Below are 57,671 nucleotides of genomic sequence, written 5' to 3'. Positions count from 1 at the left end.
CATTACGGAACTTGTATAAAGTGATTTTTACCGTCTCTTCAGCCAGATCAAACGTTGTGGAACGTTCGTGCGCCTGGATTTCTTGCTCCATCTGAGAGGTGAGGTTTTCCTTTGAACGATCATGAATTTCCAAGGGCGGCTGTTTATCTTTGAGAATAATCTGAACCGGATTACGGAGCTGCTCCCAGCGAAACACCGATCTCAATACATCATTTGCTTGAAAGACCTGCTCCCAGGCTTGAACAAACCACTCGTCCCGCACAGCCCCTTCTATTCCTAGCATGAGGCATACCACGTACCTGCCTTCCTCGGTTCCTTTCAAATAGTGAAACAGCATTCCTTCCTGCAGGGGACGGAGCGGCCAGATATCCTGCACCTTGCTCTTTTCTATTTTCATCCGAAGGCCTCCTCATTTATGGACAATAAGGGCATTCTCCACAGCGTCTATCACTTGGTCCAACTGATCATGTATAAAAAAGTGTCCGCCCTGCATCTCGATCAAACGGAAGGAACCTTGGGTGTAGTTTTCCCACTGCCGTCCGTGCTCCATTGGCATCAGCGGATCCTTTGTGCCTGTCATTACGGTAAAATCGACGGGCAGCTCCGTTACTTGGCCTTGTCCGGCGTACAATTCATAAACTTTATAGTCCGACTTGATGATTGGCACAAACACCCGCATCATCTCCGGATTGGACTGCAGTTCCAGAGCCGTACCTCCAAGTTCGATTATCCGCTCCAGAAAAAGCGCATCCGGAAGCGTATGCAGGTTCTCCTCTCCGTAACGGAGATGCGGCGGGTTGCAGCCGGACAAAAACAGATGCATAGGCATTCGATGGCCTTGTTCCATTAATTTGACGCTTAACTCATAAGCAACCAAACCGCCTAAGCTATGACCGTAAATGGCGTAAGGCTGCTCGTTGATTTGGTCCTTTACATGCACATATAAATCTTCGATTAACTCGGACATGCTGCCGCATAATTTGCTGCTGAACCGTTTGCCTCTCCCCGGCAATTCCAGCGGAACCACTTCGATCTGCTCGGACAGCAAACGGTTCCATCTCAAATAAATGGATGCCGAACTCCCGGAATAAGGAAGCGCAAACAACCTGATCTTCATCCCCTTCTCCTCCTCGCATACTACTGAAATGTAAGCTGATAGCCCATTGGGGACATAGTACCTTCGTTGCGCCGTATGACAAGACCGGGATACGCGGCAAACCGGGTATACAACTCACCGGGAAGCTCATCCGAACCGGCATCGAAAAAGAAGATAGCGGCTTCCAGCCGGGTCAGCAGCTGTTCGTAAGGAAGCTCCCAGCCGGTAATCAGTCCTTCCTCCTTGCATTGCTCCAGGAGCTGTTTAAAGTTCTGAATATCTGGAATGTTGCCGATGCGCATCGATTCGTCTCCTCCTGTATAGGATCGTCAGACCGCGATCCGGGCTGGCCGATCTTCGTGTGTAATTGGAAAAAGCACGGTGTATACTCTCAAGCCGGCGAACAAAACGGAAGTTACGCTCAATGAGACCATGGCGGGTGCCACCGTAAAGGGGGCCCAAACGACAATAAATGACCAGGGATATCCCCAGAACAGCAGCTTGGGGATGTACCAAGCTGCTGCCAGCATCAGGCCGGCGAACAAAATCCAGAACGCTGTTTTCATGTACACTTTTGGTGTATATCCGGCAAAAGCACGCCCTCCCCGCCGCCGGGCCGCTGCCGCTTTATAGATACGATATAATGTCCAAAGGCTCAGCAGCATTGTAAGGAAAAAGAGAACAGCAGCCGCAAGGTTGGAGGTGCTTGTAATGTCCTTGGGCGCCACTGCCGGTTCTTCGCCTTTCAGCAGAGCTTGCAGTCCCTGGGCAATAGCGAACGTGCAGGTTGTGTTCCGGTTGCCCATTACGGCAATCCCGGTTTGGTTCGTTGGATCAACAATGATATAGGACGAAAAATTGGGATTATTCCCGCCATGCGACCAAGTTGCCCGCTCTCCTTGACCAAACACGAGCCAGCCCCCGCCATAGCGGAACGGAGTGTCATAAGGCTCCGTTAACGTTTCGGTTACCCTGTCATCGGGCAAATGAGCCCGTTCTACCGCACGCCGCAGCGGATCGGGTATTCCCTCTTGCAGTCCAAGCTGAATCTTCAGCCACCGGATCATTTCCGCGGAACCGGACATAATGTAGCCAGCCGGAATGTTCCCCCGATAGATTGGGGCATCGTAGCTGCGGTTCCCGGTCCAGCCCAGCTTGTATCCCTTGGACATCCGGGCCTCCGCAGGTAAGTTTGCGGTGCCGGCATAAGTGTCTTTTAGTCCAAGCGGCGCTAGCACTTGTTCCTGCATAAAAGACTCAAAGGACTGCCCGCTCACTTGCTCGATTACAGCTCCCAGCACATCATAATTACCTGTGGAATATAGAAAACGCTCTCCCGGCTTGTTCCATAAAGGTTGATCCGCCAAGTTACGAACGGTATCCTGCAGAGCCTTGTCATGATTGGACGGGTTAATGAGTGCCACGGAGTTACTGCCCATCCCGCTGGTCTGATATAAAAAATCCTTTACCAAAGGTTCCGCTTGCGTTTGATTGAACCTCCATTCGACTTCTGAAAGATACCGGGTGACCGGGGCCTCGAGGTCCACTTTCCCCTGTTCCGCCAGCAGCAGCAATCCAACCGCTGTGTACGCTTTACTGTTTGATCCCAGTTCAAATAAGGTGTCAGGCGTAACCGGTAGGCTGGCGTCCCGATCGGCGAATCCGTATCCCCGGGCGTAGGATTCGTCCCCTTTGACAATTGAGACGGAAACTCCCGGAAGGTTATCCTTGTCCATTATTTCCGCGACATAATTATCGACAGCTTGTGAATCCAGCTTTGCCGCAGCCGCGGCAGGACCGGTACATGCGGGGAAGACACAGCCCAACATCAAAACCGGCACAAGAACCCATTGCAAGCGCATTCCGTTCCCCCTTTATTTGAATAACGCATCCAGCTCCTGCTGGGTCAGGTCAACCGCGTCGAAGTCTTCGGGCTTGAAGTCCCTCTCCTCTTCTATTCCGGAAATCGCTTCTAAGGCTAGACAAGTAACTCTGGATCTGTACCCGCGGATCAAACGCTCCAGCCGTTCAGAATCCATAACTGCCGGAGAAGCCATTACGCGAATTTGGAGCTGTTTATCCACCGTCAGCGCATTAAGTTCCAGTTGAAAAGGAAACTGGTTTTCAGGTGCAATATCCGGCACGCCGGCCTCCTGCAGGAGGCGGAATCCCTTTTCCTCCTGAAGCGAAAATTCGCCGAGATAATTAAACAGGATTCCGGGTGCTGCCGGAGGAATCTGCTTTAGTGAATAAGCAAGTACTCCATAGCCGATCCCTTTCCGGGGGACTTCATTTAACTGGCGAAGGATGGCAAATGTTCGTTCTTTCACCTCTTGGCCCTTATGGAGCTGGAATTTCACCGGGTATAAACTGGTAAACCATCCTACGGTACGTGAGATATCCAGATCCGAGAATAAGGCTTCCCGGCCATGCCCTTCCATCCAGACCGTCAGCTCTTCGCATGGAAATTCATCCTGCCAAGCCAGCACAAGCGCGGTTTGTAACCGTTCAGCCGCCCGCAAACCCATAGGACCCCGAAGGATCAAGTCAGATTCGTCTTGGCTGAAAAAAAACGTCCGGGTTAAGCTTTCGCTTCTTCTGACTGGCGGCCATGGTTTCCCCGCCAATCCCTCATGCTCCCCGCGTTCCCCGATTCGCTTCCAGACCTCCACTTCAGACTGAAACAGCGGCAGGGATCGCTCGGCGAGCGAGCGGGACCATCGCTGAAAGGAAGCCGTTTTGGGAGGCAGCGGCAGCTGATGGACCACTGCCCGTTCCAGGTCCTCCAGCACAATTCTCCAGGATACGCCGTCAATGCACAGGTGGTGAGCGGCCAGCAGCAGGCGTCTCTTGCGCCCCGGTATCCGGATCAGACAAGCATGGAAGGCGAAATGTTCCGCAGTGGTAATCTGGATATTCCGCTTGAAGGCGGTTATTTTGCGCTCAATTTCTTGCTCCTGCACTTCCTCATCTCCGGAGAGTCCGTCCACCTGTATGACTTCGAGCTGAAAATCATCGACCGGGAGACGAGGGTTATAAACAAGCTTTTTGACGCCGGTATCATAATATATGCGAAGTGAGTCATGATGCCGGATTAACGCCTTTAGCCCCTCGGTCAGATCGTGTTCGGTAATGCTGTCCGCAATTTCCAGCAGGATGGACTGCAGATAATAATCCGGGTTTTCAAACTGCTGAGCCAAAAACCAGGATTGGATTGGAGCAGGTATAACCTCCCCAACGGCCATCCCCTGTTCTTCCGCGTTCCGGTCCGGCTTGAGATGAGGGAGCATATCCTTGATCTGCGGATAATCCAGAATGGAGGCCGCATTAAGATCCAGTCCCTGAGTTTTCAACAGGCTGGAGACTTGGATGGCTTTAATGGAATCTCCCCCCAAAGCGAAAAACTGATCTTCCAGCTGAATTTGCCCCTTCTCCAGCACGGTTCTCAAAGCCGACAGCAGTTGATCCGAATAAGAGGCTTCCGCTCCCTGCTGATTCATCTGCGGCGCAAGCTGGCTGCGAATCATATTAGCCAGCCGCTGCTTATCCGCTTTGCCGTTTAAAGTTAAAGGGATTTCGGGTACGGCAGCAATCCGGTCAGGTATCAGCGATGGAGGCAAAATGCTGGACAAGGTTTGCTTCAGCCCGGCGGTTTCTTCAGGTAAGTCGAGTACAACACAAGCAAACAGTTCAGCATGCTGGCCTTCGCCCGCTGCGAATACTACCGCTTCGCGAACGCCTCTCACATTGAGCAGAGCATGTTCGACCTCTTCCGGTTCAATCCGGTTGCCTCTGATTTTGACCTGATCGTCATGCCGCCCAAAATAATGCATGAGGTACCCTTCACTGAGTTTCACCCTGTCTCCGGTACGGTACATCCGCAGACCGTCTGCAAAAGGATCGGGCAGAAACCGTTCTTCGGTTAACGTTTGACGGTTAATATAGCCCTCTGCAATACCGGGACCTGATATGTACAGCTCGCCCATCGCACCCGGAGGCAGCATTTGTTTATTTTTATCGAGGATGTACAGCCGCGCATTTGCGGCGGGAATACCAATCGGGACCGCAGGTTCAAGGTCGGCTGAAGCGTTGAACCGGTGGATCATACACCCGACTGTTGCTTCGGTTGGACCATATTCGTTATAGATTGACAGCTCAGGCCCGAACATCCCTTGAATTTTAGCGGCGACGCTTGTTTTTAAGCTCTCTCCGCCCACGATTAGCGTATGCAGCGCTGGCTGGCCGTGGTTTATATCCGGCAGCAGCGCAAGATGTGATGGCGTTAGTTTCATCACGGTTGCCTGATTCTCTTGAATAATGCGGCTTAATGTATATCCATGTTGATTTGGAGGGTAAATTCTAAGCTGCGTCCCGCTTGTTAAAGGAACAAACAGGGAGGTAAGCGTCAAATCAAAAGACAATGAGGAATAAAAAGCGAAGATATCTTGATCCGATTTCAAATAGACGGATGCTGCCCAAACGATATAGTTGGCCAGACTCGAATGCCGGATTTTAACCCCTTTGGGTTCCCCGGTGGAGCCTGAAGTGTAAATGATGTAGGCGGAATCATCCGCGCCGCATCCGGACGGAACGGATTGCATGGTGCGATCCGTGGTACCCTCCCGGGCATCAAGCATTGATGTCTTGATGACAGGGACGCTCCACGCTTCTTCATTGTCGTTATCTTGCCACAGACACACGGCGCCCGAATCGCGCAGCATAAACTTGGCCCGGGCGTGCGGTACATCAAGCGCAATAGGCAGGAACGCCGTCCCTGTTTTGATGACAGCCAGGATGGCGGCTATCAGCTCCGGACTATGCCTCATCCGAATGGCGACCGGTCCTGTACGGATGTCCGGAATGGCTGCAAGAACGGTGGATAACCGGCGCACCTCGCCGTACAGCTCGCCATATGTCATTTTCTCCTGCTCAAGACTGACCGCAATTCGCTCTGGATGGGCCGCTGCTTGCTGCTCAAACAGGTCGAGCACCGTTAACTGGCCGTCATATTGAGGAGATGACTGACTATTATAAGTTTCAACAGTGTTTTCCCACTGCCGCTTATCCAATAGGGAAAGAGCGTAAACCTCCGCTTCCGGCCGCCTTGTCATCTCATCCAGCAAGCGGAACAGGGAAGCCAGCAGAGACTCGGCCTCAAAATCCCGGATCAAGCCGGTTTGATAGTCCAAACTGAACAATAATGTACCGTCACCCGACCAGTCTTTGATCATCAGCTGCAAGGGATAGGCTTGTTCCCCCGGATAAAACTCTTCGTTTTCAATTTTGAGGCCGTCAGCCAAGCTTGTTCTAAGATGCGTGTTATAGAAGTTAAATGAGGCTTGGGCTAAAACGGTGCGGCCGTTTTGTCGAAGCTGAAGCTGTCTCGCCAGCAGATCATAAGGATATTTGTGGCTGCTGAGGCTACGCATGTACTCCCGTTTCGTTTCCCGCAAAAAGTTATGCAGCGGCGGGTTGTTCTTGACCTGAACCGATAATGGGAGATTACCGGTAAACATGCCTGCCATGGCTTTGGTTGATTGGTTGCGGTTGGCAACAGGCATGGCTAAAATAACCTCGTCCTTCTGATAAAAACGTGATAATAACAGGCTATAAGCCGAACTTAAAAAAATCGGCAGGGACACTTGATGGCTGTCTGCGGCATTCTTCACCCGGTTAACCGTCTCCTCGTCCATCAAACGGGTCAGACGCCTCCCCGCAGGTGTATGGGGTTGTTGGGCAAACAGCGGTTCCGGCAGCAAAGAAAACTTGTTTTCCCAATAGACTTTGTCTTTCTTACAGCGTTCTGACTGCAAATAGGTTTCTTCCATCTCTAAATAGGTCAAATAAGAAGGACTAACCGGTTCAGGACCGGCCGTGTTGTGCCTGCGGATACGCTCATAGAGGTCCAGAATATGTCTGGTAAGAACATCCACGGACCATCCGTCGCAGACGATATGGTGAGCCCGCAGCAAAAAGCCGTTGTCCTCTTCCCCGATTCTGAACATGGATATACGGTAAAGCGGGGAGTCATAAAGCGGATAACGGGATTGCGCTTCCCCGGCCACCCAAGCTTTATAAGCGCCTTGGGGATCAGGGTACAAAGAGAAATCGAAAAAAGAAAGCGGAGAATGGCGATAGGCTGCGGCATATTGAACAGGTTCGCCGCCATGAAGTTTAAGCTGAAGCCTAAGGCCTTCATGGGACTGAATCACGGAATGAATGGCGATTTCCAGAACATTAAAATCCAAACGTCCTTTTACACGCACACACCCGCCAATATGATTGACACAGGTATAGGGATACAACTGTTCGGTATACCAGATTCTTTTTTGCGGATGACTTAAACGATAAACAACCGGTTCATGGGTATTCATGGATTAACCGCCTTTCAGAGGGATGGGCTCCATAAAAAGGGATTCTATCGTTTCTGCCAGTTCTGCGATGGATTGATGCTGCAGAAAAACCTCCAGGCCGATTTGAAGTTGAAACAGCTCGTTTAGCTCCGTGTTCATGGATGCGGCTAGGAGTGAATTGCCGCCCATTTCATAAAAGTTGTCCTGTGTGCCTACCGGTGTGACGCCGAGATGTTTTTCCCACAGGTGGACCAATACGCGTTCCGTGCCGCTTTTGGGCGCCTTATATCCGGTCAACTGATCTGCGGACAACCTGTGGGGTGTTGACCGTACAGGTTCCGCCGCCATTTTTAGACCGCTGCTCACCCGCTCATCAGCCGCAGGTTCCACCCAGCATTTTACCCGTTCAAACGGATACGTCGGCAAGGGGATGCGGCTGCGGGTTTCCTGTTCATAATAAGCCGCCCAGTTGATGGGATAACCTTCGGTCCACAACCGTCCCAGGCAATAATGGACTTTTGTCCATATTCCGGCGGACTCGGTTTCCGGTTTCAAGTCCGTTCCCGGGAGGTCTCCACCTGCCAGGGCGGAGTTTAACCCTACCGTCAACCTGAGCTCCGGTCCGGTTGGCCTCGTGCCGGTCAGAGGCGGAATAGCTGCAAGAGCATAAGCAAAAATTTGTTCGGCTGCCAATCCGCGGACGTGTTCTGCAAGAACCAGTGAATCGGGGGGCGCACCAATCTTCAACTTGGCGGTCCGCTCTTTGTAACACGCCATCCCCAACCGCCCTTCAGCTTGCGAACGGTTTGAACACACATGACAGACATAAAGAAAAGCGGCATCCTCCAAGTTCAACCAATCCGATTCAGCAGCCGCAGCATAGAAGCCGCTTCCCTCCCCAGCATATTTATCCGGGATGATTCCCCACTGCTTCCACAGCTTTGACATTGCGATTTGCATGACAAAAGAGTCCAAAATTCCTGGGATCTCATCATAAATTCCCTTCGCTTCGGAACTTAGCTCCTCCGGATTAACAGCTTGTTGCAGCTGCTTCCAGACCTCTGTCCAAATCTCATAAAACTGGGGCATATCCTGAACCCAACCGGCACGATTACCGTCCAAGAGTTGGTTTGGATGCAAGCTCTCACTCTCAGACTCAAAAAAGAAGTGTAAAGGCGGCAAGAAATCCTTAACTCTGCCGGTATAGAAACTGACGTTTTGCAGATATGTAGACTCCGCTTGTCCAAGGACAAAAAATCCCCGGTGTACAAAAGTTTTCCGGCCGGTCTGAAGCGTATAAGCCGCATCCGCCAAACGGTTACCGTCCAAATAAGCAAGCGATGAAGCGATCCGCTCTTTATAACGGTACAGCGCGGTTTCCGTTTTGGAGGAAAGAGTATACAGCAGCGGCCTGTTCTTGGAAACTGGAGTAGTTGGTTTATGTAACGGCGGTTCTTCGACAATAACATGCACATTTGTCCCGCCAAGGCCAAACGAACTCACTCCGGCATAACGGGGAGTGTCCCCCCTATGCCACTCCAGCGGAATCGGATTCAAGTAGAACGGGCTTGTCCCTGTAGCAAGGCGTTCATTAGGCATTTCAACATTAATAGCCGGCGGAATGATGCCTTCCTTCAGCGCCATTACGGTTTTAATCAGCCCGATGACACCGGCGGCCGGGCCGGTATGTCCAAAATTGGATTTAGCCGAGCCTAACGCGCAAAATGCGCTTTTTGATGTGTTTTTGGTAAATACCTCATGTAAAGCCTCAAGCTCAATTGCATCTCCCAGCGGAGTGCCTGTTCCGTGTGCTTCAAGGTAACCGATCTGTTCGGGTTGGACGCCCGCAGCCAGCATAGCCCGCTCTAAAACCTCAATTTGTCCCTGCGCAGCGGGAGCTGTAAATCCGGCCTTCCGGGAACCGTCATTATTTAAAGCGGAACCTTTGATGACACCGTATATGGTATCCCCGTCTTCCCAGGCGTCCTGCAGCCGCTTGAGCACAACACATCCTGCCCCGTCGCTGTACAAAGTCCCGGTCGCCCCGGCGTCAAATGCCCTTAGATGTCCATCCGCGGACAATAATCCATTGTCTTGATACTCATATCCTGCCGTTTGCGGGATACTTAAGGTAGCGGCACCGCAAATCATGAGATCGGCTGAATAGGTGAGCAAGCTTTCGCATGCCATATGTACAGCTGCCAATGAACTTGAACAAGCAGCTTGAATGTTAAGCACAGGTCCGGTCAAACCTAACTTGTAAGCGGCCATTGTAGCCACATGATCCTTTTCGCTGGCGATCTGCATTTGCAGAGTGGCGGCGGCCCGGATGTTGTTCAGATGCGGTAAAAGATGCGTCATGGAGTAATAGTTGGCATAGACGCCCGCGTATACTCCGGCCAGTGAATTGCCAATTTCTCCTGTGTAACCGGCCGCTTCAAGAGCTTCCCAGGCAAGCTCCAGAAATAAGCGGTGCTGCGGATCCATCCAGGAAGCCTCCTGAAGGTTAAAGTTAAAAAATGAGGCGTCGAAATGCTCTATGCCTTTGATATTGTTATTAGCCTTTATAAACGGTGTTTGAGCATCCGGATCCGGCGTTAGACCCGAGTTCAGCTCGCTAAGGTCCGCGACCACTTCGTCCCCGTCTTTAAGATGTTTCCAAAACTGCTCCACAGTTTCGACACCAGGCAGCCTTATGGACAAGCCAATAATTGCGATATCCGTCTTTTTATCCGCAAAATCAATATCAAATGACATTTGACCCCCCCGTTAGATAGAAATCACAAATGTCTTTATGTAGATTTTCCATGGATGCGCTCGAATTGTCTGATTTAACTTTACCATGTTCATTTCCAAATAAAAACCAATCTTTGGAACTATATAGCATAAAAATTAAAATAATTAATATTTTAATATATTTAACTTTCGATTTACATAACTTAAAGAAAAGGGAGTGAAATGAAATGTATCTACATATATCTACAAAATCATCCATTTGTAGTTTATTGTTTTGTAAATTGCAACTAGCGGTGTCTAGTTCTAAAGGACTTTCATTCGCCAAGATGAACCAGGGAGAGCCGATCCGGGGAAAGCTGCAAAAACACCAAAAGTCATTGTAAAACCTGAAAAAATTCAGAATTCGTTATACATGCGATAAAGTTTGGGAGGGAAACTGCGATACCCTTGGGATATTTGCGAATGTTAACGGTACGGATATTTCGATGAATTCCCTGGTTATTTGTCGAACTGGATCAAAAGCTGCCAAATTGGTTGAAGTACCAAAACAATAACGGTATGAAAATTTAGTGAAGAAATACGGACGGAAATTGCTGAACAATTCCTGTGGTCATCAGATCAGCCATCCCCAAGGCCTGTGGCTCGATGGAATCACTGATCGCAATGTTTTGTTCGTAGTTTTTCGCAATACGGGCTGCAACTTCTTCACTAAGAAGCCGCAGATGTTCATACAGCATCCGCTGCCATTCCTCTTTGGACCAATAGGGATTAATTTGAGCCAAAAATGCTGCAATCGCATCTGCATTGGCATACCATCGTTTCTGAGCATTTTCCGCGGCTGCAGTGTTCCCCGACTTCAAGGCTGTGACAAGTTCCGCGGCAATCGTTAAATGCTCTCTCAGCAGTTTTTCAAACTGGCTGGCAATTGAAGTCCCGTAAACCGTTGCCAGTACAGCTGCAAAATCTCGGGGATTCCGAAGAAGTCTTGCTGTTGTTTGCTGGACATCCCCTAGGCCATCCACTATGCTGTTCACCGTTAGTCTCGTCCAGAACACATGTTGTTCCCACAGTGTCCTAAGCTTCCGGTTTAAATCGGCGCTGGATGGCGTCCATTTAAACTGTCCGCCTGGCCGGCCGGCAGGATAACAATTCATCGGATAATAGGTAAACATTATTCATCAACTCCTCTTTTTCAACAATATATAGGCGATACACTCGGTTTGTGCATGCAATCCAAAGATACATAGCCCTCTGGCAAAAGAAAAAGCAGTCTGCCCTTCCTAAAGGGGACTGCTGCTGTGAGTGGATTATGCCAACGAGGGGTTACGTGCTGAAGCTGTTCTCTTCTTTCCTGCTCCGCTACTCCAAGTTGATTTTCCGGACTTTTTCCAGCGCCGCTTTGGGTTTTCGGTCTTCGGTAAGCAGGCCGTTCACCTCGTGCTGGACGTCCGTAAGTTGTGTGTAACAGTAGCCCGATATAAACGGAATGGCTTTAATTGCTCCGGTTAAGCTGCCAAACCGCTCCAGGAATGCTTCTTCACTATCAACCGGCTTGCCATAACCCCATCCCCGCCCGCTCCGGAAAGCAATGCCTCCAAACTCACTGATCATAATCGGCTGGCCTTGATATCGATAGCCTTGGGCGAATGCAAATTTCCACTCGTTGTACGTACCGCTGCTGCCTGTAATCGTGTTTCTTTCCTTGTACGTTTCGTACAAATCTTCACCGCGTTCCACATAATCATGCAGAGTCAAAATATCAGAAATGGTGTGCTCCCAGCCATCATTAGTGATAACCGGACGGTAAGGATCGATTGATTTGGTCAAGTTATAGACACCTTCCGTAAATTTTTGCTGCCGGCCGTCATGAAGGATGTTCTGAATGCCCCAGGATTCGTTAAAGGGTACCCAGGTAATGATGCAGGGATGATTGTACTGCTGCTGCACAACCTCCATCCACTCCTTGGTAAACCGCTCCACAGCCTCATCGCTAAATTCAAAAGCTGCAGCCATTTCGGACCAGACCAGCATTCCTTTGACATCGCACCAGTACAGGAACCGGTCGTCTTCAATTTTCATATGTTTACGCACACCGTTGTACCCCATCTCGGCAATTGCTTCAATATCTTCAACAAGCGCTTCTTCGGACGGAGGCGTCAAATGACTTTCAGGCCAGTAGCCTTGATCCAGGACCAATCTTTGGTAAAGGGGAATATTGTTCAGCAGGATTTGGCCGTCACGGATTGAGATTTTGCGCATGCCAAAATAGGACTCAACCCGGTCGATCTCTTGTTCTCCGTCATACAGCACAAATTCCACATCAAACAGGTTGGGATGATCCGGAGACCAAAGATTTTGCAGCCAGGGTCCATTGATTCCGCTCATCATGCCGGCTTCCGCCGTCAACCAGGTTTGGTCCACCGAAAGGCTCAGCTTGTTTACCCGTTTCCCCTTACATGTAATTTCTGTCTCCAGCCGGAGCTCCTGTTTGCTGCTTGTACCGTAAAAGCGGAAATCAAACCGGATCATTTGGCGGTCGATGTCCGGCGTCATTTTCACCCGGTCCAAGCGGGTTTCATGCACATGCTCGAGCCATACGCTTTTCCAAATCCCGGTCGTCTGCACATAAAACGAATCATGGTTGCGTCCGGCCCAGCGCTGTTTCCCCCGGGGCTGCAGACAGCTGTCGCTGTCTTCCGCTTTCAGCACAATTTCATTTTCGCCGTTCTGTATTAGCAGGCCAGTAATATCAAAGGAAAACCGCGCATACGCTCCTTCGTGTTCACCGGCAAAACGGCCGTTCACCCAGCAGACAGCCTTATAATCCACGCCTTCAAAATGCAGAATCGTATGTTTCCCTTCCGCCTCGGGAGAAAGGATCAGCTTCCTTCGATACCAAATCTGCGGATGAAACGTCTCATCGCCAATCCCGCTCGCGCGGGTTTCGTAGGTAAATGGAACATTGATTTGCAGTCCGTCCGGAAAATGCTCCATCCAGCGTTCGGCGTCACCGGCTTTTTTATCATCGAAACAGAAATCCCACTCCCCGTTCAGATCCAGCCATTGGCTCCTTGCAAATTGGGGTCTCGGATAGTTTAGCTGATAAAATTTAGTAGCTGCTTTGGGCACCTGACACCGTTCCTCTCTGTGATCACTGAAATATACTCTGTATTTCCTATCACAGATTACTATCTTGTCCAAAGAAAGAAAATGATTTATCCTAACCAATGACTGATCTATTGTCTTTTTTTAGGAGGGGAAGTATTGATACAACTAAAGCGCTGCGGTTCAAATGTAATCCATCCGGAAGGCTTTGTGGTTGATCGCCCGAACGGATCTGGGGATTACGTCTTTTTATTTTTCCGGAGCCCGATGGAACTGAAGATTCAGTCGCAGACTGGGATGATCGAATCGAATACCTTTATTATTTTTAACAAAAACAGTTCCTATTTCTACCGGGATGCCGAACAGCCTCTGATCCATGACTGGTTTCATTTTGATATGGATGCTGCGGATGCGTTTTTTGACCGGCTGAATCTTCCGCTGGATACCTTAATCAAAGCACATGACCCCTTCTACATATCCAGAAAGGTAAATGAGATTCATTGGGAGAATCTGCAGAACGGGACCTTCCGGGAGGAGATCATCGATTACACCATCCGCTGCCTGTTCATGAAGCTTAGCGATATCCGCAATCATGTAGAGCCGAACAGTCAGATCAGTAAATACTACGATCAGTTTTTGAACCTGAGAAATGAAGTGTACAGTTCTCCTTCTACCTGGTTTACTGTTGAATTTTTGGCGGGGAAGATGAATATGAGCCGGTCTTATTTTCAGCATATGTACAAACAAATTTTTGGCATACCGGTCATTCAAGACCTCATCCTCAACCGGTTAGGATATGCCTCCTATCTATTAAAAAACACATCCTATGCGGTCAGCCACATTTCCGGCATTTGCGGTTACGAAAACGATGTCCATTTTATGCGGCAGTTTAAGAAGTTCGCAGGTTTGACTCCAACTGAATACAGAGAGAAGTCTGATATCGGGCAACAAGAAACCAATCCGGGCCGCGGAGCCTCAACTTGAGCCCTTTTTCACTCCAATTTGGGTAAGCCACAGTTCCAGGTCGCGTTTTGTAACAGGTGTTGCCGCCTCTGTAAGCTCATACCCCAGCTCGCCGTTTGCCTCAATCACTCCCTGTTTGATGTCAGCCATATTGGAAATGCCTAACTGCCGCAGCCGCATCTCCAGCTGCTTCACTGTAATCCGGAGCTTCCGTAAGGCCTGCATATCCAATTGTCCATCACGTATGACAACGACCGCTTCTCCTGTGATGAGGTTTTGAACCCTTTCGGAGCGAATTTCCAAAAATTCCAGCACAACCAACACAACCAGGAACATAGCGACCGACGCGATGGCCCGCCAGACGGATTTTTCAATGATTCCTTGCGCAATTAATTCACCTATAGAGATCATAATGACGGTCGTTGCCACATTCATTTGTGCAATGGATTTTCGGCCCGACAAACGCAGCAACAGAATCCCTGTTAAAACAAGAAAGATACACTTCCAGATCAGATGCCAGGATAAGTCCACTTTTAATCGCCTCCTTGAAGGGTACATGCCTTATCTTATCCAATGTCCCAAGAATTACCCGAGAAATGGGATATGCCGGAGCTTCACAGCGAAGCTGTATCGAAACAATCAAGTTAATCCATCGCATGGGCCCGGGCAGGAGGGAATTAATCTGGAGACAAAAAAAGCAGCCCCATAAATGGAGCTGCAGCAGAGGAAATAGAAGTTGCTTAAGGCGTTTGTTGGTTGTAATACTGATAGGTGCCTTTGGGGTATAAGTTCCACTCGCCCGGCAGGTTATACGTTAACGATGAGCTGTGAATACTGCTCTTGCGAATAATTGTACCGCCATTCGGTAAAAGTTCCGTTTGGCCCTTGGGATCTCCCATAACATCAATGATTTGCCCGTCTTTTTTAAGAATGATAGCAGTCAATCTCGAACCCGGAATATTCAGTATAAGTTCATCATTGTAATAAGCAGTCGGGATGAGATCAAAAAATTCATAAAATCCGCGGTCTATATAATTGACGTATTTTGTGCCCTGCGATAAGTCGGACGGAAGATCTAAAATATTATAAGTACTGCTGCTTGTTTGGTTCGTCGCCGGGTTATAATGCACCATTTCCAGCGAGAAGCCAGCAAACTTTTGATTTGTGCCGTAGTAAGGATTCAAGATTTGGAACGTTTTGTTATTGTCCCCGCCATCGATATACTGGCTGAAATAAGCGTTATTATTAGTCTGCTGCGATACGGAAACCCGGATCAATACCGCTTTATAATCTGCACCAACAACCCAATAATCCATGGCCATCGGGGAATTACTCCAAACCTTGCCATACATCGTCGTCGGCCCTGTTAAGGTTTGATCAGGCGTGGCTAAATACTGCTGCAGGGTTGGATCATTAGGAAAATACGAATTCAGATTCACCGTGAGGTTGGATACTCCCGCTTTTGTATTTACCGGAATGTATCCATTATTGACTAGGGAAACCGCAACTACATTTAAATCATAGGTTGCCTGGTTGCCTTTGCTGTCGGTAGCTGTAATTGTTACAACAACCGCACCTGTGTGCCCGGCTGTTCCTGGAGACAAGGTGAGTACGCTGCCTCCCACGTTGACCTGTGCAGCCCCCGGAAGGTTTGATACGGCCGTATAAGTCATTACATCCCCTTCAGGATCAGTGAACAGTTGGGACAGGTCATAACTTCGCTCATTGGTATATCCGGGACTAAGCACCTGTGTCTGGATCATGCTCACGACTTCGGGAGCTTTGTTCGGAGCTTTTGGCGTAACCGTGAGATTGATGGTTTTTTCGGCAGACCCGCCCTTGGAATCTATAGCTTTTACAGTAAGGAATACGTTCCCTCCCATAACAGGCGATATCGTTAAGATACTGCCGTTCACCGAAACGCTGGCAATTGTAGAATCACTTACGGTAACAGAGTACGTCAGCAGGTCCTGATCCGGGTCTGAAAAATACTGCGCCAAATCAATATCCTTAGCCGCCGCACCCTCGTCCAAAGTTTGATCGGGTATATCTACTCCGACAGGAACCTGATTAGGCGTCGGTGTCGGTTCCGGTGACGGAGTTGGTGTCGGTTCCGGCGACGGCGTTGGTGTAGGCTCCGGCGACGGCGTTGGTGTCGGCTCCGATGACGGAGTCGGTGTTGGTTCCAACGACGGAGTCGGTGTCGGTTCCGGCGACGGAGTTGGTGTTGGTTCCGGCGACGGAGTCGGTGTTGGCTCCGGCGACGGAGTTGGCGTTGGCTCCGGTGACGGTGTTGGTGTTGGCTCCGGTGACGGCGTCGGTGTTGGTTCCGGCGACGGAGTTGGTGTCGGTTCCGGCGACGGAGTTGGCGTTGGCTCCGGTGACGGAGTCGGTGTCGGTTCCGGCGACGGAGTCGGTGTTGGTTCCGGCGACGGAGTCGGTGTTGGTTCCGGCGACGGAGTTGGCGTTGGCTCCGGTGACGGAGTCGGAGTTGGTTCCGGCGACGGCGTTGGTGTAGGCTCCGGCGACGGAGTCGGAGTTGGTTCCGGCGACGGCGTTGGTGTAGGCTCCGGTGACGGCGTTGGTGTCGGTTCCGGCGACGGCGTTGGTGTCGGCACTGGTGTGGCCGGCGTTTCGGTAACCGTGACGTTAAAAGCGGCGCTTGTTAGGTGCCCTTTTCCGTCACTGGCACGAAGTGTAATTACCGCACTGCCTGCAGCCACCGGAACCAGCGAAAGACTGTTGCCGGTCAATTTTACCGTAACCACGTTTCTGTTCGAGGTTAACGCACCAACCGTCAGCTTATCATTATCCGGGTCGGTAAATAATCCTGTCACATCAACCAGAACACTTCCATCTGTAATCGAAAAGCTTTGGTCCTCCATAACACGAGTGGCTATCGGTGCTTGGTTAACAGGTGCAGGCGTCGGGCTGGCCGGTGCCGGCGAAGGTGAAGCCAAAGGTGAAGGTGAAGGTGAAGGTGAAGGTTGCGAAGACTCAGAAGCATCTGCAGCCCCGGAAGGCGCAGCAACTCCGCTTACCGCAGACGCAGGCACATTTGCGCCCAAACTCACCGTTTCAACCTTGGTATTTCCCCCCACAGCTACTGAACCATTGGGATTATTTACACTAACCCGCTGCACGTTTCCTGCAAGGTTAAGGGACGCTGCTCCCGAGCCGTTGACTTGAACTTCACCAATTTTTGCGCTGCCGGTAACGGAGATTTTTTGCCCGCCAGCCAGTTCCAGCACACCTATATTTCCGGATAACGCTACATTTGCAGCACCGTCCTGAAGGCTGACTTGTTTAACGGTTGCAGCATTGCCAAAGGTAAGGGTAGCATCGGAGCTGACAGTTGCCTTGTCAATTGCTGTGCTTCCGACGGCTTCTACATGAACACCCTGCTTGTTAACATCCACTTGACCGAGCGAAGCATTTTCAAAAACAACGGTATTGTCGTCACCGCCATTAACCCGTGTCTGCCCGGATACGGCCAAATTTTTTGCATAAAAATCATGAGCAAGCTTCGAAGTAATTTCAAAATCCCCGTCTACCGTTAAATTTGTAACGGAAACATAATCGCCCGAAATTTTGAGGTCTCCGCCCAGCGTCGCCCCTCCGCCATCCAGCTCAAGGTTCCCGCTAAATTCTGCTTTGCCTTTTTCAGCGGGGGATCCGCTTTTCTTAATTTCAAGCGAAGCAACGCTGAGAAGGGTACGGCCTTCCGCAGAATATTTGATTTTTGCGCCTTCCAGCACTTTCGCGTTGCGGAAACTAAGCAGGCGGCTCACCTGGTCTGAGAGTGAATAGCTAATGCCATTGATCCGAACACTTGTATCGTTAACCCGCTGCAGTGTGGCCGGACGATTCTCCGGGAAAAAGGAATCAAGCAAAATGCCGGCCAAAACCTGTCTTTGTACCGGCTGATTGGCGTTCAAAAGCTCCGATTCGCTGAATACACCTTCCGCGGCCGATTGCTGCAGCGCTTCCCGGGCCCACGGAGCAGCCGTCTTCATCTCCTCTTTCACCAGCTCATTGTCCGCCTCTTCTGTCTGCCACTGAATGGCACGGCTCAGCACTACGGCCAATTCCTGATAAGTCATTGGCGCTTTGGGACGGAACTGCCCTTGGGTGCTGCCGGTCATAAATCCAGCTTGACGAACCGCTTCTATAGAAGAAGCGGCCCAGTTAGCTTGTTTAACATCCGAGAAACTAGAGTGTGTGTGTTTGGCAGCAGGTAATTGCAGTGCCCGTGACAAAATAACAGCCATATCCTGCCGGGTAATACTGTCATAAGGCCGGAAATTGCCATTCGGGTCCCCGACTAACAGCCCTTGCTGAATCGCCTGCTTAATTTCAGCTTGCCGCTGCAGGCTTACTTTTGCAAGATCGCTTAGCTGCTGGCTGTTTGTTGCCGCATAACCGACAGATGAAAAAGGAGAAGCGGACACGGTCAATAAGACCGCGGCTATAAAATGTTTGATGCTTGATGACTTATCCATACGAATCGCCTCTCCTTAATCACGACTTCCAAGACCTTCAGTGGTATCGACAGTGTAGAATTCCCATTCTGATTGTATATAAGAACTCGAACCTTTAATAATACTAGTTTTTCTGCGCATGGTTTCTTTAGGAGACATGCTGGTGATATCCACGGGTACGTCGTTTACGTAAAGAATCACTTCAAGCGGCTCCGCTCCCTCCGGATCAAATTCCATATCCATAGCGGCGTAGTACATTTCCTCATCTTCGAAGTTAAAATTACCAAGCCAGTCGGCGATCACATGGACCCCGTGCGCAGGGATTGTAAAGGATTCGTCCACGTAAATGTCCTGCCCGCCTATCGTCAGCCTCACTCCTGTGACAGGAGTATCCGTCGGGTTATAAAGCTCGATGGCCTGGGTACTCTCATCGCTCCCCCATATCATCTCAGAGATATACGGTGCTGGCTGCACATCTTTTACTGTAACCGAAATAGTCGTTACTTCAGTATTTGTCCCGTCGCTGACGGTCACTTGGAATTTTGCTGTTCCGCTTGCAACCGGGTTAATGGTCAATACAGCCCCTGTGTCTTCTGTAATTGCTGCAATACCGGGAGTCAGGTTTTCGGTCGAATAGGTCAGTTCATCTTCATCCTCATCAATAAACAGCCCGGTGAGACTCAGGCTCCCGGCTTCACCCACCGTAAACTCAGGAGCGCTCCAAGTTTCGTTGAGCGTTGGGGCATGGTTAGGTTGTTCCAGTGCAGGAATGGCGATAGAGACAATGTCGCCTGCCGCTTGGATTTTGGATGGAGTAAAAATGTTGGCCGCATCCAATTCAAGCACTAGCCCTTCAGTTGGAAGATTAGCGTGTTCTCCAAGCGAGATTTCAAAGTCATTCCCGTAAAGCGGTTGGAACGGAATATACGAAGCGGCTGTTAATTGCGCGCCTTCTCCAAAGCTGTATCCCGATCGCTGCGCCGCCGCTTCAAGCACCGGCATTGTCAAACCCGCCGCTTCGCCGGCGTTATCCGTCCCGGACATTTCGTCATAAAAATCGAACTTTTTAATATAATCGCTGAACTTAATCATAATCAGGTCACCGTAATCATAAACACCGTTTTCCAATCCGTGTATCTGCGATTGAACAACATCGGTTACCTCTGGGACAATTTGGTCAATTGTAAAATAAACCGTAGTCGAGTTTCCGCCCTGATCCGTTACGACAAGTTTATAGTTGCCATCCAGTGAAACGGTGCTCCCCCATTGATAGTCCGTCGACAGCACATCGTAAACCTGGGATTGATAATCCAACCCGTCGGGAGTGGATCTCCACAACTGGGCTGTGGCGATGTCTTTGTCGTCGGAACCCGGAGAAATTGCACTATTAAAATAGGACTGTTCCTCAGGCGTTTTTGCCGAAAGGCCTGTTATGACAGGTGCGGGATCGGATACATCGTTATACGTAATCGCAGTTAGGGGCAGACCGCGTACACCCTTATTGTCAATTGGCGTCACTTCAAAAATAATTTTATGACCGCTGTCTTCAGCCGTCAGGGTGTAGTTTTTATCATTTGCACCTTCGATCAAGGTCTGGTTGCTGACCCCATCGTTATCTACTCGATACCATTTAAAAGCAGATCCGCCTTCCGCATCCCCATCCTGATCATCGTAGAAGTAATTTCCGGAAAGGGTCTCGCCAGCTTCCAGTTTGCCCGCTGAAATATAGGCATTAAAAGCCACTGGAGGATGATCCTCCGGAGCCGGAGTTGGTGCCGGCGTAGGCTCAGTTGTTGGCATCGGCGACGGAGACGGCGTAGGCTCAATCACTGGCGATGGCGACGGAGTCGGTTCAGGCTCAAACGACGGCACCGGAGTCGGCGTTGGTTCAATTACAGGCGATGGCGACGGGGTCGGAGTCGGTGTTGGTTCAGGCTCAGACGACGGCGACGGAGTCGGTGTTGGCTCAATCACTGGCGACGGCGACGGAGTCAGAGTTGGCTCAGGTTCAGACGACGGCACCGGAGTTGGCGTTGGCTCAATCACTGGCGACGGCGACGGAGTCGGTGTTGGTTCAGGCTCAGACGACGGCACCGGAGTCGGTGTTGGTTCAGGCGACGGCGACGGAGTCGGTGTTGGCTTAGGTTCAAGCGACGGGGTCGCAGTCGGCGAAGGCTCAGGCGTCGATGAATCTTCCACTGGCGTTGTTACAATGACGGTTGGTGAAGAAGGCGCCGGCGTTGTAGTTGCCTTTGGCGACGGCTGAGCAGATGGCGTATTCGATGCCGCAGGTTCCTGTGAGGGTGTCGTATTACTGGTCTGTTCATCAAGTTTTTGTTTTTGCGTCAAAAACTTGGAGGCTACCAAGGCGACCTCCTGTCTGCTGGCGTTGTTCGAGGGATCAAAAGAACCGTCCGGTTTCCCCGCCATCAACCCAAGCTCAACTGCTGCAGCGACAGCGCTTTTGGCCCAATCGGAGATTAAGTTGGCATCTCTAAAAGTCAATGATTTTGAAGTTTGATCAGATACATCAAGTTGCAGCGCATTCACAAACACAACCGCCATTTGCTCGCGGGTGATGTTTTGCGAGACGCCAAATTTGCCTCCGCCCATACCTTTAATAAGGCCTGCTTTGGCGGCAGCTTCTACTGCAGCAAAGGCATAGTGGGTGGTCGGCACATCACTAAAGGTGGCCGTAGCCGGACTGGAACTTACGTCCAATTTTAGAGCTTTTACAAGAACAATGGCAAAATCTTGTCTGGAAATGTTGCTGGAAGGGCTGAATTTTCCGTTTCCGGTGCCGTTCATAATCCCCTTGGAAACCAGTTCCAAAATAGCTTCCTTAGCATAGTTGTTTGGGATATCCGTTAATGGTGTGGCAGCTGAAGCGGTGGTAACCATAGAACCAAGCAATGCAGCAGTGGATAAAACAGATAAGGATTTTGTTTTAAGCTTATGTCTCTTTTTCATAGAAAGCTCCTTTTATCCAATCTATCTCTAGATGATTAATTTGTTTCCGTATCCCAGCAACATTTTAATGCTCTAATAGATAGAAAGATTATCGGAAATAAAATTTAGAATGTTTATATTTTGATCAAATAAATTTCAGCTAATTTCAAGGGCTGCCGGACAGCGGATTTCTACTGCCAAATTATCGGAAAAAGGCAGATTTTTAACTCATCGATGACGCAGCTCAAATAAAAAAAGAGCTTCAGCACATTGACTGAAGCTCTTGATTGAAGCTCTAGACAAAAGCTCATGTCGAAGCTCTTGTCAGAATCGCTTTCACTGTGACCGTTAAATTCCGGTCCACACATCCTTGGCATACTGGCCAGTAGCCAACAGGCCGTCCAGCCAGCTTGCCGCTTCTTCCTCGCCGCATCCCTTCGCCTCCCGGTAGGCGCTGCGCAGCGTCTCTTCCACGTCGGGAGCCATACGCGTGCCATCGCCGCACACATACAGCCGGGCTCCCTGATCAAGCAGAGACATAAGCAGCTCCCGGTCTTCTTTTATCCGATGCTGGACATACACCTTGGCGGTGGGATCCACCCGGGAAAAAGCAGTATGAAGCGTTACGATGCCCGTTTTTTCGTACGCCTCCAGCTCTTCCTTGTATATAAAATCTTCATCGGGATTCCGGCAGCCGAAGTACAGATGGGCTTCCCCAAGCGTCTTCCCTTCATTACGCATAACCTCACGCGCCTGCAGGAAACCGCGGAACGGCGCAAGGCCGGTTCCAGGACCGATCATGATGACCGGAGTCTCCGGATTCCCGGGGAGCTCGAAGCCCGAGCCAGGCCGCCGGATAAATACGGCTACCGCATCCCCTTCTTCCAGCCCGCTTAAATAGTTGGAAGCAATCCCGCGGTATTCGCCGTTCCCGCTGCGCGCCGGCCCTTGGACTACCGCGACAGTGATGCTGACGTTGTCCCGGTTTTTCCTCGGCGAGCTGGAGATCGAATAGTACCTCGGTTTAAGCGGCGGCAGCAGCTCAAGGAAACGGTCAAACGGCATCTCGCAGGCCGGATAACGTTCGATCAGCCCCAGCATACTGACGCGTTTTTTCATAATTTCGTTCCGGTACGTCTCTTCCTCCAGCATTGCTTCGAGCTCTTTCTTGTGTGGAGGGCAGACCGTAAAAGCGGCGATCTCCCGCAATTGTGCCCGGCTTGCCGCCTCCTGAAGCTCTACGCTGTTGCCAAGCAGCTCCATCAGGCTTACCGGTCTGCCGATCGGAAGATGGGCCGCACTCCGGCCGCCGCCTTCCAGCAGCAGGTGATCGTCTGGCCGCAGATGAAAACGGCGGATCACCCGTTCAATCAGCTCCCGGGGATTACGCGGCAGCACGCCCAAATGGTCGCCTTCATGATATACAGCCCCTTCCGGGAGGGCGATTTCCACATGCCGGGTGCTCCGCCCGCTCCCCGGCCGCTGCAATTCCCGGGTCACCACTACTTTCGCATGGAAAGCGTCATACGTCTCGGCAAGCGGCGTCCCAGCCATGCCGCTGACAAAGCTGATAGAGAGCGTACTCTCCTGCTTAGCGGGTTCGGCCTTATATTCCAGCCCGAAAGCTTCCATAATTCCGGCCCACAGCTTATCTCTCCAAGCCTCGTACTCCAGTTCGAAGTCGCCGCTTGCGTCGCCTTCTCCCCGCTCCAGCAGCCGCTCCGCTCCCAGCTCCTGCAAACGCTCATCGATAAAAGCAGGTACCTTTTGATAAGTGCTAGCCCAGTTATGGTCGCCGCAGCCAAACACGGCATAGCGAACGCCTTTCATTTTTCCGGCCTCTTCTTCCGAGAGCCATTCCGTAAACTGTCTGGCGTTGTCCGGCGGATTGCCATTATAGGAAGCGCTGATGATCAGCACCGCGCCTTTGTCGGGAAGTTTACCCACATACGAATCCAGGCTAGCTGACGTACTGTTGAACCCAAGCAGTCTGGCATTGTCCGCCAGCTCACGGGCGATGCCCTCTGCCGTCCCCAAATTGGAGCCGTACAGGACAAGCAGCGGGGTATCATGTCCCTTGATGCCGGGGCTTGGTTTAAGCTGCGGTGTTCCAGTACCGCCCTCTCCGCCGGTTTCTTCCGGGTTCACCACACCGACCGCAGGCTGCTCTCTGACGTTCACCATCATTGTAAAATGGTCCGGTTTAAGCGTCAGGGTCTCTTTAACCTCCAGCTTATAGCTGGTATGATCCACCGGTTCAAAATGCTTCAGCAGCAGCCCTAGCACCAGTGTCGCTTCGTGCATGGCGAACTGCTGGCCGATGCAGGCGCGCTGGCCGTTGCCAAACGGTTTGAACGCATGATGCGGAACCTTGGCATCATCTTCGAACCGCTCGGGACGGAATTCCTCCACATCCTCTCCCCAAGCTTCCTTATCCCGGTGAAGCATCGGTATCAGGACCGTAACCGGCTCGTCTTTATGGATCGGATATTTTCCGCCTATTACCGTATCTTCCTTCGCATACAGCGAGAATGCGGGCGCGGTTGGCCACAGCCGCAGGCTTTCGTTCAAAACCATCCGGATATACTTCAGTTCTCGTACCTGCTTATAGGTTGGCACAGGGTCGGTAAGCAGCCGGCTGACCTCTTCCTGGGCTTTTTTCAGCTTATCCGGATGCTTCAGCAGGAAATAAAAAGCAAACGACAACAAGCCGCTTGTCGTCTCATGTCCCGCGATCAGGAACGTAATGATCTGGTAACGGATATTTTCGTCGTCCAGCGCTTCGCCCGTTTCAGGATCCTTACTGCTCAGCATATGGGACAGAAGATCGTCTTTGCCTTCCGTGTTCCCTTCCCGCCGTTCCGCAATAATCTGATCCACCGTCGAAAACATGGATTGAATATCATGATTAAACTGGCGTTTGGTGAGCAGCATCAGCTTGTTTTGGATTTGCAGCCTTTGTCCCTGATTCATCGCCTCATCCAGCGCTCTCTGCATACTCAGCACGAAGGGATGCGGGTGCTCTTTATAAAAGCTGTTGAACCGGTAGTTAAAACCGCACAAGCCGATGGTATCCAGCGTAAGCCGCGTCATGTCTTCCGGCACATCGACCGATTCACCCGGGTTCAGCCGGGCCCACTTCTGGACAAGCTGTAAAGCGATATCCGTCATCATGGCATGATACCCCTGCATTGCTCTTTGGCTGAAGCTGGGCAAAAGGATATTATGCGCTTTTTTCCAATTCGGTTCATGGGTCCAACTGGTGAACAGCCCGTCTCCGGTGAAGGCTCTAACCCGCTGCAGCGGACTCCATACATTTTTATCAAACCTCGATTGATCGCACACCTCCTCTACCAAACGGTGACCCGACACAAAGTTCATGTGACCGCCGGGAAGGTCCAGCCGGAAGATCGGGCCATATTCCTTAGCCAGCTTCATCATGGACTGCACCGGTTTGTCAGCATCGATATCGGGAAGATTGCCGAGGATGCCTTTAGGTTTGGGTTGAGGAATCACCTGTTGTTCCATAACGTACCTCCTTCAATCAGAGCATGAGTTCTAGTCCTGAGAGTTCTTGGTTCTAGTTCTGAGAGTATGGCCTACACTTCAGTTAACACCTGGAATTAAAAGTGAAACGGAGAGTTTTCCCCCAAGGTATTCCTCATAGGCATATTCCCCCTATTTAATGATGGGATTTTGCTTTCATAGATTCATAATGATTTACTTTACATAACGATAGTACTATATTGGAAATAATAGTATAGGTGCCATGTAATTGCAATTATGGGAGGTCAACTGTGAAAGGTGCATCGATAACTGTACTGTCATCAATTTTGGCTATTTCAACTATCATTACCTCATCGCCTGCAAATGCAGCTGGCCAGAAGGAATTTGCTTCAACTCCGAAACCGGGCCTTCCTGCGCATAGTGCTAATTTACCTTCCTCGCCTATCTGCCCGTATAAGCTTTTAACTGTTCTAGGAGAGCCTTCTGCAATTGTGCCTGCTTTCAATATTCCCGCCAACAACGGCTGGGCGAAGGTTTGGGTGAAAAATAATGGCCTAGACACAGTTGTTGTTACGGTAACTCAAGGCAAGGAAACCGGGCATGTAAAAATGCAGTTTAAAGTGCCCCCAGGCCAACAAAATTCTGATGCTGCATTAAGCCCATGGTCAACGGGCAATCACGTTGTTAGTGTTAGCCCAAGTCTGGGTAATCCGGTAAACGTGTCACTGACCGTTAAGCTAGCAACTACAAAAGGTAAGCTCTAGTTCTTATTATAGTAGTAAAAACTTAGTCTAAGTGCTTTGACTCGTCCTTTAACTTCGCCGTTTGGTATGTCGGTTGAATGGATCGTCACGTCTTCCGGCATATCGACCGATTTACCCGGGTTCGGACGGGCCCATTTCTGTACAAGCTGTAGAGCGATATCCGCCATCATGGCATGATACCTCTGCATTGCTTTTTAGCTGAAGTTGGGCAAAAAGGATAATATGCGCTTTTCTTCAATTCGAATCATAGGTCCAGCTGGTAAACATCCCGTCTCCGCTGAAAGCTCTCACTCTGGGGAGGGACTTCATCCTTCAATCAGACTTAAGTTCTAGTGCTAGGGTTTAACCTCCATCGTAATCCGCGTCACATAGTCCTCTGCATTTTTTACAGCAACCTCATCAATCAGGTATTCCTCATAGGCATATTCCCCCGGTACCAGGCCTTGTTCTTCAATAAAGCGAAAGATGGAAGCATAGCTCTGGTCCAGCTTGTCGTAACTTCCGTGATGGTATCCCACCGCGTATTGTCCTTTCGGCTTGATAAACGTCTTGAGGTCTGCCCGGGTGCTGTTGGTTCTGACAAAAAAATACACAGCCGGGTCCTCCTCTTGGAGCAGCTGCCGGGTTTCCACCATCGTTCCGACAAACGACGAAGAATCAGGCTGTGTGAGATCTTCGAACTTGCGAAAATCGTTTATCCACTCCAGATACCCCGAGTGCGGATCGCCGCTTGCTAACACGCCGCTTCGAATCAGCCGTTCTTCCCTTTGGACCTCAAGGCGAAATTCTCCTTGTTTGGCATGAAGCCCTTCTTCCGCAAAAGTGGCGGTTTGTTCAAGCACATGCCGTAATTCTTTCAGCTTGGCGATCTCCCGTTCGATATGAAGGATTTCCTGCTTCGCCATCCCGATCATAAGCTCGGCAGTCCGGTTGTCCAGGTAGCTCCGGATCTCTTTGAGCGGCAGCTTCAGTTCCTTGAGTATATGAATATTTAAAAAGAGATCCAATTGGCGGTGTGAATAGTAACGGTAGCCGTTTTCACTTGTATAAGCGGGTTTTAGCAGACCAATGTCGTCGTAATGAAACAGCGTCCGTTTATTTACGCCGCAAAGCCGCGCAAATTCTCCGGTTGTCAAATGCATCTCCGTTTTGCTCTTGTCCATAAGCTCCTCCTTGACTATCCGGTTACGGTATACCCTATTCTATAGTATATCGCGCCTTAAGGAGGAAGACCTCCTTGCGTTTATCCATAACCTAAACATCAACACACCGATACCGTAAGGAGAATTTTATGATGAAGAACTTATTCAAAAACCGCGTTTTCCTGATCGTTGCGGGCGCCGACCTGCTGCAGCAAATCGGAATCTGGGTTCGCAATATGGCACTGCTCTTTTATATTATGGAGCAGAGCGGAAACAATCCTGTGGCCGTCTCCTTGCTGACCACCCTGGAGTACCTGCCCATCTTCTTGTTTTCGCTGATTGGGGGAACCTTCGCCGACCGGTGGGAGCCGAAAAAGACAGTGATCTACGGCGATACACTTAGCGCCGTCTCGATAGTAGTGATTTTGCTGCTGGTGCTCGGAGGGTTCTGGCAGGCTGTATTTATCGCCACCGTCGTATCGGCAATCGTCAGCCAATTCTCTCAGCCGTCATCATCGGTGCTCTTCCGGCAGCATGTTCCGGAGGAGCAGGTCGGTACGGCGGTCGGGATTACGCAAAGCATGATGGCCATCTTTACCATTCTTGGCCCAATTCTCAGCACCTTCATTTACACGCATCTTGGACTCCACGCCTCCCTGATTGCACTGATTGTTGTATTTTTGACGGCTGCCTCCATTCAACTTCTGCTGCCGAATGCGAACCGGGAAGCCCGCAATGAAACAACGTCGCCATGGACCGATTTGAAGGATGGGCTGCGTTATGTGAAAGACAGTTCCAATCTTCGCCTGACAGCCGCATTGTTTCTGATCAGCGGGTTATCCATTGGGCTGACCCAGCCGCTTGACGTCTTTGTTGCTATGGAGCGGCTCGGCCTTCCCAAAGAAGGCGTGCAGTGGCTCACCGCCTCGGAAGGCGTCGGGATGCTTGCGGGCGGGCTGGTTGCCGCGGCCTGCGCCGTCTGGGTGGGACGCAACCGCCGTGAAGTGATGACGGCAATTATGTTCATCTGGTCGGTGCTCACGTTTGTGGAGGTGCTGTCCGTCTGGCCGCTGCTGACAGCGGGGGCCCGCATCCTGTCCGGTTTGTGCACGGCTTTTTTCCAAGTTATATTCAGCGCCTTTATGATCCAGGAGGTCCGCCAAGAATACATCGGCCGGACCAACGGCGTCATGGTTCCGGTGATGATGCTGGGAATGCTGGCCGGAACGGCGGCCTCCGGCTTTATCATGAACCAGTTATCCTTGTTTGCCGTTTATGGCCTGTCGGCGCTGCTGACTCTGTTCTGCTGCACCTTGACGCTGCGTTTGAAAATGGGCCGCGCAGAGACGGCTCCGTCCGTCGCGCCTCAAGCCAATCACAGCCCTGCCAATCCAAAGTAACAGCAGCGCTTTTTTGAAGGATGTCACTATAACTACTACAGTCTGGAACAAAGGTGTCCCCAGCCGCTACAGCCGGGAACACCTTTGTTATGTTTTGCCGATTATTAAGAGTGCTCAACAGACTCTGCCCTAAAGCTTGCTCATTCGCCTATTCCCCAGCTATCCCGGAACGTTCCACGCTCTCCACAAAGTGGCGCTGTACAAACAAATACAGGATGAGGATCGGCAGAATCGTCAAAATACAGCCGGCCATTACCTGGTTCAGCCCGGTAGGCGCCATGCCGATGGAGCCGGAAGTCATCTGCGACATCGTTTCCGCCGCCTGGTTGTTCGAGCCGTAGAACATGGCCAGCCGCTGCGACAGGTTAAAGAAATTCGGCGTCGTCAGGAAGGTGTTCGGCTCAAAGCTGTCGTTCCAGTGCCACACCACCGAAAACAGAAAAACCGTCAGCATCGCGGGTTTGGCCAGCGGGAACATGATCTGCCAGTAAGTCCGGAAGGGCCCCGCCCCGTCAATCCGCGCAGCGTCTTCAAGAACATTCGGCATTCTGCGGTAGAACTGGATAAAGATCAGCACAAACAACGCGCCTTTCAGACCATGTCCAAAAAGGGACGGTACAACAAACGGCAAATGTGTATTGATCCAGCCCAGATCACTGAAGAACAGATACAGCGGCACCACAATCGTCTGCGGCGGCACCAGAAAGGTGAAGAGCAGCAGCACGAAGCATAAGGTATAACCGGGGAAACGGTATCTGGCAAAACCGTACCCAACCAGCGAGCAGCTGATGATCTGCAGCACCGCGCTTCCGAAGGAAATAATCGCGCTGTTAGCAAAACCGCCCCAGAAGTTAAGCGACCGCCACGCCAGCGAATAGTTTTGGAAGCTGATCGCTTTCGGAATCCACTGCACCGTGGCATCCGCCACGTCCTGCGCCTGCATCAGTGATTTGGACAGCATATAGAGCAGCGGATACAGGAATACAAAAGTCAAGCTGAGGATAACTAGGTAATAAAAAACAAGATGAAGAACCTGAAGCGAGCGTTTCACCACTTTGTCAAGTTTTCCGCTTTCTTTTATCCGCCCGGAAACGGCACCGAGCGATATGGCCCTCGCCGGTTTTGCCTCTTCGTTGAGCATCTTTTACTTCCTCCCTTCGGTGGAACGGAGTGAATTGCGGAACAGCAGAAACACCAGGCCAAGGATCAGGAAGATGAGGACGAAATAAATCCAGCCCATTGCGGAACCATAGCCAAAATCGTTGGACTTGAACACTACGTTCAGGATATGGGTCATCATTTGGTTATCTGCTTTTGTAAAGGAACTGACAATGCTGAACAAGGTGTTCACCAGCGTCATCGGCATGATCATCGGAAAGGTGATTTTCCAAAAGCTCTCCCACGCCGTTGCCCCATCGCATTTGGCGGCTTCATAAAGCGTGACCGATATGGTCTGCAGGCCGGCCAAAAAAATCAGAATCTGCACCCCGGAATCCCACATGACCAACGTCAGCGACTCCGCATATTTCAGCAAGGGCTCCAGCAGGTCGCCGGGAATAAAGGCACTCAGCTTACTGGCCAGATTTTCGTTGTTAAAAATCGGCAGGTTAGCCGCACCTTGATCCATCAGCTTGCTGAGAATCGCCCCCGAAGCAATGATGACAGGCAGAAAAAAGATGCCGCGAAAAAAGGTTTTGCCCACCAGCTTCCGGTTCAGTAAAATGGCGCAGAACAGCGAAAAAATCAGGATCAGCGGAACCTGGCTCAGCATGGAAACCATGGTGTTTTTAAGCAGCGGCAAAAAATTGACGTCGGTCGTAAACGCCGCACGGTAATGGTCTGTGCCGACAAAAGTGGCCGTTAGGCCCGTCTGGCTGACCTGCAGCTGATGGAAGGAATAGTACAGTGAGCGGCCCAACGGGATGGCCATGAACAGCAAAAAGCCGGTCAGCCACAAGGAGATAAAGGAATACCCTTCCATATAGTAGCGTGCGCGCATTGATAACTTTGATTTTTTCACTTGATCATCATCCCCCTGTCACCGCGTAGCCGAAAGCCTCCACATGCTGCCCTGCCGCGTTTACGGCGTGGTCGTTGTAATTGGTGATCACACTGAGGCCGCTTTCGTAAGTGGTCCGGAACACACTCTCCGCCAGCTCTTCATGATCCGTCATTTGCTGGCCCGCTATCCGGTTGTATACATCTTTTAGTTTCAGATGAGTTTCCGCAGACGGTTTAAGCCAATCCTGGAGACAGGATGTAAACAGCCCGTTCTCCAGTGTCCGCTGCAAATCACTGGTTGGCGCATAGGTCAGCTCATAGCTTGGGAGCGCCCCATACTCCAGCGCGCGCAGCATCTGTTTGCGGGAATCATCGAACAGGTTGACGGGATCCGAAGTATAAGGAACCAGGCCATGCACTACCAGCTGATAAAACGGAATAGCCCGGTCCGTATAGATGAATCCGCTGTAATCAAGCGGTGCATGGTCAATGCGGTCCACGCGGCCCAATGTGTACGCATAGCCGTATTCGACGGCTGTACCCAAACTTTCCTGACGGTACTGCTCCAGTGTGCCGGTATACGTGTCCTGCGTCCGCCGACGGTCGGTCTGCGAGCGGTTGTCTTCATCAGAATACAGCAGGCTGCCAAAATGCTCGAACTGAACGCCTGTAATGCCCAGCTTCCGGTAGCTTTCCAGTTCCGCTGTGCTGCGGCGCGCAATGAAGTCCGGCTTCGTCAAATAAAAATAGTTTGATGTATTCCAGCCGCTGGAGAGATGGTAGATATACTGCTTCAGCACTTCACGGTTAATGCCGCGTACAGCCTCTTTGCCGGCCTTGATGCCTTCGCTGTCCTGATAAGGCTTCACGTAGTTAGCCTTTAAATACAGGCGCACCCCTTTTTGAGCGGCATATTCCTGAAGCGCTGTTAATGCTTTACCGCCCCCAAGATGTTTATCCACCGGAAAATGATCCGGCTGGTTGCCGTACAAGCCGTTTTTCGACCAGCCCGAAACGGTAATTTCCAGTGAAGTAACGCCCTCCACATGATAACGATCAATCAGCTCCCGGATCTGTTGAAACGTGGTCATCTCGATGAAGGTGGAACCGATAACCTCCTTACGGGAGACGCCGCCCAGTACCTCGATGTACAGAGGAGTCTCCGCCGGGGCCGCTGCCTGAATCTGTTTTTCTTCCAGCAGATAATTGCGGTAAGCCTTAGCCATCCCGACATAATCCGCCGACCCGTCCTGCAGCAGAATATAGCGAACAGTACGTTCACTGTCGATAATTTCCCCTTGGTAATAAGGGATTTGTCCGGAATTCCCGACGAAAATCACATCATCTTTGCGCAACGTAAATTCACAAGACGACCGGTAGCGCGAAATGGCGCGGATGCCGGAGGGCACGCCGTTAATCTTTGCATCGGTTTCCCCCTCAGTAACGATTGCGAGGTAGCCGGTGCCGTCATGGTACATCCCGAATACAGGCAGCGCGATGTTTTCCTTCAGCGGGGCGGCTTTTTGCCAAAAGCTGTCGGTGATTTCATGATTCTGCTTGATAAAAGTTTCGTCTCCGCCATAGATATATTCGGAGTATCCTTTGAGATACGCCGGGTGATCCGGACGGAACTCAAGCAAGGCGCCTGAGCCGTCAGGCAGCATCATCGCCCCTTTCTCATCTTCCCTGGCTGCATGAAAAAATGGCAGCACTTCCAGGCTCGTGAACTTCGCGTTGCCCGACTCTTTCAGAGATTGATGGGGAATTGACGCCTCGAATCCGTCTTTAGTTAACCGGTACTCCAGTGCAAAGCCCAGCTGAAGGCTTTTAAAGGCAAACTCCGCCCGGACTACATCCGGCTCCATGGTCACCTTGACGGTGGAGTCCTCATCCTTTAACGGGTAGACTTGGGTAATGTCGGCGCCCTGCGTGTATCTGACATGAACGGGTACCGCCGTGTATTTCAAGTTGTTCGGCATAGCCGTCTTCTCCAATTGCGGAGCCCCCAGCCAATCGGCACCGGTCACTTTATCCTTGATCCGGACGTTGCCCGTCTGCTCGTTCACATACAGCAGGAACCTGTTGTTCTCCAGGGCTTTTGTGTCGGGAGCGACCGGCCGCAGCTCCGGCGCTGTGGCGGCATTGGGTGCGGCTGAGGGTGTAGCAGCATCGGCAGGTACAGCGGTATTACGTGCAACCGCCGATTTTTCGGCATCTTCCTGTGCAGCGGAATCACCAGCCGCCACAGATTTTGCGGCATCAGCCGTTGCAGCGGTATCCACAGCTGCCGCAGATTTATCGGCAACTTCCGGAGCAGCAACACTCCCTTCTGCCACAGCCGCACCAGCTCCCCCGGCTTCCGGCACAGTCGCCTCCGGTTTGGTTACGGGGCCCGGATCGGCGGCAGGCTGCGATGCGTTTGTACCGCTGCCGCCGTCGACAGCTGCAGCCTGCGCCACGGAACGGCTGGCTGCCTGGCCGGCGGAACCGTATGGCGGCCAAATGTTGACGGCTGCAATCCACACAACCAGCACGGTTACAAAAATGATGTGCAGTCTCTTTTTTATTCTCATCGTGCTCTTCCCTCCCTTAAGCGCGCAATCTAAGCTCTTTAAGCAAATCGATGATAAAGGACACCAATTGATTGGAAATTCCGAACAGCAAAATGCCTACAAACCACAGGATTCCGATCCCTGCAATACTGATAAGCGTAATGACGACGACCTTGCGCAGCTCAAAATCATGCAAAATTTTTACTTTAAGCAGAAACAGCCAGGCCACCCATACGATTACAAACCGGTTCAGCAGGTGATACGTTGACGCCTCATCTAAGGCCAGCACCTGGGTCAGCAGGGTCACCGGTACCGTAAACAGCATGTAAGGCGCAAGAGCAAAGGCGCTGCCCACCACAATTTCTTTGAACTTCCCTTCTCCGTCCAAGATGGTACTGATCCCCCAATTGGAGACGCACCAGGTCAGCCAGGGTACCGTAAGCCAGATGAATTCATGGAACATGGAAATTTCGTGCGGCTCCCGGGTCTCAAAAGCATAGCCGGTGATCAGGATGGAAATCATTCGGACCGCAAAGGTCATAAGGACCATAAGGATGGCCTGATACCAGAAAATCTCCCGCTTGCCCTGAATGTCTTGATAAAACTGAAACGGATGGGCGACCACCTGATGAATCATCTGCAAAGTGTACATTACAGTTCCCCCTTTGCCCCGCTGGTTTTTGCCGCCGTTTTGTGCCCGTACAGCCAGACCAGAAACTTGCGGTGCACTTTTGGAGTTAACCAGAACAGCAAGAGCAGCAGCGCGGCGGTTCCGGAGAAAAACCAGGCGAAATGCTCACGGATAAACAGCTTGCGGTATTCGCGGAAAGCAGCGGAATAGTCGTTTCTGGAGCTGGACAGCTTGAAATAATCCATCGCTTCTTTGTAATTCTCCGCTTTGTAGAGCGCCTTGCCGATAGCCAGATAGGCCATGTCGTAGTTGGCGTTCAACCGGAGCACGTCATGCCACAGCGCTTTTGCTTCTTCATATTTTCCGTCCACATACAGCAGGGAAGCCTGATGAACGAGCTCCGCGAACGGTGTGGCCCGGAAGCGGTCGATCCGGCCGCGGCCTTTGTCGATCACATACAGCAGCCCATCGGAGGTCTGATCTACCGCCGCAGGCGTCACGAACAAGCCGTTCTGGTCGCCGATTCCTCCGAAGCTGAACAGCAGATTGCCCAGCTTGTCGTACTGGAACACCTTTCCGGTCTGCAGATCCAGCGCGGTGATGAACCCGTTTTTATCTACACTGATTCCTACAAAAGAAGCCATATCAAAGGGACCGTCTGTGTAGTAATCGCCATACCGGTGAATCCCGGCATTCAGCGTGTCCACGCCCACCGGGGACAGACGTTTAATCTGGTTCGTTTCTTCACCAAGCGTGGTGCTGTAAATAAAACCTTCCTCGTCAACATCCACGTTGGAGAACTCGGACGGGCGGACTGTTGCGAGCTGGCTCTGCTGCTCTTTCGTCGCCACCAGCTTAATCAGCAGCCGGGTCCAGGAAAATCCGACATGGTTGGCACCGTAGAAGCCTTTAAATTTGCCGCCGGAATCGATCTGCAGCAAGCCTTGGGTATTTCCGTCGCTGACTACGTACATATAATTGCGCTTATCAACAATCAGCTTGGAAGGAGAATAGGAAAAATTGGCTCCGAGCAGCGTGCTGTCCGGTTTGGGAAAATCCTGCACATATTCCCCCTTCGCGTTAAACACAGCAATCCGCTGGTTTTTGGTGTCGGCGACGTAGACGGTTCCGTCTGGCATAACGAAAATCCCCTTCGGTTCCTGCAGCCTGCCGTCTCCTTCGGCATCTCCGATCACCTTAATCAGGGCTCCGTCCTTGCCCATATGGAGAATTCGGCTGTTGCCGGTATCCACAACGTACAACGAGTCGTCCCCGGCGATGAACAGCGATTCGGGATTTTTAAGGGCTCCCGCCGACGTACGGCCGGGATCGATGGATGAATCGTACAGATAGCCGTTAATCGAGCTGACTTCGCTGCCGGACCGGCTCCACGTGTATCCCTGGTATGGCGCGTCGGCGGATGCAGAGCCGGAGAACGCCAGCAGCGGAAGGACAAACACGAGGAGCAGAAGGATGGCCCGCTTGCCTAACGCTCTGCTGTTACTGGTCATCATTTTGCCTCCTCCTATTCCTTCAGTCCGGAGTGGGCCATGGTCTGCAGCACCATCCGCTGGGTAATGACAAAAACCACCAAGGTCGGAATAATCATCAGGAAGCTTGCCGCCGCCAGCGTGCCGACCCTGGCCACGACACCGGCCCCGCCGCTGATAGTCTGAATCGCAAGCGGCAAGGTCTTCATCTCCTGGACCGTTGTATACACCATGGATGGATAAGGATCGTTCCAAGCCGAGATGAAGCTGAGCAGCGCAAAGGTGGAGATGGCCGGCTTCAGCATCGGGATTACGATTACCCAGAATACTTTCCATTCCGAAGCGCCGTCGATCCGCGCGGCCTCCAGCAGCGCATCGGGCAGCTGGCGCAGAAACTGCGTCATCAGGAACATTCCCATCGGGGCGGCCAGATACGGAAGCATCATCGCCCAATACGTGTTCATCAGTCCGCTGCGGCTGATCAGCAGATACTGCGGAATCTGCAGCACCAGCGGAGAGAACATCAGGGCGGCGACGATCATGTCGAAGATGGCGCTTTTGAAGGGCATATTATGTTTCGCCAGCGGATAGGCGGCCATTGCCGAGATCAAGACACCGCCGAGCACAATCCCCCCGGTAACAACTACGCTGTTAAATATAAACCGCGAGAACGGCACCGCCGAGGTTCCGGTAATAAGCAGCAGGTCGCGGAAATTAACCAGCGTCGGATTAACCACAAAAAAACGCGGCGGGAACAGGAACAGCTCGCTGGTCGGCTTAAACGCCGTGACTGCCATATAAATCAATGGCATAAGCATCAGCAGCCCGAACAGGGTGAGGAACAGATAAAGCGCAATGCCGCCGAAATCCATTCGTTTTAGAGTTAATTTGTGCATCCTATTCCCTCCCCAACACTCTGAAGATGAGGCGGTTTAACCCGAACATCAGGAAGAACAGCAGCACGGCAATGGCCGAAGCATAACCCATTTCAAAGCGGGTGAATGCATAATCGAACATGTGGGCCATAATCGTGTGCCCCGCATACAGCGGGCTGGGGAACCCGACCAGCCGCATGCTGACATCGAATACGGTAAGCGAGCTGACCACCTGCATCACCGCTCCAAACAGCAGCTGCGGCTTGACGGCAGGCACCGTGATGTACCACAGCTGCTGCCAGCGGTACTTGACGCCGTCGATGGCACCGGCTTCATACAGATCGGCAGGGACATTCTGCAAGCCGGCCAGAAAGGCCAGAAATCCGACGCCCATGTTCATCCAGAGTGAAACAAGGATGATAACGGGAACGATCGAATCGACATTTTGCAGAAACAAATAGGGTTCATTCAGAATGCCAAGCTGGATCAGAAAGTGATTGAGCAGGCCTTTGCGGTCACCGGCAAAAAAATACAGCCAGACGACGGACATCGCCACTGCGCTCGTAATTGACGGCAGATAGAAGCATAGCGTATAAAAAAATCTGTATTTCTGCGGAATCTGGCTGATCAGCCAGGCCAGCAGAAAAGCGAGTATATATCCAATCGGACCTGTGATGATGGCGAATTTCAGCGTAATGCCAACCGCCTTCAAAAAGATATCATCATCCACAAACAGCAGCTTGTAATTGGAGAACCCGATGAAACGCGGCGGTTCAATAATGTTGTAGTAGGAAAAACTCAAAACAATAGACATGATGATCGGCACGATTGTAAATATCGTGAACAAGAGCAGAAACGGCGCCAGAAAATAATAGGACACCCTGTTTTTCTTTATTTCTGTCCATAACAAGGAGCCTCTTCCCGGCTTCCGGGACAGCTGCGAGCCCGTTTTTGCACCTTCTGGAGACACGATGATTTCACTGCTCATTTCTGTCCTCCTTCCCCTGTGGCGCCCGAAGCCGCAGCCTGGTCCAACCCGAATTCCTCGCGTTTTTTGTCCAGCTCTTTATTGATTTCGCGTACACCTTGCTCCATGGCCTCGCGCGGATACTTGCCGTTCAGGACAATTTCATTCCAGATATTGGCGATATAGCGGGTCGTGTAATATCCTCCAAGCACAACCTCACGCTCCTTAAACCATTCCCACTGCTCCAAAATGGCATCGATATCCTGCTTCTGCCATGGCAGACGTTTGAGCGCCTCAATATTCGCGGTGTTCCAGCGCGCTTCAATGCCAAGCAGCGATTCCAGCTCGGAACCAAAGCTTTCCTGCGCGTCAGCACTGGTCCACCATTTCAGGAATTCCCAGGATTCCTCTTTCATGTCGGAATCGCTAAAGATCATGGCCGTTTGGGCTAATCCCCCTGTGGAGCGGTTGATCCGCCCGTCGGCTTGTTTAATCCCCGGCATCGGTTTCATTCCCCACCATCCAGTCAGCTCGGGAGCCGCGGTGGAGAGCAGGATATAGGTGGAGTAATCCGCCACCCCGATCGGCATTTCTCCGGAACGGAACCGGTTGTAGAAATCCGCCTGCTTTTGCAGCTTGTAATTCGTAAAAAGACCGGTCCATGTCTTCATGGCCGCCAGCGCCTCCGGCGAATCCAGTGCGGACTGGGTGCCGTGATTTTTATAAAAATCCCCGCCGTACTGGAACAGGAACGGCGCAAACTCGTTGATCGCCGAAGCGGGATTATTAGGAGCATGCGGGTAATAGAAATCCATTCCGTTTTGCTGAAGCAGCGGAATTAGCTCCATCACCTCCTGCCAGGTGTCCGGAATGTCCTCTTCTTTAATGCCAAGCTGCTCCATAATGTCCTTGCGGTAAAAGAGCATGCTGAAGTTCTGATTCTCCGGCAGCGCATAATCGCCGCCGTTATATTTATAAGGAATAAGCGCGCCTTCCCTGAAGCGCCCGGCAACTTCCTTATAGTCAGAGAACTCGTTCAGATTGACGAGTGAATTGCGGACGGCAAAATCGATCGGCACTTCGCCTTCAACGCCTAGAACTACGTCCGGCGCCAGCCCTGCCGTGCTTGCCAGCAGCAGAATTTGTTTTTGGTCGCCAGCCGCCGTAGGAATGACATTTACGTTAACCTTGATTCCCGTATTTGGCGTGAAATCCTCGTCGATCATCTGTTTGATAATTTCCGCCCAATCGCGGCCGCGGGAGATCCACAGCTCAAGGACTTTCTCATCCTTATAGGTGTTACCGATCCCGCTGTAATCCTTCGTGAAGGAGCTGGCAAAGTCATAGGTCATCGTTCCAAGCCTCGTATACCAGGGAGCTGCATCCTCTGGCCAAGGCTGATCCTCCGATTTCACGACGATATAGTCCATCACAATGCTTTGCTTCATTAAGCCGTTGACCCAGGTGCCTAGAGAAGCTTGCAAATCGGTCAACTGCTGCATCCGGCCGGGAATGGAGGAAGGTTCCTCCGCCATCTCCAGGATACGGTCACGTGCTTCATACAGCGTGCTCAGCTCCGAGCTGCCTTGCTCGACGCCATAGGCGTACATCGCTTGTACAGCCTCATCAAGCCTCCGGGCCATCAAATGCAGACGGGGCACCAGATCGGTGATATTCTGCTCCAGCTTCCAGTCGCCGTTAGGGTCGGGGTTGGTGCCGGTGACCTGCGTGATTTCGCGTGACAGGAGCGACATTTTTTGAGTTGTGTTCAATACGGCCTCAATCATCGGCCCTACGATGGATACCTGAACCTCCATCCGGAGCGTATGTTTGCCTTTCTCCAGGTAGAAATCGTAGGGTCCGTCTTCATTACCAAGCTTGTTCACCTGCCACTCCGCTTTGTAGGGGAACTTGACGGCATTCATTTCCCGGAATGGCACCCGGCCGTCGATCATGATCCGCCGTTCAACCGGAATTCCGTTCAGGAACCACTGCCCGAAGCGGATGCCGATGTTGTATAGACCACTTTCGGGAACCTCCATACTCCATTCTGCCCATTGACCGCCAGTACGCCAGCCGACGCCGCCGAAGCTGTTAAGCACGATGGAATCCTTGGTGAAAGGTTCGGTCAGCGGTTCCCGGTCTTCAATCCGCTTTAGGGTCGGATCGGAGCGCAGGGTCGAGGTTTCTGCCTGGATTTTGATCAGTTTGTTGTGCACGGGCTTATAGCCCTTGGCTGCATATTCTTGCTCTACTTCCGCGTAGGCAGGCAGTGTCTGCGGCGAGAAAATCCGCAGATCGCCTAGTGCCGCCGGCTCTCGGATTGCTTCAAGCCGGAGCGTGTGGTTGCCCTTGGTCAGATAAAAGCGGAAGGGTTCCCCAGTACGAGCTTCGGCATCGCGGAACTCGCGGTACTGCCAGCCGCTGACCTCCTCGCGTTTCGGGTTGAATTCATTTCCCTGATTATCCCGCCAGGGTTCGCCGCTTTCCTGCCACATGCGCTGGAATTCCATCTTCTTTACTTGAGAGAACAGGTATTTTCCGTCGATCTTCAGGCTGCGGATAATGGAAGAACGTTTGCCCGGGAGCGCGTAATAATCCATCCCCATTTGATAAAAACCGTCCGCAGGTACGGTAAAGGTGTATTCGGCCCAGCTGCCTTCTGTCTGCAGCGCCAGTGCAGACCCAGACTTGGCGCCCAAGCCGCGCATCAGTTCCGTGCCGCTGGAGCTGATGGCGGAGTAGGCGTCTGCCGGCAGCGCCAGGTCGAATTCCGCCGCATCGGCAGCTCCTTCCTTCTGCCAGTCTTCATAGTAGCTTGAATAGGTTGGCTCCAGCAGGGAATTGATACTGTTCGCCTCCAAGACAGAGCTTTCGTCTACATCCGTGTAATTGGGAATCCCCGCCATGGCGGCATTGTCAAAGCCTCTAGACTGATTCCACCACGCGAGAGCCAGTGCCAAAATCGTAAGAACCGCCAGACTTCCTTTATATTTTCGCAGGTAACGCAGCACGCATCGGTCTCCTCCCATCGTTACAGGTTATCCGGTTCTTCGGAGAAATGCAGGGGGACAGCTTCGGCCAATGCTGGTTGCCCCTGTCTCCTCTTGATTATTCCTGCATCGCCTTCTTGAAGCTGGCAATTTCCTTGGCGGCTTGAACCATCACATCATCCCCTATTTTTTGGATGACGGTTTTGGAGTCTGTATTTTTGGCGAGCGCATCCTCAATTGCTGCGATGAATATTTCCCAGCTTTTGTTGTCTACCGGAGTCAAGTGCTTGACCGGAATATTGTTGTTGAGCTGTTCATACAGCTTAAACTCCTCTTGTCCGCCCAAATATTCGTTTTTGGTGTTTGCATACCAGTCCAGGCCGGAAATATCTTTGTATCCCGGTTGAATGGAGTGCTTCGTCCAGATTTTCCAGGCGTTTTCGCTTCTCATGCACCACTGGATATAGGCCCAGGCGGCTTCCTTGTTTTTGCTCTGGGCAGGGATAACGAAGCTGGATCCGCCCATGCCAATATTGATTCCTGCGGGCAGGCGGGTTACCCGCCATTTGCCGGCCAATTCCGGGAAGGTATCCTTCAGCCCGCGGGCGCCAAACGAACCCGACACGATGCCGACCAGATCGCCTTTCAACACGAGCTGCTTGCCTTCGTCGGTGGAATAACCTACATGGGGAGCCCAGCCGAGCTGATGCCCGCGTTTGGTGATATCCAGCACCTTCACCATTTTGTCCGTATTGCGCAGCCAGTTCATATCCTTGTCAAAATAGCCGACCTCATCTCCGGCCCAGACAATGGGACCATCGCGCCATTCCATGAAGTACTTGCCGTTAGCTTTCAAAATTTGCACCAGGTTCAGAAAATTCTCCTCATCCTGCATGTATTCGCCCAGTTCAGCCGGATCGCTGGGCAGGCCCAGCTCTTCAAAAATATCCGCCCGGTAATAGTAGACACCCGGAGTCATATCCCATGGCATTCCAAGCAGCTCGGAGCTGTCCGGCGTCATCCAGCGTTCCCAGTTGAACGGATGGATCAGGTCTTTGTACTGTGCAGCGTTATATGGCGCATCCAGCAAATTTTCTAATACATGGCCGGTCATATAACGATGAAGCTGATACATTTCCACTTCGGCCACATCAGGCGCTCCGCTGCCGGCAGCGATCGTGGTCTGGAGTTTGTCGTGAAGATCGCCGAACGGCAGCACTACCGTTTTCAGCTTGATTCCGGGATACTCGGCCATAAAGGCTTTGCCCACCTCGTCAAAGACGGTCTCATTGAAAGCCCACACCGTCACTTCGCCGGTAATATCCTTGCTTGGCAGCCCCCCTCCGCCAGTGTCTCCGGACGGTGCGCTTTGTGTGGCTGCCGGGGCGGTTGTTTCTGCCGGAGCAGATGACAAATTTATATCGTTATTAGGAGAATTTTGGACGGAAGATGTGGCTGGCGCGCTGCTGCAGGCTGACAGAAACACCATCAACATCAACAGTATCGGCCAGTCCCTATTTCTCATTTTTTGAATCATTATGCAAGCCTCCCCTTTGATAATGAACAATTTGCTTTGCCAGTCTATGGTAAACGAGCTACTTTCCCGGGTTTCGTTTACAGGCCTCCTTCCTTCAATCTTAAGACAGTGACTGAAAACTTCGAGAAGGTATATTCCAGACTGCCGTCTGTTCCGGTTACTCTATGGGTTACCGGAGCCGCTTTGTCCGGGTCGGTGAAGCTGTTCTCATCGGTCAGGATATCCGTTGCAAGTACGGTAGCGCTTCCATAAAGTGTTTTTGCGGTCATCCCTTTTAGCAGGAGTTTGGCGGTCAGTGCTTGCTCGGAGGAGTTGACCACTTTGACAATAACATCGCCGGTGGCAAGCTCGCGGCTCGCCGCATAAAACATGGGCCCGGCAGCGGCCTGATCCTTGATTTCGTGCACCAGCTTACCATCAAGATGGGTGCGGATGGTGGTTCCCGACAGCTCAATGCGGATATCGTACCCTTTGCCGGATTCAATGCTCAGCGGAACGCTTTGGCCGATCACCGAACGGGTGCCGCCAACCGATTTTTCAATCGCGCTCACGGTATTCCCCCAGCCGCCGATATTCCACCAGTAGAAGTTGCCCTCGTCCTCAACGCCAAATAGAATAAGCATGCCTTCGGCTCCACCGGTCTTTTTGGCTTTGAGCGTTATCGTGTAGTCTCTCCAGGCTGGATCGCCCGCAATAATCCGGGCATCTGCAGAATTCCCCGTCTGCCGGAGCAGGCCGGCTGCATTGTCCCAGTTCCCGCTTTTGCTTTCCCATCTGCCGCTGTTCCGACTAAAGCCGTCCTCTAGAAGAATCCGATCACCCTGCTTAACCAGCAGATCATCATACTCGGCCTGCGTCGACCAGGTCCCCAGACCAACCGCGCCTTGAATGGATGCTTGCGGTGTGTCCGTCTGTCTGTGCTGATCCAGTACGGCGGGCAAAACGATATCGCCTTTGCTGCTGCCAAACATCTGCTGGACATAATAAGAGGGTGTGCCATAGCTGGACGCCGCGTCAAAAACAATCGCGTCCGGATTCCAGGTACGGTCCTTTGTGTTCACGAACAGCGGCGCATAGGAAGCCATTTTGACGATATCGGAATTGCGCTCCATGCCCAGCATAAAAGCCGCTTCGCCGAGCGCCGCATTCAGATTGCCTTCCCCGGCTCCTTTGGTCACCGCGTATTCTCCGACATAAATCTCCGGACCGCTGCGGTCGTAGCTGTCATAACGGCTCGCATTATTCATGAACCATTCCGCCGATTCGTAATAATGCTCATCCACCAATTCCACCGGCTCTCCGTCCACTTCCATATTGGCGATGAGATTCATCTCGGGGTATTTGGCTTTGATCGCCTGATAGAACAGACCGTAACGCTGTTTGTATTCTGCAGGCTGGAAGTTGTTTTCATTGCCTATTTCCACATACTTGAGCCCAAAAGGCTCGGGATGTCCGTTTGCCGCTCGTTTGGCCCCCCACTTGCTGGTAACCGGCCCGTTGGCATATTCAATGGCGTCGAGCACATCCTGAATCCATGGTCCGATTTCCGTGAGCGGAACGGTATTGGATTTGGTTACCGGATCACCGTCATGGGAGATGCCGATGTAAGCGACATAAAGCGGTTCCGCCTGCAAATCTTCGGCCCACTGTAAATACTCGTGGAAGCCCAGCCCGTCGGAGGAGCGGTAATTCCAGTAGCCTCGATGACCCGGACGTGTTTCGAGCGGGCCAATCGTTGTCTTCCAGCGGTATGCATTCTCCTGGGTGTTGCCTTCCACAAAACATCCTCCCGGAAAGCGGAGGAATGATGGCTTCATCTCCGCCACCTTTTCGGCCAGATCAATTCTCAGCCCGTTTTCGCGGGTTTTCCATGTCGGCGGAAACAAAGAGACCATATCCAGATACACTGTTCCCGGGGTGGATGCCGTTATAAGGAAACGAGCATTCGCCGCCGTCCCTGCAGACTTCAGGGTGTAGGTGTAATGGTTCCAGCCTTCTTTTAACACACCAACCGGATGCGCGGCATATACCTCCCTGCCGTCCGGGCTTTCAAGCGAAACATCCAGAGACATGCGCTGCCCCGGCTCCGGTCTGGCATAAAAGGAAAGCTTGTATTCGGCCCCTTCTTTCAGGGCGATTCCCCAGTACCCGTTATTGACCGCAGAAACTTTGCCGGTATTTGACGCTGTAGTTACAGACAGCTTCATGGACCGTGTCTGAACCCCGTTCAGCAGATTTTTGCCGCTGAGGCTTACGTTTCCGCTGCCCTCTCCCTTCTTCTCAATCCACCAGTTAAACAGCGTATCCGGGTGATCTTCAAATGAACGGTTGGAGATCAGCTCCGCGTACAACCCTCCGTCACCCGCATGATTGATTTCTTCAAAAAAAGCGCCGTACAGCATCGGGCTGATTGCCGGGCCAGGATTCTCTGTATCAATTGTCAATGTATACTCCGGAGCATGACCGGAATCCAGATCTTTCTCCTGTACTTCTGTCGGTTTGCCGGCATCTTTGGGATCAATGGGCTGACGGGTGACGGACGGTTCGGGTGGCGGTTTATTTGCTCTATTTATGTAGTAAACGGCTCCCCCAGCCAGCAGCAGGATAATCAGCAGCGTTACCCCCAACGTTCCTTTCTTTCTCTTCAGTGCGCATCCCCCTTCTTATTTCTCGCCAATGAACAGGAGCTATCTTTAGCGTGGAGCGTATGTAATTTATTTGTGAAATGACCACCCCCTTACTTTAGGATAATATAAATCATTTCTGTATTATATAAATGAATCCGTTTCCACAGCTAAATTAACACATAAAAAAACACTTGTAAATGAAGCAAACTAAACCATTTTATGATCAAATGAACTATACTTCATCAAAATTGCCGTTATTTATAAACTTATTTAAAAGGAAAGAACGTAAGATTTTTATTTGATTTTAGAAAAAACTAAAAACCAAGCCTTTTTTTGAATAAACCAGCTTAGTTTTGTGCAAAATACTTTCTTTTGTTTTAGGGAATATTCTTTTCGTTTACTTCGACTTAAAATCAAATTTTTTTCGATTTTTTTCAGCGGCCGTTCCCTAAGCCTTACACAAAAAACTCTCTCCTGCCAAAACCAAGGCAGAAGAGAGCCAAAATTTCTATTTTATTTTTTGTCCGCGGCTTCGTAAATCAGGCAGCGCAACGTTTGATCCGGATAACGCAGTTCCGCCGTATAGCTGCTTCCGTCCTTCAGCACCAGCTTTACTGCCACCATCCCTCTTTTGTTGTTTGTCTCTTGATCTGTCAGGTATGCTTTGACAATCGATCTGGACTCCCCCTGCCGCTCTTTCACAATCTGTGTTGCCTTCTGAATCCAACGTTTGTCCTTCTGAACCGCTTTGGCTGCGGCTGCATCGATTGGCGTTCTTTTCAGCGTAGGGTTAAAAGCGGTTGTATCCAGCACGGCCCCGGATTTGGCGTCAATCAGCACATGATACTCCCAATACGACTCCCCTTTACCAAGCAGGGTAAGCGACTTATGCGGAGCGTAATGCACCATCCAGGTCGGACGTTTCTCCAGGCCCGGCTCATCCAGCGTCACCGTCGCTTTTAACTTGGAAACATCCCCGTCGAACAGCTTGCGTACACTTTTGGCTGCCGCTGTCTCTGCATCCTCTTTGCTGATGTCGTGCGGTATTGCGGGCGTTGTCACGTTTCGTTTGGATGCCGCATAATTCAGCCGGTAAGACCAGTCTATGAGCTGCAGCAGCTCTTCGTCTGTCAACGTCCGCTCCGGATACGTATACGTGTTGGTCTCCAAATCCACATACAGTTCGGCATGTCCCGGTTCTAACGGCAGCATTTGCTTCGGACGCAGACCTTCATATACGTATTTATCCTCCAGCACCCGTCTCCGGTTAATTTCCGAATCCGTCAGTTCCCGGCCGGAAATACGGGGATCGTTGCCTGGCTTGTCCATCGCAGCATAAATCTGCTGGATTTGTTCCTCGGTCATATCTTTAAACAGATCGTCGTTCACTGTGGATACGGGGGCAGGAGCCTCCACTTTCAGTACGGGACTCATTTGCTCGGCCCGATTCTGCACAGCTTTGTTTTGTGCAGCAGTTTGATCTTTGGCGACAACAGCCGAGTTGACGAATTCCGGGACAAACAACGAGCTAATAGCAAGCATTCCTCCCGCAATCAACGTAACGGATAGTGCAGCGGGCAATTTGTGTTTTTTCAATGTGATCTCCTCCATCTGGAATCTTTTAATCTTGAGCCTGTATATACCTTACTCTCAAGATGTTATAGAGTAGGAGGTCAGTTGTTATAAAGTTGTAAAATAAGCCGGATGGATGTCCCCGCGCCAAGTTCCGAAGCCAGCTCAACCCTGGCTTGATGCGCTTCGGCAATTTGCCGGCACAAGGCGAGGCCAAGACCCGCATTCCCGTAAACTCTGGACCGCGCGGGGTCTGCCCGGTAGAACGGCTCAAAGGCGCGTTTGCTTTGCTCCTCCGTCATGCCGCTGCCATTGTCCCGCACTTCCAGCACAGCTTCCCCTCCCTGGCTGTAAGCCAGCAAGCGGACCGGGCTGCCCGGAGCCGAAGCATGAATTGCATTTTCAATCAAATTCACCAAAAAAGTGGCCAGCAGGTCGCCATCTCCCCGCACAGCGCGAATGGAGATTTCTGTCTGCAGCGGGATACCGTTTTCGGCCAAATTTAACCGCTCCGTCTGCAGGACGGTCTCAAACAGTCCGGCAACCTCCACCTCTGTTTGCTCCAGCGGCTGGTGGCGCAGCACGGATAAATCGAGCAGTTTAAAGGCCAAATTTTTCAGGCGGACAGTCTCGCTCCAAATGTAGCGGCCTGCCTTCATCTGATCCTCTTGGCCAATGTTGGCCGAAGTGAGCAGTTCGGCAAATCCCTGCATACTTGTCAGCGGGGTCCGCAGTTCGTGGGCGAGATTATCGACCATCCGCTGTTTGTCCTCCGCCATATCGGATAAATCGTTGATCCGCTGCTCCACCACTGCCGCCATTTGGTTGAAATGAAGCGCCAGCTCACCGAATTCGTCCTTGCTGTGCAGATTCACCCGGTTGGTATAATCTCCTTCGGCAATCGTTTTGGACGTCTCCGACAGCTGCTTTAACGGCTTGGTCAACTTTTTAATCAATAGATAGAGCAGCAGTGCCAGCACCGGCCCGACAATCCAGTTGATCATGACAAAAAAACGGTTCAGCTCCTGCTGCTGGCTGTAGAGCGAACTGATGTCCCGCTGATAGATCAGCTCCATCTGCTGGTATGGCGCAGGAAGCTGCATGGCTAAGCGGATGACATGTTCTTCCGGCTGGGCAGCCTGACCGCCTGAACCCGGATAAACGAGCCGGCCGTTCTCCCGGAGCTCCAAGCGGATCCCTTGCTCCCCGTAGTAATCCCCATAGGACTCAGCCACGCTGGCCAGCAAAACAGGGGTAAGCGAGCTGCCCCGCGCGCGGATCGAATCGAGATTCTCGTAGATATTATTGGCGACCAGCAGTTGCTCGCTGGAGGCCCGTCTGGTTTCACTCTCCATGTTAAGCTGCCAGCTTTTTTTCATCACCATAATGACACTTAAATCCAGAGCGAATATAAAAAGCGTGAGCACGGCTAGCAGGACTTTATGCCAAAACCGCATGGCTACACCTGAACTTCCAGGCGGTAGCCCAGTTTAAATACCGTTTTGATCCGTTCTTCCCAGCCCAGTTTTTTGCGCAGCTGGCGGATATGTACATCCACGGTTCGGGTATCCCCCGCAAAATCGTACCCCCAGGCAAGCTCAAGCAGCTTTTCTCTGGAGAGAGCAATATTTTGGTTGCGGATCAGCACTTCCAGCAGTTCAAATTCTCTTGCGGTCAAATCTACCGGCAGCTGGTCTACCAGGACCTGGCGCTCCGGAAACCGGACTTCCACTGAATCGCAAATAAAGATAGACGGGGATTGTTCATTCCTGCGCAGCACAACGTTTATCCGGGCCAGCAGCTCCAGGATTTCAAAGGGTTTGATAATATAATCCTCCGCTCCCAGCTCAAACCCCTTGATCCGGTCTGCCAATGCATTTTTGGCGGTAATAAAAATGACAGGAATACGCAACGACGCAATCTGCCGCATCACTTCAAATCCGTCCAGTCCCGGCAGCATCACATCCAGCAGAATCAGATCCGTCCGCTCTTTTTTTACCATTTCCGCAGCCTCCGGGCCGGTATAGGCTTGGGAATAAGTATGTCCGACCAATTTAAGATTCATGGTGATCAAATCGCTGATCGGCTGTTCATCCTCAACTACCAGTATATGAGCCATTCCCTGAATATCCTCCTGTTTCAATCCGCTTATAGTTTCTTGCATTGCCTATTTTAATAGGTCGGGGTAATTATCGCAAAAAATAGAGTTCTCGTAATAGGAACGGAACACCACATTTCTTTTCCCTTCAACATAAAGCTCCATCCTAGTCATCCGGCGGAATGGGTTCTGTAACCTGGGTTACCGCAAGTGTGCTTGGCAGCAGTGGAGCTGCATGTCCACCTGGTTTTTAACGGGATTTTTTTCGTGTTCTGTTTCCTCCCTCCCTTCCGTATATTAACAAGGAATGGCAGGCCGGCCGCCTTCACCAGGTCAAAAGTTAAAGCGCTTTAATTTTCTAACCTGCGAAAGGAGAGTTACATGACTGCGATTTCAGGAAAAAAAGGGGTTCGTGTTTGTGCTTTGTTTTTGGTTATTCTTATGCTGATTTTTCCTTACAACCAGGAGGCGCGGGCGGAGCAATCCGATACTGGCTTTGATACCGCTGATGCCATTGATGTAGCTGCTGCTCCCGTCGTTTTGTCGGAATGGATATTTGAAGAGGTAAGCGGCGGCGGTGTATACCCGGCTACAGGCGGCCTGCTGCAGCATGACGCCAGCTTCCGGAGCGTCGGCGGCTATTTCGAGTATTACGACAGTGATCAGCAGGCGATTAGCTTCCAAGGCTGGGACAACGGAAACGGCAAAAAATACTGGCTGGCCTCTTTGTCAACAAAAGGGTATGAACAAATTATGCTGTCGTCACAGCAAACTTCCAGCGGCACGGGCCCCCGCGACTTTAAAGTTCAACTTAGTACCGACAACCAGAACTGGACCGATGTGCCTGGAGCCTCGCTAAAAATGGCGTTATCCAGCTTTAACTGCTCTGGCAATACATGCAAACTTACGAATGCCCCTCTACCCGGCGCGGCGGACGACCAGGACCAGCTCTATATCCGCTGGGTCGTTAGCTCCAATACGAACACGAAGGGGTCGCAGGGAATCGGCAGCACAGGATCCAGCCTGATCAAGGATATCCGGATCACCGGATCACCCAAGGAAGGCGGCGGACCGGTTGGTTCTCCAACAAAAATGCTCTCCGTAACGCCTCAGGCGGATGCCACTGGGGTAGACCCTACGGCTGCAGTCCAAGTGACTTTTAACAAACCGGTTGCGATCAAGCCGGGATTCGCCGTCAGCATGACGGACCAAAATCAGGCTCCGGTCAGCTCCGTCACGGCTGAAATCCTAGGCACTTCCGTGCTGAATATCAAACATCCGGCTTTGGCGGCGGGCAAAACCTATACGGTTCTGGTGCCAAAAGAACTCATCGCGGGCAAGGAGGACGGAATAACTCCGGAACAGGATCTCTCCTGGAGCTTTACCATCCGGAAAGCCTCAGATTCTCCTGCGATTCCGAAGCTGATCAATATGACTTTGACCGGCGATACCCAAACCACCCGTTCTTTTGCATGGTACACGGACGCCTCTTCGCCATCCGTTGTGCAGATTGCAGAAGGCACTCCAGGATCGGGAAGTGCGTTTCCGGAGAGCGGCGTGATGATCTTCCAGGGCACCACCGAAGAAATTCAAACCTATGTCACCAAAGCCGACCGGAAAGCGAACAAGAAAAAGAAATTTTACAGCCACAAAGTTACGGCAACGGGTCTGCTTCCGGGAACATCCTACCAATACCGGGTCGGCAGCGGATCAGCGGACAGCTGGAGCGCCACTGGAACATTCACGACAGATTCGGGAAATGAGCCGTTCCATTTTATCGCGGGATCAGATTCCCAGGCTTCGAGCAAGCCGGATTTTGAACCGTGGGCAGATACCTTCAAAAAAGCCGTGCAGACGATCGGCGATCCGAAGTTCCTGATCAATGCCGGGGATCTTGTGGACAACGGGGATCTGGAGGAGCAGTGGCAGTGGATGCTTGGGCTTGCGCAGGATCAGCTGCTTCATGTTCCGATCGTTCCTGTACTTGGCGGGCACGAGGTGCAGGATTATGACGGCGATGAAACGACACCGAATTCCAACTTTTTTAATCATTTCAATCTGCCAAAACAGGTGATCCCCAACACGGATGCGGGTTCGGTCTACTCTTTTGAGTACGGCAATGCCCTATTCCTCGTCTTCAATTCCCAATACGAAGGCGAATTAGCCAGTAACGGCAGCATTAAAGAGCAGGATCAGCAGTTTGCCGATCAGGTGGAATGGATGAAATATATCGTCGCCCAAAGCGATGCCAAGTGGAAATTTGTCACCTTCCATAAAGGGCCTTATTCTGCGGGAGACAATGCGGGCGAATGGGAAGACGACCGGGTTCAATTTTACAGAAAAGTCCTCGTTCCTGCCTTCGACCAAATGGGAATCGACATGGTGTTTGAGGCGCATGACCATATGTACATGAGGTCCCACCAAATGCTGAACGACAAGGTTGTTCCGGCAAACCAGATCACTTTTGACGAACAAGGAAACGCGTTGAATCCTAAAGGCACCATTTATCTGATGTCCAACGCTTTTGGAGATAAGTTTTACACGAAATACCCGGGTTATAACGACTACTTTGCGGCAAAAAATACCCAGCCTAACAAAAAGATGTTCACCGGCGTATCGGTCTCGTCCGATGTGCTGCGGATCAAAGCTTACACCGCCGCCAAAAAAGACGAAACCGCCGGAAGCAACGGCGTCAAGCTGTATGACCAATACAGCATCAAACGCACGGACAGCAAACCTTCCAAAGTGGAAAACGAAAGCGTTCAGGTCAGCGGCGGCAAAGCCGTTATCCGCTGGAGCATGCCGGCTTCCAGCAGCGAACCGGTCAAGGGCTTTTGGGTTTATGAAAAAAAGGGCCGGATTACCCCGTATTGGAACGCTTATGTCCCTGCCCAGTCCGGCAAAAAGGACTACAGTTTGACCGTCAATAATATTAAAGCATCCAGCACCTACGAATTTGTGATCCGGTCCGCCGGCAGCCGAATGAACGCTGATCCGGTGGAAGTCAGTGTTCCGTAAATAGGAACAAAGCAAAAGCCCGGGGATTCCCTGGGCTTTTGCTTTTGTCCTATCGTTTTATCGCGGCGTCACACGAAGAACTTTTCCGCTGTCATCCTCGATAATACGTATGCTTTTGTCATCAATAAGCTGAATGGTCCCGTCCGGCTTCAAGATTTCGACAGGTTCCGTTAATCCGTGAGCGGCGGATTTGCGCACCAGCCCTTGGTTCTTGAACAACAATGTATACAGATCATAGACGCCGGTCTTCCGGTCAGTATGTTCCACTTTTACAACAAGTAAATTTTTGGGGCTCCACTCAAAGTTTAGAGTAAGATTATGGGTGTTCACATCGATGTCTTTCAGACCCAGCGGAACCGTAGTTTTTTGTCCTGTGTATACATTCGTAATCTCCAAGTCCCCGTTTTCCGCTTGAATCCTGTAGGAGTACCCCATCATGCCGCCTGTAAAAGTATCCGTGTAATTATGGAGTCCCGTCACGGTTACCTTGCCCGTTTTGGCGTCACTGGCGGCCACCTTTCCGTCCAAAGCGGAAGCGAGGAACCGGATCGGCACATAAAGATGGCTGATGTACGAGAGGGGTTCTCTGCCCATGTCCACTTTCCGCCCGTCTACTTCAGCAATCGTACTGCCCTTTTGGATAACGATTCGCTTTTGATGCCCATATAGAACCGGCTTGTTACCGTCTTCCAAACCCCACCGAAGACTTGCTCCGCTGCCCAGTGTGTAAAAGCTTCCATAAGTTACTCCGTCTTTATAAAGAGTCTGAATACGATTTGTACGGCCATCTGCCCACTGCAATTCGAGCTCGACATACTTGGAAGCCGCATGTAAAGTTTGAGCCCCTACAGGGAACAGCATAGATAAAGCAAATAAAAAAACATACACATTTTTCCAATGCTTCTTTTTCACGGAGATCTCACCCGCTATTTGTATTTTTGTTCTTCTATAATGAGGCGCATAAATATAAAAAGTTGCTTATGTAAAGTGCAGCATATTGACTGCAAAGCGACCGATGACTACAGCTGGAGCCATTACATAAATTACCCGGATTTCGTGGAACAAGCAGATGCCAAAGCCGCTCTTCACAAGTACAATCCCAAAGCGGTCATCTGTTCCTGGCCTGTGCCTAAAAACAATTATGAGAAGCATGTTTTTCGGACGGAATCCGTTGATCTTTACATTGTGATCGGTACACGAAGTCCGGCGTATACCTGCGATTTCGAGACTTACACCCAACTTGATCATTTTTCCATGGAGATAGACGACCATTTGTCTTCCCTAATCCTGCCGCCATCCGAAGAAAATGCCGTTTATATTTTCAGGCGCACCTAACCCTTACCACTGCATAAGCTCTTTTAGATGTGCTGCGAGTTTGTCCGCCGCTTTGCGATGCGTAGCTTGAGACGGGTGGAAGTCGGCCGCGTAACCGTCTGCGGCGAGCTGCACGTCGAACTTCATGGCCGAAATTCTTTTGTCGCCTGTTTCCTGCTTGTACATGTGAACTGCTAGTTCAACATATGGGTACAATCTGTCTCCCATGATTCCCAGCGCACACAGAATTTCGGCCTGAGGGTTGCAGTGTCTAACCATTTTCAGAAATTTGGCATACTCCCGGGCATATTCCTCTTGCTTCCCGGCGTCCTCTTTTGTGTAGGAATCATCGTTGGTTCCAAGGTTGATGACGATGAGATCCGGCACAATCTTGTTAAAATCCCACTCCAGGTCTTGCGGCCGCAATGTTCCGTCAAATTTTCCTTCAGACTTCCCCACTTTCTTATAATAATCAGGGAGTAAATGAGTGGTCAGCTTCTGATCGTTTTCGGTATAGCCGGTTATGATGCCGTATCCGCTGTAGCACACCATGCTGTAATCGGCTTGAAGCTCCCGGGCGGCCAGGTACGCATAAGTCTTGGTGACATCTTCGGTAGCCGTGGAAAAAGAATGAAGCTCCTGCTCAACATCCACCCCATAACCGCAGGTTATGGAGTCGCCGATAAACTCGATCATCCGGCTGCTGCTCCGCGTTGGTTTGATTCCATCCTTGGCGTCAACAATGATCGCTTGTATCCCCGCAGTAGACATCGCCGACTCGGACAGTTTAAGAACCTTCACGGTTACCTCTTGCTCTGTATCACTTTCAAATACCGTATACGTTGTAAGCGGCTTGTTCAGTTGTTCGTCGATGATCCGTTTTCCGTTTACGAAGATTCCCATCCGGGCCGGGTTTGGGCTGCTGGAGGCTACGTCATCCCCTTTTAAGGTAATTTTCGCTTTTTTGCCATAAAACGAAAACTCCGCGCCGCCGCCCGAAAGAGCCAGCCACAGCACGTCTTGATAAAAATAAGTCCGCCCGAGGATTTTGACATGTTCCCCCGTGGCTTTGAATTGCTGCATGGATTCCGGCATCCTGAGTTTACCTTCCTTTTCCGCTTGGTTTATTTTTTGATCAAAACGGTTAGTTCCCCTTCAAATACCTGCTCGTCATTTTGATTAAACGTGGTCAGCCTTACTGTAACGAGCCCTGTTTCGTTTCTCTTTTCTTTAATTTCGATTACATTAACCAGGCAATGCAGCACATCCCCGGGATATACCGGCTTGATAAATTTAATATGATTCATTGCAGTTCCGGCAATGATATCCTCGCCATAGCTGCCAGTTTCAACCCACAGCTTAAACGAAACAGCCATCGTCTGAATGCCGGAAGCAATGATCCCATTAAATCGCCCTGCTTTTGCTTTTTCTTCATCCAAGTGCATATACTGCGGATCGAATTCGGCCGCAAATTGGGTCAGGCTCTCTTTTGTAATTTCAATCGATTGGGTAGTAAAAGTCTGTCCCGCATAAAACTCGTTCAGCTTCACACCAGCACTCCTTATCTGAGAATTGCGCTCTGTCTTTTCCGTTACCGGTCGAATTCTATCATAGCTTTGAACTGCTGGAAGATTCAAGTTCAAGCCGGCTGTCCAGTCATCTCGTTAACATTTAATTCAGTTTGAGAATGGTAAGTGAAGCTTTCAATATCCCAAAGATTCACCAACAAGGATCACCTTTATTCTCCCCGCTGTTTTACACATTCTTGTTTGGACAATGTAAGAACAGATACAATCATCTGTTTTACAATCGCCGCAAGCACCATTAATCAGGCAGGGCGTTTTTTGCGGCGAATGTAAAAACGGGCTGGACGAGTTCGAACAGCGGTATGCATTAATGGGGGCCGCATAGGTTCTGGCTCTTATCACTGCGTCTTCAGCGGTCTTGCAAACCTTATTCATCCCAACAAGAGCAACAACACTTTTCGGTCCAAAGGTAATCGCTGCCGTTCGATTGCCCACTGTCGATATTGACCAATATACCATCTTCGCTAACGGCGTTAAAGCTGGTTAAATAGGTATCGCACAAAAGAGCTTGCCGCATGAGTTCATAACGTTCCTCCATTGTTTGCGCTGTATCACGATCAGTGATTATATAGCTGCCTTGACGTACTCGATGAAGAAGCCCGATCTCCTCAAGCGTGGCTGACCCGCCCCATGATACCGAAGAATGTTCCGGAATAAAGGATAGTGCCTTTTCTACAGCTTCTATGGCGTTATCACAGTAATATGCCTCAAATTTTCTGTTTTGCAGATTTTTAATAACCTTTGATGCTAACAACCGATTTCTCGCTTTTATTGAATTGTCTTTCCCTTGCATTATTCTTCCTCCATTCTGACCTTAGACAAGGTGACTAAATCGCATGTGTATGTATGATTAATATAGTATAGTAAAAAGAAAAAGGATGTTGCACGTGCAACGAGAAGCCTCTCATGAATAACTTAGATTCCCTATGTCAATCACGTTTATTTTCGGGGATTTCCCCAAATGACATTCCCCAAATGCTTAAATGTCTGTCAGCCACACAGAAAGAATATGCAAAAGATGAGATGGTTGTCCGTGAGGGCGATGTAGTTGATGATGTCGGCATCATTTTGCAGGGGAGCGCTCAAAGTACGAAATTGAGCATCACGGGAAAACAAATTATTGTCTCCCTCCATTATCCAGGCGGATATACCGCTGTTTTGACAGCGGCCAGCCGTGGAAGAAGATGCCCGATGTCTGTAAAGGCAATAGAACCGCTTGAGGTTCTGTTTATTCCTATCCAAAGCATATTGAGCCGTTGTACGAAGTTTTGTATGGCACACGAGCAATTACTTGGAAATCTTTTTGATAGTGTTGCAGAACGGGCGTTAGAACTGCATGACCGGAATGATTGTCTGATTATGCCTACTATTCGGGACAAGGTTTTAACTTATTTAACAAGAGTTATGCGTGAAACAGGAACAGAAACTTTTACTATACCCTTTGATAGAGAAGAGATGGCCGAGTATCTGAATGTAGACCGCAGCGCCTTATCCAGAGAGCTTGCATGGATGAAGTGGGACGGCTTGATTGACTTTTATAGAAACGAATTTAAGCTATTGCAACAGCAGTAGAAAAAGATTTTCACTAACCGGCTCCAGATACAAAAATACCGCCCATCTTGTCCAATAGGGCGGTATCCTGTGTAAAGTGATAGCTCATATTTTATTTTGATATTCCCTTATCGCGCGGGTGCACTTCACCTTCCGGAGGGGCTTGATCTCTTACCGCTTTTATTCAACCGATTTCAACGCTTCAATCATGTGAATTCGCTTAAGCTTGATGTGCATAAATGCCATGACGATGCCAGAGAACACCATGGTTAAAAGCGCTGCATAAATATAGCTCGGCCAATGGATAATGGGAGCGAACATGGTTGCATCCAACTCGGCCGTCTGCAGGACATAGCTGTGCAGCACGATGCCGAGACCAGAGCCGGCCGCTATGCCAAGCAGGGTCAGCAGGATATTTTCCCGGTAAATATACATCGTCACTTCATTGTCATAGAAGCCCAGCACCTTAATGGTCGACAGCTCGCGGATACGTTCGGACACATTGATATTGGTCAGATTATAGAGGACGACAAAAGCCAATGCCGCCGCGGATACAATCAGCACCAATGTAACCACATCCATACTTTTCATCGTCTCATCAAATGCCGAACCTATGCTGCTGGAGAAGCTGACCGCGGCCACACGATCATTTTCCGTCAGCTGTTCGCCGAACTGGTCCTCCCAAGCGCTGTCCTGTGCAGTATAATTCAGCAGCGTAGTGTTGAAAACCGGCTCCTTTCCGAACACGGAGGTATAATACGCTGGCGTCATATAGACATAGTGCAGCACATAGTTTTCCGAGATGCCCGTAACATGAACGTCAAAAGAGGCATTTTTGCTGTTTACCAGCGTCAGGTTGTCTCCCGGGTAAATGCCGTAAAGCTTGGCCAGCTTCTCCGATATGACCGCCCCTTCCTCCGTGAGTTCCCCGGCTTCCCCGCTCACCCGGTCACGCAGCTGCACAAAATCCGGCAAGGAATCCGTAGCTGCCGGAATAAACAGATTTACATCCTGGTCATTAACTCCTTTTGCGCGAGCGGTCATAGTTTCCTGCGCTACATCCAGCGTCCCGGTTATTTCGGGATTGTCCGCAAGCAGCTGTTCGTAGGAATTCTGCGCAGCTTCGTCCGCATCAGGATGGAGCGCTACAAGCGCATCGTATTTCATAATCGCGCCAAACTGCTGCGGCGCAATGCCGCCGATGGAGTCCTTAAGGCCAAATCCCGTCAGAATCAATGCCGTACAGCCAGCTACGCCGAACACCGTCATGAACATCCGCTGTTTATAGCGGAACAGGTTGCGTGCGGTTACCTTGTGAGCGAAGCTGAGCCGTTTCCATACCCATGTGATTCGCTCCAGCACAATCCGCTGGCCGCTTTTCGGCGCCTTCGGACGCATCAAGATGGAGGCGTTGGCACGCAGCTCAACCCGGGCGGCAAACCAGGCGGTCAGCGTGGTGCAGACCAGCGCCACAATCACGGAAATGACCGAATACGAAGGATAAAAGCTTTTGATAAGATCCGGCAAATTATAAAGCGAGCTGTACGCGTTGAAAATGATAACAGGCAGCACGCTGAAGCCAACCGCCAGGCCGACCGCCGATCCCGCCAAGCTGGCGATTGTGCCATACACCAGGAACTTGGCCATGATGTCGCTGTTGCCGTAACCGAGTGCTTTTAGTGTTCCGATCTGCAGCCGGTGTTCCTCCACCATCCGCGTCATCGTCGTTAAGCTCACCAGTGCGGCTATCAGGAAAAAGAACACAGGGAACACGCTCGCAATCGCCGACAAACGGTCCGCATTGTCTTTATACTCCGCATACCCCGGATTTGCGCTGCGGTCAGTCACATAGATTTTGGGCAACTCCAGCGCCGCCAGCTGCCGTTCGCCTTCGGCCAGCTTCTCTTTTGCCTCCGCCAGCTTTTTGACCATAACCTCTGCGTTTTCCGCTTGTACCTGCGGTTGGCCTTGGGCTTTCTGCTGGGCCCCAGCCTGTTTCTCCTGCGCCCGCTGCTGCGCCGCTGCCGCGATTTGCTGCTCGGCTGCAGCCACCTCCGCACGGCCTTTAGCCAGCTTTGCTTCCGCTTCGGACCGCAGCTCGGACAGCCGCGCTTCCGGTACGCCCGACATCGCCTGCTCCACAGCACGGGTATGCTGCTCCATCAGGGACTCATATTCCGCGCTGTAGGCTTTTATCCCTGCCGCATCCTTAAAGGATAGATAAGCTTCCGTATAAACCGGCTGCTTAAAATCGGATTCCGGAATGGCGGCAAACGCGTCAGCCGTTCCTTTGCCGATCGTGCTGGTTCCGCGGTTGCTTTTCTCAATAAACTGGGGACTGCGCACAAAGCCAACTACCGTGT

35 protein-coding genes and 2 pseudogenes (2 of these 37 cut by a window edge) are annotated in these 57,671 nt (G+C 51.1%); 5 read left to right on the top strand and 32 right to left on the bottom strand.

From position 1 onward, the window contains the following. The 8 genes from ACE6ED_RS08970 to ACE6ED_RS08935 form a co-directional block, all read right to left on the bottom strand. Positions 1-397, bottom strand: partial view of an amino acid adenylation domain-containing protein gene (locus ACE6ED_RS08970; protein WP_410826775.1) — the start only. The gene continues 9,716 nt to the left of window position 1, outside the view; the window shows 397 of its 10,113 coding nt (coding positions 1-397); the start codon lies at positions 395-397; its stop codon lies beyond the left edge, outside the window. Positions 398-409: 12 nt separating this feature from the next. Then, positions 410-1,117: a thioesterase II family protein gene (locus ACE6ED_RS08965; protein ID WP_410826774.1), complete on the bottom strand. Its 708-nt coding sequence runs from the start codon at positions 1,115-1,117 to the stop codon at positions 410-412. Positions 1,118-1,137: 20 nt separating this feature from the next. Continuing rightward, positions 1,138-1,398: a hypothetical protein gene (locus ACE6ED_RS08960; RefSeq protein WP_410826773.1), complete on the bottom strand. Its 261-nt coding sequence runs from the start codon at positions 1,396-1,398 to the stop codon at positions 1,138-1,140. A 27-nt stretch (positions 1,399-1,425) separates the two neighbouring features. Then, the gene (locus tag ACE6ED_RS08955; RefSeq protein ID WP_410826772.1) at positions 1,426-2,958 is read right to left on the bottom strand and encodes a serine hydrolase domain-containing protein; all 1,533 of its coding nucleotides are present in this window, start codon (positions 2,956-2,958) and stop codon (positions 1,426-1,428) included. 12 nt (positions 2,959-2,970) lie between these two features. Next, positions 2,971-7,470 (bottom strand): amino acid adenylation domain-containing protein, encoded by a 4,500-nt coding sequence (locus ACE6ED_RS08950; protein WP_410826771.1) that lies wholly within the window; start codon positions 7,468-7,470, stop codon positions 2,971-2,973. A gap of 3 nt (positions 7,471-7,473) precedes the next feature. Continuing rightward, positions 7,474-10,206, bottom strand: coding sequence for a type I polyketide synthase (locus ACE6ED_RS08945; protein ID WP_410826770.1), 2,733 nt, complete (start codon positions 10,204-10,206; stop codon positions 7,474-7,476). 545 nt (positions 10,207-10,751) lie between these two features. Further along, positions 10,752-11,357 carry an acetylglutamate kinase gene (locus tag ACE6ED_RS08940; RefSeq protein ID WP_410826769.1) on the bottom strand — a complete coding sequence of 202 codons (606 nt, stop codon included), beginning with the start codon at positions 11,355-11,357 and terminating at the stop codon, positions 10,752-10,754. A 187-nt stretch (positions 11,358-11,544) separates the two neighbouring features. Then, positions 11,545-13,314, bottom strand: a complete 1,770-nt coding sequence (locus tag ACE6ED_RS08935; protein ID WP_410826768.1) for a glycoside hydrolase family 2 protein — start codon at positions 13,312-13,314, stop codon at positions 11,545-11,547. Positions 13,315-13,449: 135 nt separating this feature from the next. Here ACE6ED_RS08935 and ACE6ED_RS08930 point away from each other — a divergent pair, with 135 nt between their 5' ends. Beyond that, complete coding sequence (locus tag ACE6ED_RS08930; protein WP_410826767.1) at positions 13,450-14,274, top strand: helix-turn-helix domain-containing protein; 825 nt, start codon at positions 13,450-13,452, stop codon at positions 14,272-14,274. On the opposite strand, the gene ACE6ED_RS08925 is transcribed toward ACE6ED_RS08930, so the two are convergent. The 4 genes from ACE6ED_RS08925 to ACE6ED_RS08910 form a co-directional block, all read right to left on the bottom strand. Beyond that, positions 14,266-14,784 (bottom strand): DUF421 domain-containing protein, encoded by a 519-nt coding sequence (locus tag ACE6ED_RS08925; RefSeq protein ID WP_410826766.1) that lies wholly within the window; start codon positions 14,782-14,784, stop codon positions 14,266-14,268. The two genes, ACE6ED_RS08930 and ACE6ED_RS08925, sit on opposite strands and share 9 nt — an antisense overlap. A gap of 209 nt (positions 14,785-14,993) precedes the next feature. Continuing rightward, entirely contained in the window at positions 14,994-18,755 is a 3,762-nt protein-coding gene (locus tag ACE6ED_RS08920; protein WP_410826765.1) for an S-layer homology domain-containing protein, read from the bottom strand. A 15-nt stretch (positions 18,756-18,770) separates the two neighbouring features. Beyond that, entirely contained in the window at positions 18,771-21,704 is a 2,934-nt protein-coding gene (locus ACE6ED_RS08915) for an S-layer homology domain-containing protein (RefSeq protein WP_410826764.1), read from the bottom strand. A 327-nt stretch (positions 21,705-22,031) separates the two neighbouring features. Further along, a complete protein-coding gene (locus tag ACE6ED_RS08910; RefSeq protein WP_410826763.1) occupies positions 22,032-25,211 on the bottom strand; it encodes a bifunctional cytochrome P450/NADPH--P450 reductase in 3,180 nt (1,059 codons plus the stop codon). 269 nt (positions 25,212-25,480) lie between these two features. Here ACE6ED_RS08910 and ACE6ED_RS08905 point away from each other — a divergent pair, with 269 nt between their 5' ends. Further along, on the top strand, positions 25,481-25,954 hold the full coding sequence (locus ACE6ED_RS08905) for a hypothetical protein (RefSeq protein ID WP_410826762.1): 474 nt from the start codon (positions 25,481-25,483) through the stop codon (positions 25,952-25,954). Between the two features lie 83 nt (positions 25,955-26,037). On the opposite strand, the pseudogene ACE6ED_RS08900 reads toward ACE6ED_RS08905, so the two are convergent. Both ACE6ED_RS08900 and ACE6ED_RS08895 read right to left on the bottom strand, forming a co-directional pair. Further along, positions 26,038-26,257: pseudogene (locus tag ACE6ED_RS08900) on the bottom strand (hypothetical protein); the annotation flags it as partial. Between the two features lie 32 nt (positions 26,258-26,289). After that, the gene (locus ACE6ED_RS08895) at positions 26,290-27,117 is read right to left on the bottom strand and encodes a MerR family transcriptional regulator (protein WP_410826761.1); all 828 of its coding nucleotides are present in this window, start codon (positions 27,115-27,117) and stop codon (positions 26,290-26,292) included. Positions 27,118-27,245: 128 nt separating this feature from the next. Between ACE6ED_RS08895 and ACE6ED_RS08890 the strand changes: the two genes are divergently transcribed. Then, positions 27,246-28,496: an MFS transporter gene (locus tag ACE6ED_RS08890; RefSeq protein WP_410826760.1), complete on the top strand. Its 1,251-nt coding sequence runs from the start codon at positions 27,246-27,248 to the stop codon at positions 28,494-28,496. Positions 28,497-28,644: 148 nt separating this feature from the next. Here the strand turns inward: ACE6ED_RS08890 and ACE6ED_RS08885 are convergent, their stop codons facing one another. The 13 genes from ACE6ED_RS08885 to ACE6ED_RS08825 all read right to left on the bottom strand — a co-directional run bounded on the left by ACE6ED_RS08885 (position 28,645) and on the right by ACE6ED_RS08825 (position 47,860). Continuing rightward, on the bottom strand, positions 28,645-29,637 hold the full coding sequence (locus ACE6ED_RS08885) for a carbohydrate ABC transporter permease (protein WP_410826759.1): 993 nt from the start codon (positions 29,635-29,637) through the stop codon (positions 28,645-28,647). A 3-nt stretch (positions 29,638-29,640) separates the two neighbouring features. Then, positions 29,641-30,516, bottom strand: coding sequence for a carbohydrate ABC transporter permease (locus ACE6ED_RS08880; protein WP_410826758.1), 876 nt, complete (start codon positions 30,514-30,516; stop codon positions 29,641-29,643). A 7-nt stretch (positions 30,517-30,523) separates the two neighbouring features. After that, entirely contained in the window at positions 30,524-33,070 is a 2,547-nt protein-coding gene (locus tag ACE6ED_RS08875; RefSeq protein ID WP_410826757.1) for a DUF5696 domain-containing protein, read from the bottom strand. A gap of 16 nt (positions 33,071-33,086) precedes the next feature. Then, complete coding sequence (locus tag ACE6ED_RS08870; protein ID WP_410826756.1) at positions 33,087-33,701, bottom strand: Yip1 family protein; 615 nt, start codon at positions 33,699-33,701, stop codon at positions 33,087-33,089. Beyond that, positions 33,701-35,194, bottom strand: a complete 1,494-nt coding sequence (locus tag ACE6ED_RS08865) for a hypothetical protein (RefSeq protein WP_410826755.1) — start codon at positions 35,192-35,194, stop codon at positions 33,701-33,703. Before ACE6ED_RS08865 ends, ACE6ED_RS08870 begins: the two co-directional genes overlap by 1 nt. Positions 35,195-35,205: 11 nt before the next feature. Further along, on the bottom strand, positions 35,206-36,066 hold the full coding sequence (locus ACE6ED_RS08860; protein ID WP_410826754.1) for a carbohydrate ABC transporter permease: 861 nt from the start codon (positions 36,064-36,066) through the stop codon (positions 35,206-35,208). Position 36,067: 1 nt separating this feature from the next. Then, positions 36,068-37,033, bottom strand: coding sequence for a carbohydrate ABC transporter permease (locus ACE6ED_RS08855; RefSeq protein ID WP_410826753.1), 966 nt, complete (start codon positions 37,031-37,033; stop codon positions 36,068-36,070). Further along, positions 37,030-40,026 (bottom strand): extracellular solute-binding protein, encoded by a 2,997-nt coding sequence (locus tag ACE6ED_RS08850; RefSeq protein ID WP_410826752.1) that lies wholly within the window; start codon positions 40,024-40,026, stop codon positions 37,030-37,032. Before ACE6ED_RS08850 ends, ACE6ED_RS08855 begins: the two co-directional genes overlap by 4 nt. A gap of 97 nt (positions 40,027-40,123) precedes the next feature. Beyond that, complete coding sequence (locus tag ACE6ED_RS08845) at positions 40,124-41,542, bottom strand: ABC transporter substrate-binding protein (protein WP_410826751.1); 1,419 nt, start codon at positions 41,540-41,542, stop codon at positions 40,124-40,126. Between the two features lie 77 nt (positions 41,543-41,619). Further along, complete coding sequence (locus tag ACE6ED_RS08840) at positions 41,620-44,169, bottom strand: alpha-L-arabinofuranosidase C-terminal domain-containing protein (protein WP_410826750.1); 2,550 nt, start codon at positions 44,167-44,169, stop codon at positions 41,620-41,622. Positions 44,170-44,682: 513 nt separating this feature from the next. Further along, positions 44,683-45,765, bottom strand: coding sequence for a PepSY domain-containing protein (locus ACE6ED_RS08835; RefSeq protein ID WP_410826749.1), 1,083 nt, complete (start codon positions 45,763-45,765; stop codon positions 44,683-44,685). A 77-nt stretch (positions 45,766-45,842) separates the two neighbouring features. Then, entirely contained in the window at positions 45,843-47,198 is a 1,356-nt protein-coding gene (locus ACE6ED_RS08830) for a sensor histidine kinase (RefSeq protein ID WP_410826748.1), read from the bottom strand. 2 nt (positions 47,199-47,200) lie between these two features. Then, the gene (locus ACE6ED_RS08825) at positions 47,201-47,860 is read right to left on the bottom strand and encodes a response regulator transcription factor (RefSeq protein WP_410826747.1); all 660 of its coding nucleotides are present in this window, start codon (positions 47,858-47,860) and stop codon (positions 47,201-47,203) included. Positions 47,861-48,220: 360 nt separating this feature from the next. Here ACE6ED_RS08825 and ACE6ED_RS08820 point away from each other — a divergent pair, with 360 nt between their 5' ends. Next, positions 48,221-50,857: a fibronectin type III domain-containing protein gene (locus ACE6ED_RS08820; protein WP_410826746.1), complete on the top strand. Its 2,637-nt coding sequence runs from the start codon at positions 48,221-48,223 to the stop codon at positions 50,855-50,857. A gap of 57 nt (positions 50,858-50,914) precedes the next feature. Here ACE6ED_RS08820 and ACE6ED_RS08815 read toward each other — a convergent pair whose 3' ends face one another. The 4 genes and pseudogenes from ACE6ED_RS08815 to ACE6ED_RS08800 form a co-directional block, all read right to left on the bottom strand. After that, positions 50,915-51,769 carry a stalk domain-containing protein gene (locus tag ACE6ED_RS08815; protein ID WP_410826745.1) on the bottom strand — a complete coding sequence of 285 codons (855 nt, stop codon included), beginning with the start codon at positions 51,767-51,769 and terminating at the stop codon, positions 50,915-50,917. Positions 51,770-52,195: 426 nt separating this feature from the next. Then, a complete protein-coding gene (locus ACE6ED_RS08810; RefSeq protein ID WP_410826744.1) occupies positions 52,196-53,254 on the bottom strand; it encodes an SGNH/GDSL hydrolase family protein in 1,059 nt (352 codons plus the stop codon). Positions 53,255-53,295: 41 nt separating this feature from the next. Continuing rightward, complete coding sequence (locus tag ACE6ED_RS08805; protein ID WP_410826826.1) at positions 53,296-53,721, bottom strand: MaoC family dehydratase; 426 nt, start codon at positions 53,719-53,721, stop codon at positions 53,296-53,298. Between the two features lie 153 nt (positions 53,722-53,874). After that, positions 53,875-54,550: pseudogene (locus tag ACE6ED_RS08800) on the bottom strand (lactate utilization protein). 113 nt (positions 54,551-54,663) lie between these two features. Between ACE6ED_RS08800 and ACE6ED_RS08795 the strand changes: the two are divergent. Continuing rightward, complete coding sequence (locus tag ACE6ED_RS08795) at positions 54,664-55,329, top strand: Crp/Fnr family transcriptional regulator (protein WP_410826743.1); 666 nt, start codon at positions 54,664-54,666, stop codon at positions 55,327-55,329. 159 nt (positions 55,330-55,488) lie between these two features. Here the strand turns inward: ACE6ED_RS08795 and ACE6ED_RS08790 are convergent, their stop codons facing one another. Then, a protein-coding gene (locus ACE6ED_RS08790) for an FtsX-like permease family protein (protein WP_410826742.1) crosses the window boundary here: on the bottom strand, positions 55,489-57,671 show its 3' portion. 499 nt of this gene lie beyond the right edge of the window; the window shows 2,183 of its 2,682 coding nt (coding positions 500-2,682); its start codon lies off the right edge, out of view; it ends in the stop codon at positions 55,489-55,491.

Origin of the sequence: Paenibacillus nanchangensis, from assembly GCF_046543445.1 — a bacterium.
Taxonomy (GTDB): domain Bacteria; phylum Bacillota; class Bacilli; order Paenibacillales; family Paenibacillaceae; genus Paenibacillus_AQ; species Paenibacillus_AQ nanchangensis.
The sequence above is the reverse complement of the archived record's forward strand: the minus strand, read 5'-3'. Positions and strand labels throughout refer to the sequence as shown.

What these genes read in the sequence shown, in the direction of transcription:
- ACE6ED_RS08950 (WP_410826771.1), bottom strand. Translation starts at nt 7,470, where the DNA reads ATGAATACCCATGAACCGGTTGTTTATCGTTTAAGTCATCCGCAAAAA.
- ACE6ED_RS08810 (WP_410826744.1), bottom strand. Translation starts at nt 53,254, where the DNA reads ATGCAGCAATTCAAAGCCACGGGGGAACATGTCAAAATCCTCGGGCGG.
- ACE6ED_RS08860 (WP_410826754.1), bottom strand. Translation starts at nt 36,066, where the DNA reads ATGCACAAATTAACTCTAAAACGAATGGATTTCGGCGGCATTGCGCTT.
- ACE6ED_RS08825 (WP_410826747.1), bottom strand. Translation starts at nt 47,860, where the DNA reads ATGGCTCATATACTGGTAGTTGAGGATGAACAGCCGATCAGCGATTTG.
- ACE6ED_RS08885 (WP_410826759.1), bottom strand. Translation starts at nt 29,637, where the DNA reads ATGCTCAACGAAGAGGCAAAACCGGCGAGGGCCATATCGCTCGGTGCC.
- ACE6ED_RS08830 (WP_410826748.1), bottom strand. Translation starts at nt 47,198, where the DNA reads ATGCGGTTTTGGCATAAAGTCCTGCTAGCCGTGCTCACGCTTTTTATA.
- ACE6ED_RS08960 (WP_410826773.1), bottom strand. Translation starts at nt 1,398, where the DNA reads ATGCGCATCGGCAACATTCCAGATATTCAGAACTTTAAACAGCTCCTG.
- ACE6ED_RS08940 (WP_410826769.1), bottom strand. Translation starts at nt 11,357, where the DNA reads ATGTTTACCTATTATCCGATGAATTGTTATCCTGCCGGCCGGCCAGGC.
- ACE6ED_RS08865 (WP_410826755.1), bottom strand. Translation starts at nt 35,194, where the DNA reads ATGATGACCAGTAACAGCAGAGCGTTAGGCAAGCGGGCCATCCTTCTG.
- ACE6ED_RS08795 (WP_410826743.1), top strand. Translation starts at nt 54,664, where the DNA reads ATGAATAACTTAGATTCCCTATGTCAATCACGTTTATTTTCGGGGATT.
- ACE6ED_RS08845 (WP_410826751.1), bottom strand. Translation starts at nt 41,542, where the DNA reads ATGATTCAAAAAATGAGAAATAGGGACTGGCCGATACTGTTGATGTTG.
- ACE6ED_RS08965 (WP_410826774.1), bottom strand. Translation starts at nt 1,117, where the DNA reads ATGAAGATCAGGTTGTTTGCGCTTCCTTATTCCGGGAGTTCGGCATCC.
- ACE6ED_RS08955 (WP_410826772.1), bottom strand. Translation starts at nt 2,958, where the DNA reads ATGCGCTTGCAATGGGTTCTTGTGCCGGTTTTGATGTTGGGCTGTGTC.
- ACE6ED_RS08820 (WP_410826746.1), top strand. Translation starts at nt 48,221, where the DNA reads ATGACTGCGATTTCAGGAAAAAAAGGGGTTCGTGTTTGTGCTTTGTTT.
- ACE6ED_RS08945 (WP_410826770.1), bottom strand. Translation starts at nt 10,206, where the DNA reads ATGTCATTTGATATTGATTTTGCGGATAAAAAGACGGATATCGCAATT.
- ACE6ED_RS08895 (WP_410826761.1), bottom strand. Translation starts at nt 27,117, where the DNA reads ATGGACAAGAGCAAAACGGAGATGCATTTGACAACCGGAGAATTTGCG.
- ACE6ED_RS08915 (WP_410826764.1), bottom strand. Translation starts at nt 21,704, where the DNA reads ATGAAAAAGAGACATAAGCTTAAAACAAAATCCTTATCTGTTTTATCC.
- ACE6ED_RS08910 (WP_410826763.1), bottom strand. Translation starts at nt 25,211, where the DNA reads ATGGAACAACAGGTGATTCCTCAACCCAAACCTAAAGGCATCCTCGGC.
- ACE6ED_RS08890 (WP_410826760.1), top strand. Translation starts at nt 27,246, where the DNA reads ATGATGAAGAACTTATTCAAAAACCGCGTTTTCCTGATCGTTGCGGGC.
- ACE6ED_RS08875 (WP_410826757.1), bottom strand. Translation starts at nt 33,070, where the DNA reads ATGAGAATAAAAAAGAGACTGCACATCATTTTTGTAACCGTGCTGGTT.
- ACE6ED_RS08920 (WP_410826765.1), bottom strand. Translation starts at nt 18,755, where the DNA reads ATGGATAAGTCATCAAGCATCAAACATTTTATAGCCGCGGTCTTATTG.
- ACE6ED_RS08870 (WP_410826756.1), bottom strand. Translation starts at nt 33,701, where the DNA reads ATGTACACTTTGCAGATGATTCATCAGGTGGTCGCCCATCCGTTTCAG.
- ACE6ED_RS08855 (WP_410826753.1), bottom strand. Translation starts at nt 37,033, where the DNA reads ATGAGCAGTGAAATCATCGTGTCTCCAGAAGGTGCAAAAACGGGCTCG.